This is a genomic window from Alteromonas sp. V450 (assembly GCF_001885075.1).
Taxonomy (GTDB): domain Bacteria; phylum Pseudomonadota; class Gammaproteobacteria; order Enterobacterales; family Alteromonadaceae; genus Alteromonas.
The window spans coordinates 2,941,246-2,998,916 of the sequence record NZ_MODU01000004.1; the positions used below are offsets into that span (position 1 = coordinate 2,941,246).

Genomic DNA, 57,671 nt, shown 5'->3' on the forward strand with positions numbered 1-57,671 from the left:
TGGTATGAACCGTCAAACAGCGTAACCTTTACATCAAGTACCGGATACCCTGCAAGAACACCACTTCGCATCTGCTCCTGAATTCCTTTATCGACCGCTGGAATGAACTCTTTTGGTACAACACCACCGACGATTTCGTTCACAAATTCGTAGCCTGATCCTTCTTCTTGAGGCTCAATGCGTAGCCATACATGACCAAATTGGCCACGGCCGCCTGACTGACGAACGAACTTCCCTTCAACTTCAACAGATTTACGAAGGGTTTCACGATAAGCAACCTGAGGGTTACCTACGTTACATTCAACTTTAAATTCGCGCTTCATGCGGTCGACAATAATATCAAGGTGAAGTTCACCCATACCTGAGATTATCGTCTGACCTGTCTCGTCGTCAGTCTTCACTTTAAACGACGGATCTTCAGCTGCAAGCTTGCTTAGGGCAATGCCCATCTTCTCTTGGTCAGCTTGCGACTTAGGCTCAACCGCAATAGAAATTACCGGCTCTGGGAACTCCATACGCTCTAGCGTAATAACATGATTAGGATCACAAAGCGTATCACCGGTTGTTACATCTTTAAGGCCAATGGCCGCAGCGATGTCACCTGCACGTACTTCTTTAATTTCTTCACGGTCTTTCGCGTGCATCTGCACGATACGACCAAAGCGCTCACGCTTGCCCTTAACAGGGTTGTAAACCGTATCACCCGTGTTTACAACACCAGAGTAACAGCGGAAGAAGGTTAGCGTACCCACAAATGGGTCGGTCGCTATTTTAAATGCTAGCGCTGAAAACGGCTCATCGTCGCTTGAATGACGCTCTGCTTCTCTCTCGTCTTTGTCGTCAAGTACACCTGTGATGGCTTTAACTTCTGTTGGAGACGGAAGATAATGAATAACCGCGTCTAGTACTGCCTGAACACCTTTGTTTTTGAAGGCACTGCCACAGGTGGCAAGAACAATTTCGTTGTTCAGCGTACGCTGACGAAGGCCTGAACGAATTTCTTCCTCAGAAAGCTCTTCGCCTTCTAAGTATTTATTCATTAGCTCATCAGATGCTTCTGCAGCCGCTTCGATCATTTCTGTGCGGTACTGCTCAGCGGTATCTTTATATTCAGCCGGAATGTCTTCATAGGTAAATGTCATACCCATGTCTTCTTCATTCCAGTTGATGGCTTTCATCTTCACAAGGTCGATGACGCCATGGAAATTCTCTTCAGCGCCCATGTTGATTTGAATCGGAACACAGTTTGCGCCTAAACGCTTGCGGATTTGACCCACAACACGTTCAAAATCAGCGCCAGCCCGGTCCATTTTATTAACGAACACTAGGCGTGGCACTTGATATTTGTCAGCCTGTCGCCAGACTGTTTCTGATTGAGGTTCTACCCCAGAAGACCCACAGAAAACAACTACCGCACCGTCTAGTACACGCAATGAACGCTCTACTTCGATAGTAAAGTCAACGTGTCCAGGGGTGTCGATGATGTTGATCCTGTGTTGATCGAACTGTTGCTCCATACCAGACCAGAAACAAGTCGTTGCAGCAGACGTGATAGTAATACCACGCTCCTGCTCTTGCTCCATCCAGTCCATGGTAGCAGCACCATCGTGCACTTCACCGATTTTGTGAGACAGTCCTGTATAAAACAGAACACGCTCTGTGGTCGTGGTTTTACCCGCGTCCACGTGAGCCACAATACCAATATTGCGATAACGCTCAATCGAGGTCTTACGAGGCATAAATCTCTCTCAGTTAAATAACGTTGATTACCAACGGTAGTGAGCAAACGCTTTGTTTGCTTCGGCCATACGGTGAACGTCTTCACGTTTCTTAACCGCTGAACCTTTATTATCTGCTGCGTCTAGCATTTCAGCCGCTAGGCGTTGTGCCATAGACTTTTCGCCACGTTTACGTGCAGCTTCAACCATCCAACGCATACCTAGCGCGTTACGACGAACTGGACGTACTTCAACTGGAACCTGATAAGTTGAACCACCAACACGACGAGACTTAACCTCTACTGTTGGGCGGATGTTATCAAGCGCTTCCTCGAAGATATCTAGGTGTGCTTTGCCGGTTTTTTCAGCAACAATATCAAGCGCACCGTAAACGATTTTTTCAGCGACTGACTTTTTGCCGTCGAGCATTACGACATTCATGAATTTCGCAAGCAGTTGTGAACCAAATTTTGGCTCTGGTAGGATTTTACGTTGACCTACGACTCTTCTTCTTGGCATTTTCTATTCTCCGTATGAATTCAGGGAAAACCCAAAACTCTTAAACTTCAGTTTGGCCTTACTAACGGAGAACCGTTATGACTTAGGCTTCTTCGCGCCGTACTTAGAACGGGCTTGTTTACGATCGTTTACACCTGCGCAGTCAAGCGTACCGCGAACTGTGTGATAACGAACACCTGGTAGATCTTTAACACGACCACCACGGATAAGTACTACACTGTGCTCTTGTAGGTTGTGACCTTCACCACCGATGTATGAAGAAACTTCAAAACCGTTAGTTAGACGTACACGACATACTTTACGTAGTGCAGAGTTTGGTTTCTTAGGCGTAGTAGTATATACACGAGTACATACACCACGTCTTTGTGGACAAGCTTGTAGAGCAGCTACGTTGCTTTTTTCAACGGGCTTTCTACGCGGCTTGCGCACTAACTGGTTAACTGTTGCCATTAACTAGCTCCTGATTAAAAACTACGAAAACCCAATCACTGTGATTGGGTCCATATTAATGCGATTAATTGCTTAATCGCGCTTTTTGTGAACATTGTGCTCGTCAACATTCACTGAGCGCTGATACAAAAAACCGCGACCGTTTGTCGAGCCACTTGTTGGCTATCCAAAATCGGGTCGCGGAATATTAAAGATCATCGCTCTGACTGTCAAGGTGTACAAAGGTTAAGCAGTTAATTTATCTGCAATCTGTACAACATGACTGCCAAATTGTTAGGAGTACGTTAACGTACTCCTATGATCTTGCCTTATTCGGCAGTATCTTCGTCTGCACCAGCATTAAGCGCTTCGGTTAGTGCCTGTTCTGCTTCAGCAGCAGAAACTGACATTTCTTCGATTTGCTCTTTGCGACGTTGCGCACGGCGTTCGTGGTAAGCGAAACCTGTACCCGCTGGAATTAGTCGACCAACGATTACGTTTTCTTTCAGACCGCGTAGGTCATCTTCTTTACCTTGAACCGCAGCTTCAGTTAGAACACGTGTTGTTTCTTGGAACGATGCCGCTGAGATAAATGACTCAGTAGACAGTGACGCTTTAGTGATACCAAGCAGCTGTGTTTCGTACTGCGCTGGGATCTTGCCGTGTTTTTCAATTTCACGGTTAGCCACTTTAACGTTCGATACTTCAACCTGTTCGCCTTCAAGGAACTGCGTATCGCCTGGATTAGTGATAATGCACTTACGTAGCATCTGACGGATAACTACTTCAATGTGCTTATCGTTAATCTTAACACCCTGTAGACGGTAAACTTCCTGAACTTCGTTCACGATGTAGTTTGCTACAGCTGAGATACCACGTAGACGTAGGATATCGTGTGGAGACTCTGGACCATCAGCGATAACTTCGCCTTTTTCCACTTTCTCACCTTCGAACACGTTAAGCTGACGCCACTTAGGAATCATCTCTTCGTACGCGTCACCCTCAGCAGGTGTAATTACAAGACGCTTCTTACCTTTGGTCTCTTTACCGAAGCCGATAGTACCTGAGATTTCTGCAAGGATAGCAGGCTCTTTAGGCTTACGTGCTTCAAATAGGTCCGCAACGCGCGGTAGACCACCGGTGATATCACGAGTCTTCGAGCTTTCCTGAGGTATACGTGCTAGCACGTCACCTTCGTTAGCCACTTTGCCTTCTTTCGCTTCGATGGTGGTGAAGCTTGGAAGACGAATTTCTTGAAGACCGAACTCGTCGCTTTCAAGAATTAGCTTAGGCTCTTTAGAGTTTACTTTCGCAAGGTCTTTAACAACGATACGGGTTAGACCAGTAAGCTCGTCTTGCTGCATTTCGGTATTAGAGTCATCAATGTCTGCGAAGCTAATCTTAGCTGCACGTTCAGTGATGATTGGGTGACTATGCGGATCCCAGTTAGCAACAACGTCGCCAGCTGCAATAGTTGCACCGTCATCCACGCTAAGTACAGCACCGTAAGGTACTTTATAGCGCTCTTTCTCACGGCCTTGCTCGTCGATAACAGTAAGTTCTGTTGAACGAGAAACAATAACCACTTTGCCGTCAGAGTTACGTACGAATTTCGCATTGTGTAGCTTAAGGCTACCCGCCGTCTTAACTTGTACGCTATTCTCAGCAGATGCTCTTGATGCCGCACCACCGATGTGGAACGTACGCATGGTAAGCTGTGTACCTGGCTCACCGATTGACTGTGCTGCAATAACACCAACCGATTCACCGCTACCCACCATGTGACCACGTGCAAGGTCACGACCGTAACACTTAGCACAAACACCGAAGTCGTTGTCACAAGTGATTACCGAGCGAACCATAATTTGGTCAACTGAGTTAGCTTCAAGCATGTCTACTAACGCTTCGTCTAGAAGAACGTTACGCTCTACTAGTACTTCGTTAGTACCTGGCTTAAGTACATCTTCTGCTACCACACGACCTAGTACACGCTCGCGTAGTGGCTCAACAACGTCACCACCTTCGATTAGTGGTGTCATTTGAACACCTTCGAATGTGCCACAGTCGTCGTTAGTGATTACCAAGTCTTGTGCAACGTCTACTAGACGACGCGTTAGGTAACCCGAGTTAGCTGTCTTAAGTGCGGTATCAGCAAGACCTTTACGAGCACCGTGAGTTGAGATGAAGTACTGTAGTACGTTCAGACCTTCACGGAAGTTCGCCGTAATTGGGGTTTCGATGATTGAGCCATCTGGCTTAGCCATCAGACCACGCATACCAGCTAGCTGACGAATCTGAGCGGCACTACCACGAGCACCCGAGTCGGCCATCATGTAAACAGAGTTAAATGATGATTGCTCTTCTTCTTCGCCATCGCGGTTAATTACGATGTCAGTCTTAAGGTTATCCATCATGGCCTTAGCAACTTTTTCGTTGGCATTTGACCAGATATCGATAACTTTGTTGTAACGCTCACCCGCGGTAACAAGACCGTTTTGGAACTGTTCCTGAATTTCAATAACTTCTGCTTCCGCTGCATCAATGATGTCTTTCTTAGCAGCAGGGATAACCATATCGTCGATACCAACAGACGCACCCGCGATCATCGCGTAGTGGAAACCGGTATACATGATTTGGTCAGCAGCAATTACTGTGTCTTTCAGACCTAGCGTACGGTAACAAGCATTCAATAGTTTTGAGATTTGCTTCTTGCCCATCGCTTGGTTGATGATTTCAAACGGCAGACCCTTTGGAAGGATCAATGAGAAAATCGCACGACCAACAGTCGTGTCAGTTAGCGTTACTTTCTCAGTTTTGTTGCCATCTTCATCGATGTCATATTCAGTAATACGTACTTTAACGCGAGAGTGAAGCTCAGCATTACCTGTGCGGTATGCTTTTTCCGCTTCATTCGGGCTGGTAAATACCATGCCTTCGCCTAAGCCGTTTACTTTGTCACGCGTTAGGTAGTAAAGACCCAATACAACGTCCTGTGAAGGTACGATGATTGGCTCACCATTCGCAGGTGACAGAATGTTGTTCGTTGACATCATAAGTGCACGTGCTTCTAGCTGTGCTTCGATTGTCAACGGAACGTGTACCGCCATTTGGTCACCATCGAAGTCGGCGTTGTACGCCGCACACACTAGCGGGTGAAGCTGAATCGCTTTACCTTCAATTAGTGTTGGTTCGAATGCTTGGATACCCAAACGGTGAAGTGTAGGTGCACGGTTAAGTAGTACCGGGTGTTCGCGGATAACGTCGTCTAGTACGTCCCAAACCTCTGGTGCTTCGCGCTCTACAAGCTTCTTAGCAGCTTTAATTGTTGTCGCAAGACCACGACCTTCAAGCTTACCGTAGATAAACGGCTTAAATAGCTCAAGTGCCATCTTCTTAGGAAGACCACACTGGTGAAGACGTAGCGTAGGACCAACGGTAATTACAGAACGGCCTGAGTAGTCAACACGCTTACCAAGAAGGTTTTGACGGAAACGGCCTTGCTTACCTTTGATCATGTCTGCAAGCGACTTAAGTGGACGCTTGTTAGAACCGGTAATCGCACGACCACGACGTCCATTATCTAGAAGCGCATCAACAGACTCTTGAAGCATACGCTTTTCGTTGCGCACGATGATGTCTGGAGCAGCTAGGTCTAGAAGACGCTTAAGACGGTTGTTACGGTTAATAACACGACGGTATAGGTCGTTAAGGTCAGACGTTGCAAAACGGCCGCCGTCTAGGGGTACTAGAGGACGTAAATCTGGTGGAAGTACCGGAAGAACCGTCATGATCATCCACTCTGGCTTGTTACCAGACTGTTGGAATGACTCAAGCAACTTAAGACGCTTAGTAATTTTCTTGCGCTTAGTTTCAGAGTTAATTGAAGGCAGCTCTTCACGCATAGCCGCAACGTCTGCGTCTACGTCTAGTGCTGTAAGAAGATCGAATACTGCCTCAGCACCCATCTTCGCTTCAAACTCATCACCGTGCTCTTCAAGTGCATCCAAGTACTCTTCTTCGTTTAGAAGCTGGCTGCGCTCAAGCGTAGTCATACCTGGCTCTGTAACCACGTATGATTCAAAGTAAAGTACACGTTCAATATCACGAAGTGTCATATCAAGCATTAAGCCGATACGAGACGGAAGTGATTTAAGGAACCAAATGTGCGCAACAGGGCTAGCTAGTTCGATGTGACCCATACGCTCACGACGAACTTTAGTCAGTGTAACTTCAACGCCACACTTCTCACAGATAACACCACGGTGCTTAAGGCGCTTATACTTACCGCAAAGACACTCGTAGTCTTTAACCGGACCAAAGATACGCGCACAGAACAGACCGTCACGCTCAGGCTTGAACGTACGGTAGTTAATTGTTTCAGGCTTTTTAACTTCACCAAATGACCATGAACGGATCATGTCAGGTGAAGACAGACCGATTCGAATATTATCGAATTCTTCAGTCTTGTTTTGTTGCTTTAGAAACTTTAATAAGTCTTTCACATTACTCTCCCAGCGGAGTCAGTCTCTAGAGCCCGGCGCAAGCACCGGGCCATCTCATAACATTACGCGGCGATTGCCGTATTACTTTTCTTCAAGCTCGATGTTGATACCCAACGAGCGAATTTCTTTAAGTAGTACGTTGAATGACTCTGGCATGCCAGGCTCCATTCTGTGGTCGCCATCGACGATGTTCTTGTACATCTTGGTACGGCCGTTAACGTCATCTGACTTAACAGTAAGCATTTCCTGAAGGGTATATGCTGCACCGTATGCTTCAAGTGCCCACACTTCCATCTCACCGAAGCGCTGACCACCGAACTGTGCTTTACCACCAAGAGGCTGCTGTGTAACAAGGCTGTAAGAACCCGTAGAACGCGCGTGCATTTTGTCGTCTACTAAGTGGTTCAGTTTCAGCATGTACATGTAACCAACCGTAACTGGACGCTCAAATTCGCGACCGGTACGACCGTCAAACAAAGCAATCTGACCGCTTTCTGGAATATCCGCAAGCTTCAGCATTTCTTTGATTTCAGATTCACGAGCACCGTCGAATACAGGTGTTGCTACTGGAACACCCTTACGAAGGTTTTCCGCTAGACGACGAACTTCGTGGTCTGTGAAGCTATCGATGTCAACTTCTTGGTGATTCTCACCAAGCTCGTACACCTTCTTCAAGAAGTCACGTAATTCAGCCAGCTCGCGCTGCTCTTTAATCATGCGATCAATCTTCACACCAAGACCGTGTGCAGCCATACCCAAGTGGGTTTCTAGGATCTGACCGATGTTCATACGAGACGGTACACCTAGTGGGTTAAGAACGATATCTACCGGCGTACCGTTAGCATCGTATGGCATGTCTTCTACAGGCTGGATAGTCGAGATAACACCTTTGTTACCGTGACGACCGGCCATCTTATCACCCGGTTGGATATGACGCTTAACCGCAAGGTAAACCTTAACAATCTTAAGTACGCCAGGTGCTAGGTCATCGCCTTGTGTAATCTTGCGACGCTTCGCCTCAAACTTCTTATCGAAGTCTAATTTGATTTCAGCGTGCTGGTCAGCAATTTGATCTAGCTCTAGCTGCGCGTCTTCGCTGTTAAGTGCGATTTCAAACCACTTTTCACGCGGCAGGCTGTCAAGCTTAGCTTGGTCGACACCAGCACGGATTAGCGCAGTTTGTGCACGAGCAAAAATACCGTCTGCAAGAATTTCGAACTCGTCAGTAAGGTCTTTCTTAACCTGACGTAGCTGCATGTCTTCAATTTCAAGCGCGCGCTTGTCTTTCTCTACTCCATCACGAGTAAATACTTGAACGTCGATTACGGTACCGTGAACAGAATTAGGTACACGTAGAGACGTATCTTTCACGTCAGACGCTTTTTCACCGAAGATTGCACGCAGTAGTTTCTCTTCTGGCGTAAGCTGCGTTTCACCTTTAGGCGTTACTTTACCTACAAGGATGTCGCCACCTTTCACTTCCGCACCAATGTAAACAACACCTGATTCATCAAGCTTGCTTAGTGCAGATTCACCCACGTTCGGGATATCAGAAGAAATTTCTTCTGGCCCAAGCTTAGTATCACGGGCGATACAGCTAAGCTCTTGAATGTGGATAGTCGTAAAGCGGTCTTCCTGCGCTACACGCTCAGAAATAAGGATTGAATCCTCAAAGTTGTAACCATTCCACGGCATGAACGCGATACGCATGTTCTGACCAAGTGCAAGGTCACCTAGGTCTGTTGAAGGACCATCAGCTAGCACGTCGCCTGCAACAATCGGGTCGCCAACACTACAAGTAGGCTTCTGATTGATACATGTGTTTTGGTTAGAACGTGTGTACTTAGTCAGGTTGTAGATATCGATACCTGCTTCACCTGGAAGCATTTCATCTTCGTCTACCTTAATAACGATACGGCTGGCATCTACGTAATCAACCACACCACCACGCTTAGCAACTACAGTAACACCTGAGTCAACCGCGATAGTTCTTTCCATACCGGTACCAACTAGCGGCTTATCAGCGCGTAGTGTAGGTACTGCCTGACGTTGCATGTTCGCACCCATTAGTGCACGGTTCGCATCATCGTGCTCTAGGAATGGGATAATGCTTGCAGCAATTGAAACGATTTGCTGAGGCGAAACGTCCATGTATTTGATGTCTTCTTTAGGCATCAAAGTTGTTTCACCGCGGTGACGACATGGAATTAGGTCGTCAACCAATTCGCCAGCTTCAGTTAACGCGATGTTAGCCTGAGCGATTGCGAATTGACCTTCTTCAATTGCAGATAAGTAATCGATTTCGTCTGTCACCACGCCGTCAACAATGCGACGGAACGGTGTTTCTAGGAAACCGAAGTCATTGGTGCGCGCAAAGCTTGCCAATGAGTTAATTAGACCGATGTTCGGGCCTTCCGGCGTTTCGATTGGACATAGACGACCGTAGTGAGTCGGGTGTACGTCTCGAACTTCGAAGCCTGCACGTTCACGTGTAAGACCACCCGGGCCTAATGCAGAAATACGACGCTTATGCGTTACTTCTGATAGCGGGTTGTTTTGGTCCATGAACTGAGAAAGCTGAGATGAACCGAAGAACTCTTTAACCGCAGCCGAAATAGGCTTAGCGTTAATAAGATCCTGTGGCATCACGTTGTCTAGATCACCTAGGCTTAGGCGCTCTTTAACTGCACGCTCAACACGTACAAGGCCAACGCGGAATTGGTTCTCTGCCATTTCACCTACAGAACGGATACGACGGTTACCTAGGTGATCGATGTCATCTACTTCATCTTTACCGTCACGAATCATTATTAGCTGCTTCATTACAGAAATAATGTCTTCTTTGTCTAGTGTACCAGCACCAATTAGTTCCTCACGGCCAAGACGGCGGTTGAACTTCATGCGGCCAACAGAAGACAGGTCGTAACGTTCATCAGAGAAGAACAAGTTATCGAACAAGGTTTCAGCTGCATCTTTTGTTGGTGGCTCACCAGGACGCATCATACGGTAAATTTCAACTAGTGCTTCAAGGCGGTTAGTTGATGAATCGATACGTAGCGTATCTGAAATGTATGAACCGTGGTCAAGTTCGTTGATGTAAAGCGTTTCGAACTCTTTGATACCCGCTTGGCTAAGTGCCGCAAGGTTTTCAAGGGTTAGTTCGTCGTTCGCACTTACAATCACTTCGCCTGTGTCTTCGTTTACGTAAGTAGCTGCGTAAACACGGCCAATTAGGTAATCTGCGGGAACTTCAAGCTCTGTAAGACCGGCTTTTTCTAGTGCACGCGTGTGGCGCGCAGAAATACGACGTCCCGTTTCAACAACAACGTTGCCTTCACCGTCAATGATGTCAAAAGCAGCCGTCTCACCACGTAGGCGATCTGGAACCACTTCCATCATTAATTTGTCTTTGTCGATACGTACGCTTACTTTATCGAAGAATGTATCTAGGATTTCTTCTGATGACATTTCAAGTGCGCGTAAGATAATCGTTGCAGGCAACTTACGACGACGGTCAATACGTACGAATAGGTTATCTTTAGGGTCAAACTCGAAGTCTAACCACGAACCACGGTAAGGAATTACACGTGCGTTATAAAGCACTTTACCTGACGAGTGAGTTTTACCTTTGTCGTGATCAAAGAATACACCAGGTGAACGGTGTAGCTGTGACACGATAACACGCTCTGTACCATTGATAACGAACGTACCGTTCTCAGTCATCAATGGGATCTCGCCCATGTACACTTCTTGTTCTTTAATATCTTTTACGGTACCTGGCGCAGCGTCTTTATCGAACAACACTAACCGAAGTTTTACTCTTAACGGAGCAGAGAAAGTTACGCCGCGAATTTGACATTCTTTAACGTCGAAAACGGGCTCTCCCAGGCGGTAGCTTACATATTGAAGCTCTGAACTACCTGAGTAGCTTTTAATTGGAAAAACGGAACGAAATGCTGCTTCCAAACCGTATTGAGCTTCCGGATCGGTCTCAATAAACTTTTTGAAAGAATCAAGCTGAATTGAAAGAAGGTATGGAATTTCCAATACCTGTGGGCGTTTGCCAAAATCCTTACGGATACGTTTCTTTTCGCTATAAGAGTAAACCATGGGTTCCTCAGCCTGCTGATTTATGACCCAACCTGCTGCAAAATGCTTTAAAACGCGTGCTATGGGCTAAAAGCTACGTTTCAAATGGCGCACTAAGCAACAAACTTCCACAACCCTTTTTCGGGCAGATACACCAGCATACAACAAAATTTAACCAATTATTAGTTAACTTGTTGGATTTTTATGCTTTTTATGGGTATTTCCGAATGGCGCTTTGCGTAATGTAGTCAAGGGTTAGTTTCTACACACTATACAGCGCAAAAAGGCTGGTGGTTCAAAAAACCACCAGCCTTGCCGTCTCAGGCAATAATTTGGCTATGCCAAATTACTTGATTTCTACTTCTGCACCAGCTTCTTCAAGCTCTTTCTTAAGTGCTTCAGCTTCATCTTTGCTTACGCCTTCTTTGATAGCTTTAGGAGCAGATTCAACTACTTCTTTAGCTTCTTTAAGACCTAGGCCAGTCGCGCCGCGAACTGCTTTGATAACTGCAACTTTGTTGCCACCGAATGAAGTCATAACAACGTCGAATTCAGTCTTCTCTTCAGCTGCACCAGCGTCGCCGCCAGCAGCTGGACCAGCAACAGCAACAGCAGCTGCAGCAGATACGTTGAATTTCTCTTCAGCCGCTTCAATTAGTTCTACCAGTTCCATTACCGGCATTTCAGCGATTGCGTTTAAGATATCTTCTTTAGTTAGAGCCATGTTCTCTAAACTCCTGGGTATAAAATGTTAAAAAAATCAATATGCCAAAAACGCCAATTACTTGGTGTCTTTGACCGCCGCCAATACGCGCACAAACTTGCCAGGAACTTCGTTGATTGTTTGAACGAATTTCCCAACTGGTGCTTTGAAGGTTGCAAGTAGTTTCGCAAGCGCTTCGTCGCGGGTAGGTAGTGCTGCAACTGCGTCCAATTTCTCTGGACCAAGAAGACCGCTACCAATAGATAGTGCTGTAACTTTTAGCTTATCGTTCGTCTTACCGAAGTCTTTGAAAAGACGTGCCGCACCGCCTGGTGCGTCGATAGAGAAACCATAGATAAGCGGACCAGTTAAGGCGCTGTCTAAGTCTGCAAATTGACTGTCTGCTAGAGCACGCTTTGCAAGAGTGTTACGTACAACCTTTAGGTATACGCCTTGCTCACGAGCTTTAACACGAAGGTCAGTCAGTTCTGCAACTTCCATCCCACGGTATTCAGCAACGGCTACGGATAGAGCGCGAGACGCAACATCAGAAATTTCTGCTACGATCTCTTTTTTTGCTGCTAAACCTAGTGCCACTGAGTTCACCTCTTTGTATCTGACTTTGTTTGCGGTTACCCGCTTACGCCGTCAGGGTTCACAGATTGATACCAACCCTCATGGTTGATACCGCTCTACGGTGTTTGTTACCCCAGAGAGTCTGAGTCAAACCACCGTCTGCGCAGGTTGTTGTATTAAGCAGTGTGTTGACTGTGAAAGTTCTCTTACCTCTTTCACCACACCGCACCTGCGGTCTAGGACGGGAGCTGTTTATTAGCACTGCTAATTGTCACAGCTCCAACCCATAACCTTTAAGAGATTTCGATGAGCCTAAGCTCAGCGAAATTAAAGACCTACAGAAGCCTTATCAAGAGCAACACCAGCACCCATTGTCGTGCTTAGGCTGATCTTCTTGATGTATGTACCTTTAGCAGAAGAAGGCTTAGCTTTCTTCAATGCTTCAAGTAGCGCTTCAAGGTTTTCTTGAATTTGGTTCGCTTCGAACGCAATCTTACCGATGCTAGCGTGGATGATACCGTTCTTATCGTTACGGTAGCGTACCTGACCAGCTTTAGCGTTCTTAACTGCCGTTGCAACGTCAGGCGTTACAGTGCCAGTTTTAGGGTTAGGCATAAGGCCACGTGGACCTAAGATTTGACCTAGTTGACCAACAACACGCATCGCGTCTGGGCTAGCAACTACTACGTCAAAGTTCATTTCGCCTTTCTTAACTTGCTCAGCTAAGTCGTCCATACCAACGATGTCTGCACCAGCTTCTTTCGCTGCTTCAGCATTTGCACCTTGAGTAAATACTGCTACGCGAACGTCTTTACCAGTACCGTTAGGTAGTACAGTTGCACCACGAACGTTTTGGTCAGATTTCTTCGCATCGATACCAAGGTTAACAGATACGTCAACGCTTTCTGCGAACTTAGCTGTCGCTAGTTCTTTAAGAAGCGCTACTGCTTCGTTGATTTCGTACTCTTTAGTAGAGTCAACTTTGTCGCGGATTAGGCGAGCGCGTTTAGTTAATTTAGCCATTCGATTAGTCCTCTACGTTCAAGCCCATTGAGCGAGCAGAACCCGCGATAGTGCGTACCGCTGCATCTAGATCAGCTGCAGTAAGGTCTGGCTCTTTAGTTTTAGCAATCTCTTCCAACTGAGCGCGAGTAACTTTACCCACTTTTTCAGTGTTAGGACGGCCAGAACCGCTCTTGATGCCCGCTGCTTTCTTAAGCAGGTAAGACGCAGGAGGAGTCTTAGTTTCGAATGTGAAAGAACGATCTTCGTATACAGTAATTTCTACTGGTACTGGAGCGCCTTTCTCAAGGCTTTCTGTTTTCGCGTTGAAAGCCTTACAGAATTCCATGATGTTTACACCGTGTTGACCTAGTGCAGGACCAACCGGTGGACTTGGGTTAGCAGCGCCTGCTGCAACCTGAAGCTTAATAATACCGCTTACTTTTTTAGCCATTTTACATGCTCTCTTGTTTGGGTCTAACGCCTCGCAAATACAGAGATTATTTGCTCAATCGGCTTCCCGTTTCCGTTTAAAAGGGCGCGCATTATATAAGGTGATTAATCACTATGCAAGCCCTTGGATGATTAAAAAACGATCTTGTTGCAACCGCATATCGGTGTGATAGCGCAGGTTGTGTACTGAAATAAAAAAGCCTGCACTAAGCAGGCTTTTTTAAATATCACTTATTTAACCTTTTTCTACTTGGCCAAACTCTAATTCAACTGGCGTTGAGCGACCAAAAATAAGTACCGATACTTTTACGCGGCTCTTTTCGTAGTCTACTTCTTCTACCACGCCGTTAAAGTCTGCAAATGGACCATCGGTAACACGAATAACTTCGCCTGGCTCGAACAACGTCTTTGGTCTTGGCTTATCAACGTTTTCTTCAAGGCGATTTAAGATAGCATCCGCTTCTTTTTGCGTGATAGGCATAGGACGGTCAGATGTACCACCGATGAAACCCAATACGCGAGGAACGCTTTTCACCAAATGCCACGACTCTTCTGTCATTGCCATTTCTACCAAAACGTAACCCGGGTAGAATTTGCGCTCAGATTTACGTTTTTGACCCGCACGCATTTCCACTACTTCTTCAGTTGGTACGAGTACCTGACCAAAGTAGTCTTCCATGTTGTGCATTTTGATGTATTCAAGCAGGGTCTTCTTAACGCGAGCCTCATATTGTGAATAGGCTTGAACTACGTACCATCTTTTCTTTACTGCTTCTTCTTCAGACATACGCTTATGCTCCTATTCCGGTAATAAAGCCAACTACACGAACGATGATGCCGTCTAGTCCCCATAAAATTAGTGCCATAATCAAGGTCGCTGCAAGCACGATAAGTGTAGTTTGGTTCGCCTCTTGGCGAGTTGGCCACACAACCTTGCGAACTTCCGTGCGAGACTCTTTAGCAAAGCTCAAGAAGGTGCTACCTTTTTCGGTAGTTGCCGCGATAAAACCAGCAATACCAACAACTACAACAATCGCGATAGCGCGGTAAAGTACCGAGATCTCGCCGTACATTGTGTTAGCGGTTACTAAACCGGCCAGTAGTGCAAACACCACTACCCATTTAAACATGTCCAATGCATTGGACTGATTTTCCGTCTTTTCGCTCATGTTACGATCCTAGCACTACAGCGTCGTTGTTTTACGCATCTACTCAATGCGCAATTTAAAATTCTTAGTTTAAGTAAATTTGGCAGGGGTGGAGGGACTCGAACCCCCAACCATCGGTTTTGGAGACCGCTGTTCTACCAATTCGAACTACACCCCTGTGGTGTCTAAAAGACAAAATTTACTTACACTGCCCTTGTGAGTTGTGCGTCTTTTCTAAGGAAAGTGCGGTATCGCAAGGGAGGGACGCGTATTATACTTAACCACTTTCAAGATACAAGCGGTTTATCCATCCCATCTGCGATTGAACGCTAATTCACGCCTTACCTATTCAACGCCTATAAATCCGCCCGTTTGATGAGCCCACAGCTTGGCATAAATGCCATTGTGTGCAATCAACTCTGCATGCGTCCCCTGTTCTACAATGTTGCCCTTATCCAAAACAAGTAACCTGTCCATTTGTGCGATAGTAGACAGTCGGTGTGCAATAGCGAGTACTGTTTTGCCTTCCATGACCTTGTCTAAGCAGGCCTGAATAGCCGCTTCAACCTCTGAGTCTAGTGCAGATGTGGCTTCATCTAATACCAGTACGGGCGCATCTTTTAGTAATACACGAGCAATAGCAATGCGCTGACGCTGCCCACCGGAAAGCTTCACGCCTCGTTCACCCACGTGAGCGTCGTACCCTGTTCTACCATGACTATCGGTAAGGGTAAGAATAAAGTCGTGCGCTTCGGCCTGTTTTGCTGCCCGGATCATATCTGCTTCTGTCGCATCGGTTCGCCCGTAAAGAATATTGTCGCGTACCGAGCGGTGCATCAGCGAGGTATCTTGTGTCACCATGCTAATTTTAGCGCGAAGGGTCTCTTGACCTACTTCAGTAATATCTTGGCCGTCAATAATAATGCGCCCACTCTGGGTGTCGTAAAAACGCATGAGCAAATTAACCAGCGTCGATTTACCCGCGCCAGAACGCCCCACTAAGCCCACTTTTTCGCCGGGCTTAATGGTTAAATCCAAGTTGGTGAATACATCAATGGGTTTGTTGTCTGCACCTGAATAGGAAAAATGCACACTATCGAAATTAATCCCCCCGCCATTAACCTTTAACGCATTGGCCTTTGGCTTGTCTTTTACTGCAATAGGCTGCGCTAGTGTATTCATGCCGTCCTGCACCGTGCCTAAGTTTTCAAACAAACCTGATACTTCCCACATAACCCAGTGAGACATACCGTTTAATCGCAAACACAGACTAATAGCAATGGCGATATCGCCGGGGCTTGCAATGTTTTCCATCCATAAATACACAGACAGCGCGCCAACAGTGAAAATAAGAATGGCGTTAGCCATTTCTACACAGAATTCCAACACGGTAACCAAACGCATTTGCGGGTAAACCGTTTTAAGAAAACCATCCATACTTTCTTTGGCGTAATCCGCTTCGCGCCGACTATGTGAAAACAGCTTCACCGTTGTGATATTGGTATAGCTATCAACAATACGTCCTGTCATTAATGAGCGGGCGTCGGCTTGCTTTTGCGAGACTTCTTTTAGTTTAGGTACCAGCACCTTCAAAATACCGATATACACAAAAAACCATACGATTAGCGGCATAGCTAAGCGCCAGTCAGTGCTGAAAATAAGCACGACCATAGAAATAAAATAAACACTGATATACACCAGCAAGTCGAGAACCTTGGTCACGGTTTCTCGTACCGATAGCGCTGTCTGCATCACTTTGGTAGCCACACGGCCGGCAAACTCATCGTGGAAGAAGGTTAAACTTTGGCCAAGTAAATAACGATGTGCCTGCCATCTAATGCGCATGGGGTAGTTCCCCATCAAAGACTGACGAGAAAACAACGAGCGCAACAAAATAAACAATGGAATAAAAACGAGAACGGTTAACCCCATGCCAATTAGGGTAAATTTTTGGTCCGCTAAAAACGTGTCTCGATCCTGCTCAGAAAACCAGTCTACAAGCTGCCCCAAAAAACCAAACAGGGCGACTTCCAACATGGCGACAACTGCACTTAGTAAAGACACCGTTAAAATAACACCCCACATCCCGCTGGTGTAATATCTACAAAACGCGACAATGCCAGTAGGCGGTTGTGAAGGGGGTGTATCAGGGAAAGGCTGGGTAAGCTTTTCAAAAAATGAAAACATGCAGAACTCGCGACTAATTAAACAAGATACGCTGACGGCAGCGGGCTTTTCGACGAAATATGGGCTGCGATTGTGACAATGCGCAACACTCATTAGTTACGCAATTCTACACGATATGTTCATATTTTTGAGCGCTATCTGTTAAAAACGTAGCATTTAGCGAATGTTAAAAAAGCGTTAAGCGCACCTGTATTCACGACTAAGCCACTTCACGGGTCCAAAGCAAGACTTCATACTACGGTCTAAAATAAACGAAACCGAATATATCGCTTAAACGCCAACAAGAGCGTAATTCACAAATGTGCTCCCTCGCCTGTAATTGCAATAATTGCAAAAATAATGTGCAAAAATAATGACAATTTTAGATATGGATATTTTAAAAAAACAACGTTCAACGAATCGTTTATCTTTTAAGGCATCGCGGATACCTTTAGTTTTAATATGTTGTTGTATATCAATGTTGAGCGTTACTGATGTGGCTGCGTCACAGTTAATACAGAATAACAAAGCTACGCTAGACGTGCAGACGCAATCGAGCGGAAATCCGGTTATCCAGCAACGTCCTAGTGCCATACAGGTAGAAAAACAGGCTGATAGTGTAGTTGTGCCTTATTTGGCTGAAACTGTGACTATAGACGGTATTGTAAATGAGTCTGTCTGGAAAGAGGCCGCAACGGTACCTCTTACCTTCGTCACTCGCCCTTTCGAAAATACGGCTCCTCCCGTTAGCACGACCGCACGAATTTTTGAAAATGGTGAAAATATCTATATCGCATTTTCCGCACAAGATAATGATATATCGCAAATACGCGCCCTGTTCAGAGACCGTGATAGCGTATGGAACAACGACCTCGTAGGAATAAAGATTGATACATTTGGCGATAGCCGCCTCTCCTACCAATTTTTTGTAAATCCACACGGCATCCAAACGGACGCAATTGAGAACCAAATGACACGAAGCGAAAGTGATAGTTGGAATGCAATTTGGGATGCGCAAGCACGGATAAACGATGATGGGTACACGGTAGAAATGGCACTTCCATTTCGCATTATGAACTTCATAGATAGCGATGGACCAAAACAGTGGCGCGCCGAATTCGTTCGTTTTTATCCTCGCGAGAATAACCTGCGGATTTCTAACCGTCCAGTCGACAGAAATAATGCCTGCAACTTATGTCAAATGGGCGAAATGCGCGGATTTGCCTCAGCCAAGCAAGGTAAAAACCTTTCCCTTACGCCCTACGCTGTAGCTGGATACGCACGCAACCGTCAGCCACAAAGCGACTGGCAATATCAAAACAATCAAGAAGTAGGGGTTGATATAAACTGGGGAATTTCGTCTGACATGTTATTACAGGCGACAATAAATCCAGACTTTTCACAAGTCGAGGCTGATGCTGGACAGCTCGGAATTAACAACCCTTTTGCGCTTTTTTTTCCGGAACAACGCCCGTTTTTTCTAGAAAATGCTGACTTTTTCAGCACGCAATATGACTTAGTTTACACGCGCAACATCGGCGCTCCCGATTTAGGTACAAAACTGACAGGGCGTATCAACAACCATACATTCGGTATATTGGCAGCGAATGATGAAAGTACGACATTTCTGGTACCCGGTAACTTAGGCTCTAGTGTCGCAAGGTTAAATGAGCAAAGCACGAACGTTGCAGGGCGATATCGCTACGATGTTTCAGACAACCTCTCTTTCGGTACTATAGCAACAGGCAGGCACGCATCAACCTATCACAATGTAGTGGTAGGGATTGATTCGCGCTATCAAATAACGCCCAGTGACACACTACGAGTCCAATTTTTGCGCTCACAAACAGACTATCCCAATGATTTATATACTACATTTTGCCGCAACGAATGTACCGACGACAACGATATCAACGAAACAACGTTACGAACGCGTTTCGACGATTCGTTCTCTGGCAATACATATAAAGTAGACTATCGCCACGAAGAGCGTACTTGGTACATGATTGCAAATAGAACAAGTACTCAGTCAGATTTTCGTGCTGATCTTGGCTTTGAAAGTACCGTTGACAGGCATAAAAATGTGTTAGGCGGCGGCCGCATATGGTGGAGCGACGACTCGTGGTGGAACAGGTTTGAATTTGGCGGTGATTGGGACATCACGCACAATGATGACGGCGAACTAATAGAAAGAGAAGTACAAGCGCAATTCGAACTCAATGCAGCCTACCAATCCTATTTTAATTTTGGTTGGGTTAAACGCGATACGGTTGGATTGCGTGAAAATGGCGCTAGCCTTTCGATTGATGGTAACACCACTCGGTTTACTGAACAGCAATTTTCGCTTTACTTCGAGGCGCAGCCCTCTCGCACTCTCTATTTTGAAAATTTTGTTCGTATTGGTGACCGCATCGATCTGCGCAACAATCGGTTAGGGAAACAACGTCTCTTCGAGCCATCTATTACTCTCAACTTAGGCCAAAAGTTAAGCGTGTCTGTCAGCCATGAGTACAACCAGATTGATGTCAACGACGCCGAACTGTTTACTGCAAATCTCTCTGACTTGCGTATGAGCTATCAGTTTGATGCAAAACAATTTGTTCGCCTCGCCCTCGTTTATGCAGACATCAAACGCAACCCCGATAATTATCTTATGCGCGTAGATGCAAGAGAGCGTAGCCTTGGCACTCAATTGGTTTATTCATATATGATAAATCCACTTTCACGGTTGTTTATTGGCTATGGTGATTCAGCAATTGCAGATGAGGATAACCCAGGTCTAGCGCGAACCGAGCAAGCTGTATTTATGAAATTCAGCTACGCTTGGTTGTACTAGATTCGGCAAAGCTATCAATGTCATGGTGTGAGATGTTCAACAAAGGTTAATCGGAGTAACCCAGCGCTTTTAAAGTACTTTCTACTTTATCAACGTGCTGTTCGCGCCACTGCTCTAGCGTCATTGAAGCATCTTTCTCTGCTCTCGCTTTAGCAATAGTAAAGACATTTTCAGCTTGCTCGAGCGGGATCACAGCAATTCCTTCTTCATCAGCGACCACAATATCGCCAGCATTAACGCTAACGCCGCCACACAACACCGGCGTGTTAAGCGGCGCAACACACTTCTTAGCACCTGGTTTAGGGACAACACCGCGGGCGAATACGGGGAATTTATTTTCTCGTGTTTGTGCAATATCCCTGATAACGCCGTCGATCACAAAGCCTTTGATCCCTCTTGATTGTGCAATAGCACATACATTCCCCCCCGCCACAGCATAGTTGTCGTCAGCCTCTACAACAATAATGTCGCCAGGACTGGCGCGATAAATAGCGGCATGCAGCATAAGGTGATCGCCAGGAGCGCATTTTACGGTAAAAGCTGGGCCAGCAATGCGAGGTATGTTTGACCACAGTGGCTTTATTGCATAATCGATGAACTGCTGTCGAGGCAGTGCATCTGCATAGTCACAGGGAGATATCGTCTCGAATGGAATCGTGTTTGTTTGCATTTGAACCCTCAACTGGCTGATTTTTCACTATCTCACCACTATAGCTCACTATAATCAGCAAGTTGTTACAAGCTGTGTATTTTCATTATAAACGCTTTTTCTATTCCATAAGCCGTGCTAAAACCTTACGCATAACCTAGGCCATGCTGCCTGGGATTTTGAAATATGCCTGAATAAAACTCTCTTGAAAGGCAAAGTAGTTAATAAAGGAACCAACACCATGTTACGCAGTGTTTTAAGCATCAGTGTCGCATTAGCCTTAACGGCCTGCAGTCCACAAAATTCAACCAGCGAAGCACCTTCGCAGCAGCCTTCTGAGGTAGTGCAGGAACAGGCATTAACGTCTGGGATAATGAAAGAAAATATGGACACGTCAGTTGCTCCAGGTGACGACTTCTTTCGCTACGTAAACGGCACATGGTATGACAACTTCGAAATACCTGCCGATAAGTCTAGCTTTGGCGCATTTGTTATTTTGCGTGACGAAGCGCAAGAGAGAGTTATGGATATAATTAAATCATCTGCTGAGGGTGATTTTAAAGCGGGAAGTGACGAACAAAAAGTCGGCGACTTTTATCGTTCATACATGGACATGGAGACCCGAAATGCGCTTGGCGTTTCACCGTTAGCACCAGAAATTGAAAAGATCGAAGCAATCTCTGATTACACTGACCTCGCTAAATATTTCGCATATGCGACGCGCTACGGATACGGTACACCGTTCTCACTTGCACAATTTCCAGATTTAAGATCTCCAAAAGAATATCTTTTATACACGTGGCAATCTGGGCTCGGCTTGCCAGAGCGTGAGTATTATTTTAAAGATGACGAAAAGTCGCAAGACGTTCGCAATGCCTATGTTAGTCATATTCAAAAAATGTTTGAAATTGCAGGGTTTGATGCACCGGCTAGTAGCGCACAAATGCTTTTTGCTCTGGAAACGCAAATTGCCGAACTACATATGAAAAAAGAGCAAGCTCGTAACTTTGCTGCCAACTACAACAAGCTTTCCATTGAAGAATTGCAAACATTGATGCCACACTTTAATTGGAATGCCTATCTAAAAGAGGCAAACGTTGAAGATGTGGCGAGCCTTGGAGTATTGCAGAAAGACTTCATGGAAGGTATCGATACCGTAATCAATGAAACACCGCTAGATGACTGGAAAACCTACCTTAAGTGGGGATTACTAAATGCCACTGCCACAAGACTAAATAGCGAGCTTGATGAAGCCAACTTTGCTTTTTACAGCAAGGTATTACGGGGCGTAGAAGAGCAACAGCCTCAGTGGAGACGTGCCGTTAATTTGTCTAACGCGCATGTGGGAGAACTCATTGGGAAAGTGTATGTGAAACAGAACTTCCCACCTGAGGCCAAAGAGCGCATGCTCAAAATGGTAAATAACCTCCTGTTGGCTTACAAGCAAAGCATTGAAGAGCTTGATTGGATGACAGATGAAACGCGCTCAGAGGCGCTAGATAAGCTGTCAAAATTCACTGTAAAAATTGGTTATCCAGACCAATGGCGTGATTACTCTGCACTAAAAGTTAATGCCAGCGATTTATTTGGAAACTTAAAGCACTCTTCTGACGTGAATTATCAAGAGATGTTGAAAAAACAAGGCGGCCCAGTATGGACTCACGAATGGGGAATGACACCGCAAACCGTTAACGCATATTACAACCCTCCATTAAACGAAATTGTGTTTCCTGCTGCCATTTTACAACCGCCATTTTTTGATATGAATGCCGAAGATGCTGTGAATTATGGTGGTATTGGTGCAGTTATCGGACACGAAATAGGCCATGGCTTTGACGATACGGGGTCCACATTTGACGGCGATGGTGTACTGCGTAACTGGTGGTCTGAAAAAGACTTGGAAGAATTCAAAAAGCGCACTGCAAACCTTGTTGCCCAGTACGATGAATTCGAGGCGCTACCTGACTTGCACGTTAACGGCGAATTCACTTTGGGAGAAAATATTGGCGACCTCGGCGGTATAAGCATTGCCCTTAAAGCCTATCACCTTTCTCTTGAAGGTAAAGACGCGCCAGTCATAGATGGGTTCACTGGCGACCAACGTGTCTTTATTGGCTATGGTCAAGTATGGGCTGGCAAATATCGCGATGAAGCACTTCGCAGCCAAATTCAAACAGACCCTCATTCACCTTCGCATTTCAGAACAAATGGTGCTGTGAGAAACGTACCGGAATTTTATGACGCGTTTAACGTAACCGAGGAAAATGCACTTTATCTTGCGCCCGAAGAGCGTGTAAAAATTTGGTAGTTCATACACGGTTACTCGCGACGCGTTAACGTAAGTAAAAATACCTAAGCAAAGGGCGGCAAAATAAATTCCATTTTGCCGCCCGTTTTTATATATAAGGTTAGTAATGGGGGGCTAATGCCACAATACAGGTCATTAATTTATGCCGCAGCTTCGCTTATTTACTTAGCAAGTTTGTGTTTCGCGCCTTACAGCGGGCAATTTATAGCCAAAGCTTTACCCGTAGGGTTACTTATGCTTTTTAGCTTTTTAAGCCTAAACGGCATAGCAAGGTTAATGGTTTGTTTTGCACTTTTCGCAAGCTTAATCGGTGATATTTTTTTAGCACTTTCTATTTCGAAGCAATTTATTTATGGCCTTACTAGCTTCTTTATAGCGCACCTCGCCTTCATCTTAAGCTTTATTCATTTGCGTATGACACAGCCAGTAAAAGCATCGCAGAGCAGAAGCGCTAGGGCTGCGCGCTTCGCACTAGGCTTTATTGTTATTTGTTTTGCTAGTTTAATGGCCAAGCATATACTGCCTGTGACGCAACAGCTTTATTTACCCGTACTCGGCTACTTGTGTGTAATAACCATTATGGGGTTAGCGGCTGTGCTGCTTACTCGTTCATGGTGGATAACGGCAGGGGCGCTCATTTTCATCGTTTCAGATGCTATTTTGGCGCAATCAATATTTAGAGAGCCAATCGCTCTATCTGCATTTGCTGTTATGCTAACGTACTACACTGCGCAGTACTTGCTTGCGCGAGGGCTTATTGAGGCGTATCGGCGAGAGATTTCAACACGCTAAGTGCCGCGTTGACCTTATCGGCTTGAATGAACAAGTGGTCGTGATAATAGGCCGCCACTACATTTGCGCTGATATTTGCCTTGGTAAGTGCTGACGACATAGCTGCAGTCATCCCAACTGCATCTAGGCTTGAGTGAACTTCACAGGAAATACAGCGATATTCGCTACTAAATTTAAGGCCCATTACTCGAGCTAACGATACTTCCAATATGAAGGTGACACCTTCTCGCTCTTTAAACATTCCTTTCGCATTGTGTAATAGGTCAGGTGTCACCGATTCAGGGGCAACAGAAGCAAACACATAGACGTCGTCATCTGCCACAGGAGATAAGTTGCGCAGTAACGTGCTTAATTCTGTGATCCCCGTCATAGAGTAACCCTTGTAAATATCAGAGTTTTCGCGCTCTCACGCGTTTACCCTTAATTTTACCCTCGCGAAACTGAGCCATAGCGCGTTTTACGCTTCGCGCTTTTACGGCAACGAAGCTCATGCTATTTTGCACCGCGATTTTTCCTACGTCATCTCCAGGTATACCGGCATCTTTGGTTAACGCGCCGACAAGGTCACCCGGTCGTAACTTTTGCTTTTTGCCTGCACTTAGCGAAATACAAGTAAAGTCAGGTTGAGAAATTTTGTTTTTATGGAAGCGTAAACTTTGCGCCCCTTTCAGAGGAATATCGCTTTCTTGCAGCACTTCTATCTTGCGAAGAAAGTGCTCCTCCTCTTCACTGACCAATGTAACCGCCATTCCCTGCGCACCAGCACGCGCCGTTCTACCTATACGGTGTATATGCGTTTCAGGCTCTTCACTTACCGTATAGTTAATGACACACGCCACATCGTCAATATCTAGACCACGAGCAGCAACATCGGTAGCCACCAACACCTGTAGCGCGTCACTGGCAAACTGCATAAGTACCGCGGTTCTCGCATGTTGCTCCATGTCGCCCTGTAGACCCGCTGCACTGAACCCCTCTTCCACTAATGCATCAACCACCTCTGTTACTTGCACCTTTCGATTACAAAAAACAATGGCATTTTTCGGCTGATAGTGAGTGAGCACAGCTTTTAATGCTTGTGTCCTTGTATGCGATAGTACGTTAAAACCAATCTGTTCAATGGCCGGCTTACTGTCTGCTGACTCCACCTTGCAAGTAATAGGATTACGTAAGTACTGTGTTGCAACACGCTCAATGTGTTCGGTAAATGTAGCTGAGAATAATAGCGTTTGAACATCGCTCTGCATTGGCCCAAATATTATGCGCAAATCGTCTTCAAACCCCATATCAAGCATTCTATCTGCTTCATCTAAGACTCGCAGCTTTACATCGTTTAATTCAATTCGCCGCTTTTGCACGTGGTCCATTACGCGACCAGGGGTGCCAACAATAATATGAGGGCTGTGCTTCAGCGATTGGATTTGAGGCCCCATTGGTTGCCCACCACACAACGTGGTAACTTTTAAATTAGCGATGTGTTTTGCCGCACTACGGCATTGCTCGGCAACTTGGTCTGCAAGTTCTCGTGTGGGGCAAAGGAATAACGCCTGCGTACAAAAACGGGTAACGTCTATTTTTTCTAAAGCAGGAATAACGAAACATAAGGTTTTACCACTGCCTGTTTGCGCTTGTCCCACAATATCGCGCCCTTCAAGGGCACTTGGCAGCGACTGCGCTTGGATAGGGGATAATTGATATATACCCTGTGTATCCAGCGCCTTTACAATGGCTGGGTTTATATTTAGGTGTTTTATTGTTTCAACCGTCATTCTTTTTTCCAAAGGTGTACAACGCCATTGTTGGTATGATGCACTATGCTATAGTCTCGAGCTACCATTTTACTCCAAGCCGCTAACTTTGATCTATAGGACTCACTTTTTCGAACTTTAGCTGCAGCTAGTTTTAGTCTTTCAAAAACAAGTATGCTCGTCTGTTTTTTACTCAGCGCTAAATAGGCAGTAGACACACCTGAAGTTACACTTTCGGTTATTCCATTACAGTTCAGTGAAGCAAGTTTACAGCCGAAATCTAACCCGGCTTTAGATCCAAACGCCAAATCTACGTCACCTTTATATAGCGCCTCAACAAGTTCATCCCACGTTTCAAATGAGCGTATTTTCAGGTTATATTTAATTGCAATTTCGTTGCGATAATCCTCTTGTATAGTGCCAATTGTATAAGTTTTCGGGAGCGCGTCGAGTGAAGGAAACACCGGCGTATTAATGCCATACAAGCCATGATAGTTACGAGATACAGGTGTAACCCAGTGAAAAACTGCATCCCTTTCTTGTGTTTTTACGATTGAGAAAACCAACACATTGGATTTCGTCATGGCTTCTTTCGCTATTCGCTTCCATGGCGCTGATAAGATGGCAGCAGACATCCCCATGTCGTTGAGCACCCCTTTGACCAGTTCCACAGCAATGCCCTTTAACCTACCGCGCTCATCTAGCTGTGAAAACAAAGGAACTACATCTGCAATCACCCACAAATTCGATGCATCTGAGACCATATCACCATGTAAACTGAGGACGCCGTATTGAAGCGTTGCATCGGGCATATGCGGTCTCACAAGAGATATTGTCTCGTTGGCTAATTGGTAAAACGCGCTCGATACTTTGTAATCACTGATTAACTCCACCAGATGCTGTTCAATAGCAGAGGCCGCCGCGTTTTTTTCTAAGGCAATGTACGCAACACCAAGCGATGCTTTGTCATCGAAATTTGGCGTACAAGGGAGTGTGAATTTCAAACAGTCGAAGGAAAACACCGGTGTAAGCCAGAAATATTCCTCTGTATTTGCCTCGGTCTTAACGATATTAAGAATAACACTTAGCTCGCCGTCATGGCCCGCTGAAGTTTGCAAATTGTAGCCGGCGTCCTTCGCTATATGCGCAATTAAGCTTTTAGCGTAAGACGTCAGTACATCAAGTTTTCGCTCCGCAATAATAGGTGAAGCATCATGTGAAAAGCTGTAAGCCAGTGTTTTAGTCGTTGCGTGTGAAGCAAAGCTCCACAGCGCAACGATTAAAAATAGCGCACAGATAATTATTCTTGAAACGCGCTTTGTAATTTCCATTTCAGCGTTTGCCCCGCGTAAAACGGCACCATATCAGTCCCGTCAGCAAGCGTGACTTGTTCTGGTACGGTCCATTGTTCTTTTACAAGCGTGGTTTTCGTGGTGTTTCTAGGTAAGCCGTAAAAATCCGCGCCATAATGGCTTGCGAATCCTTCAAGTTTATCTAGTGCACCTAATTGTTCAAAAACTTCGGCATACAATTCTATCGCTGACCACGCGCTATAGCAGCCTGCACAACCACATGCATTTTCTTTTTTATGTTTGGCATGAGGTGCAGAGTCTGTGCCTAAGAAAAACTTTTTATTTCCACTTGCTACCATCTCACGAAGTGCTTGCTGATGGATATTACGCTTTAGTACAGGTAGGCAATAGTTGTGAGGACGCACTCCCCCCACAAGCAAGTCATTTCGATTCAACAATAGGTGTTGCGGCGTAATTGTCGCCCCAACATAGTCACTTGCTTGCGCAACAAACGTTGCAGCATCTTCGGTTGTAATATGCTCGAAAACAATTTTCAGCTTAGGGAAAGCGCTCACGATAGGGCCTAAATGTGTATCGATGAACACTTTCTCTCGGTCAAATATATCAATATGGCTTTGTGTCACTTCGCCATGAATTAGCAGCAAAAGCCCTTGTTCTTGCATAGCCTGAAAAACGGGGTAAAGCGCCTCAATATTTTTTGCAGCCGCGTCTGAATTTGTGGTTGCTCCAGCAGGGTATAGCTTGCATGCAGTAACGCCTGCGACCTTGGCATCTTCGATATCTTGAGGCGTTGTTTGGTTTGTAAGGTACAGCGTCATCAATGGCTCAAATGAACTACCATGTGGTCTAGCGTCTTCAATTCTGCGCTTGTATGCCATTGCAAGTTCTGCATTAACAACCGGCGGAACCAAATTCGGCATGACGATAGCCCGCTGAAAACAACGTGCAGTGGCAGGAACAGTTTCTGCGAGCATTTCGTTGTCTCTGAAATGAAGATGCCAGTCGTCTGGAGTGGTTATAGTGAGCGTTTGCATGCCTAATGCCTCGTTTTACATATTTTATCAGGTGTGACTTGAGCGCCCAATAATAGCACAGTTAATGCCTTGTGTGCGTTACCCAAATAAGCTTGTCTGTATCATAGCCCGCCGCTTGTGCCTTATTGAGAAGGCGCGTTTTTATCTGTGGCGATAGTTCAGGGCTGCGCGCTAGTAGCCACAAATATTCTTTGTCAGGGCCGGTTATTAACGCATATTGATAATCATCCTTGTCTAAATCCATGATTACGTAGCTCGCATAAAAAGGGCCAAAGAATGATACTTTGAGATGCCCTATCGATGGAGATTTAACGAAATAAGCCCGACCTTCGGCTTCATCCCATGTGTTTTCCTCAGAAGAAAAGCCTCGGTTGATCACTTTCACACCACCGTCTTCACGCATACTGTAGGTCGCAGTAACATCACTTAGGCCTTCTTCGAAGCTATGGTCATACCGTGCTATTTCGTACCATTCACCTAAATATCGAGGCAACTCAAAATTGCCCACAGGTTCAACATTATCTGGAACGCCCGTACACGACTGTAAAAACAACACACTCACTAGTACTGATGCAGCTACTTTAACCAGATTAACCATATATCTTTCCTTATTTGCTGATATGTTAAAAACATAAAAATGGTACAGTATCCAAATTGACACTAAGCGTGAGATATCTATCTATTTTTACACCAATTTCGTCTGATCTTTCCTTCTATTTATCCCTGATAGGGATTACATTGACCGAATCCCGAAATGCCTTAAGAAATGGAGAGTAACCCAATGCAAACTTATTTCCCTCATGCCAGCAGACTTATTTATGGTTGTATGGGGCTTGGTGGCGGCTGGAACAATGCGCCGGTTAGCACAAGCGATACTCAACAAGCTCAAGACGTTATAGAAAAAGTGCTCGATTTGGGTATAAACGTATTTGACCATGCCGACATATATACGTTTGGAAAGGCTGAAACGGTTTTTGGAGAAGTTCTCAAATCATCTCCAAGTCTTAAAGATAAAATGATAATCCAATCAAAATGTGCAATCCGTTTTGAGGATAAGCAAGGCCCTAAACGCTATGATTTTTCGGCTAAACATATACAAACATCGGTAGAGGGCATCTTAGAAAGACTCAATATAGATCAGCTCGACATACTATTACTGCATAGACCAGACCCGCTAATGGAACTAGAAGAAGTTGCTGGCACAGTGAGACTTCTTCAGCAACAGGGAAAAATTCAACATATCGGTGTATCAAATATGCATGGCCACCAAATTGCATTTCTCCAGTCTGCGCTAGATACACCTATTATTGCTAACCAACTTGAAATGAGTTTAGGTTTTCGTGAATGGGTTGAAGATGCCATAACAACAAATAGTGCTGCCAACAGAAACAATGGATATGCACCAGGCACCGTAGAGCACTGTTCTATGAATAATGTACAGCTACAAGCATGGGGTAGCCTCGCTCAAGGCCGCTACACCGGAGCAAAGGTTACTACAAAAGAAGACCGTGCCACTGCACAATTGGTATCCCAACTCGCCAGTGAGTATCAAACCTCACCTGAAGCCATAGTGATTGCATGGTTAATGAAGCATCCCGCAGCCATAGCTCCTGTGCTTGGGAGCACAAATTTAAAGCGCATTGAGGCGAGCTATCGCGCTATAGACGTTAACCTTACTCGTGAGCACTGGTATAGGCTTTTTGAAAGTGCGCGCGGACAAGAAATGCCGTAAGCATCACAGAAGAGAACATTAAATGCTTAAAGGATTTCATCATGTAGCGGTTATTTGCAGTGACTACCACCGCGCTAGAGCATTTTACACTGAGGTGCTGGGGTTTTCAGTTATTGATGAGAATTACAGGGCAGCGCGAGACTCATACAAATGTGACCTAGTACTGCCTGATGGTAGCCAATTAGAGCTTTTTTCGTTTGCCGACGCGCCACCCCGACTCACTCGCCCAGAGGCTCAAGGGTTGCGTCACCTCGCCTTTAAAGTTGACGACTTAGATGCCGCTATTAACCAATTATCTAACAAGAACGTGGAATGTGAACCAATACGTGTAGACGAATACACCGGAAAGCGCTTCACGTTCTTCCAAGACCCTGACGGTTTACCACTAGAGCTCTATGAACTATGAAGGCACACGAAATTACTCCGTAGTGCCGAGCATTTTTACTTCGCGTTGTGGGAACGGAATTTCTATATTGTGTGCTTGCAGCGCTTTAAATATTGCTAAGTTTAGTGCGTAACGAATTTCATAATGTCTGACTGCAGGTGCCCATACTCGAACTCCCACATTAACGCTACTGTCGCCAAAGTTATCAACGCCTATCGCAGGCGCTTTTTCATTAAAGACGCCTTCAACACTTTTTACAGCATCTTGTATAACCGTTATTACGTGCTCAACATCACTAGAGTAGGCGACGCCAACATCCAGCTCAATGAGCATATTTTCTGCACTATTATGTAAGATCTCTCCGACAATAAGCTTATTGGGTATCTGAATACGAACATTGTCTTCATCAATAAGAATGGTGTATGGCAGCATCACTTGGTCTACAACTCCGGCCACGCCTTGCACATTAACCGTGTCGCCAACAACAAAAGGCCGCGTAATAATTATCGTAAACCCTGCTGCGTAATTTGCCAGCATTCCCTGAATGGCAAGCCCTGCACCAATGCCAATAGCACCTACCGCTGCAATTAATGGTGTAACACTAATCCCCACATTGCCTAATGCAATAATAATAACGATACCCAGAACGACGAGCTTACTGGCCCCCCCGGTAAATCGGCTTAATGTGATATCGATTTCTCGATTCACCATTAAGCTCTCTACCATGTGTCCTATCTTGTTGGCTATCCACCATCCAATAAAGAAAATAAATAGCGCACCTACAATCTGAAAACTGTACGTTACGGCAAATTCAACAAGCGTATCGTAAAGGGCTTGTGCCTGTTTTAATTCTTCCATCAATGAACAAAAAAAAAATAAACGTAAGGTGAGCTTAAACAACTACAGCATGAAAGACCAGTACCATTGGAACGAATGAACAATGGTACTGAGGCAAAGCAATGGCAAGGCTCAATGCAGCATGCTAAAAATTAGTGGGTGTATTCACTTGCTTCAATTTTGGCCAAACGTTGTTGTGTAGGGTTTTTAAGATAGTTATAGACCAAACCAGCAAAGAGTACGGCTGCAAAAATAGTGGCCACAATGAAACCATACTTTGCGTCTCCACCGTTTGCATCGCTTACCAGTCCCATTATGAATGGGCCTGCAGCGGCACCAGCAGCGGTGAAAAACAATATCACTCCGGCTACACTGCCATGCTGATGCTTAGGAAAACAACTGATCCCTTTAGAGTTAAAGGTGGGATAAATAACCGACATAAATACGCCGGTGAGCGGAAATAGATACAACGCGAGTTGTTTGCCACCCCAAAGTCCAAGAGCAAAACAGACGACTATCGCTCCACTAAACAGCATCAAAACCAGAGTCCAATTGAATCGTGACATCATCCATATTCCAACAAAACGTCCTGCCGCACGAAGAATAAAAAACGCGGTTACAGAATAAATAGCCAACGTTTGAGAGAAGCCTTGCGTATAACAGTCATACGTTGATTTAATTGAGGTAGCATCACATACCAAATAGCTTGGCATCCATACATATATTGCACTTTCTGCTGCCACATAAAGAAAGGCCCCGACAGAAAACCCAAGCGCGTAAGGGTTTTTCATTAACAACAAACTTTGTAGTACAGAAACCTTGTCTGATGAATCAGCAGTCACTTTGTTGTAGCTGGGATATTTAACAAGCAGGGCCCCTACAATAAGTACGGTGCATACACCGCCAGCTATCACATAAAGCCATTGCCAAGCAACGCCTTGATGTATCAGGTAAGCTACAATCAAGGGGCCAATTATTGCACCTACGCCAAAAAACGCTTCAGCGCCGTTCATGGTGGCCGTATGTTGCTTTGTTGAAGTAGAAATATCACCAATGAGCGCAAGAGCACCTGTTTTAAATATGCCAACGGCCACGCCAGACAAGCTCATTAAGCTGACAATGAGGAGAAAATCGTTGGCAATTAAAAAGCTGTAGCAAGCCGCACCAAAGAGCGCTAAACCAATGATAATAGTAGGTTTGCGGCCTAATTTGTCTGCTAAGAACCCTAATAATAACCCCGACAGCGCAATACCGAGCATGGGCAATGAATGCATTAAACTCGCCTGTGCGTTGGTAACCGAAAACGCAACTTTTACCTCTTAGATGATTTCCCCTACCGAGTCTGATGTCATAGCAAACATCATAAACATAAGGTAGGTTAGCCAGCGGATAATTCTGCTACTAGAGTCTTGGTTAGGCATAGTAATCTCACAAAACGTACTTTTTAAATCTTATCAACCGCTTGTTAACGGCGAACACTACAGCGCTTTACATATCGCTTATCAAAAAAATGTTAAACACACTGTAATAAGCTTGATAACTTATCTTAATCGTTTAAGATAAAAGTTAACAGAATTTAAAAAGGCTGTAAACCAGTTAATTAGCATAGGCCGTTCTGCATCTAATTGCGGGCGCCGCTGGAGTTATTTATGAGCTATGCTGCAAGCAGTGAAGTTTGTTTATCAAGAATTTTAGAATCTATTGATTTTACTGGGTTAACCAAAAAAGACACCGCGCTTTTTACACGTCGCTTAAACGCGCATTTTCCCTCGTTGTTTGAAAAATACACCTATATTTACGGACACCAATACGATTGTTACTTCCACTTACAAAAGCTAATCGAAGCGTTAAGAGATGGATTACAAGCGAGAAAACCCGCCCTTAAAAGGTTGGATACTGAAAGCCTAAAAGATCCGCTTTGGTATCGAGACGAGTCGCAGGTCGGAATGGCTTGCTATGTCGATTTGATGGGACCCAAGGTAAAAGATTTACAAAGCAAAATTCCATACTTTAAAGCCATAGGCATTACTTACCTACATTTAATGCCACTTTATGCTTCGCCTGAAGGCGACAGCGATGGAGGTTATGCTGTATCGGATTACAGAAAAGTTAACCCTGTGCTTGGAACAGTCAGTGAACTCGCAACGTTAGCGTCGGCGCTTCGAAAGGAAGGTATCAAGCTCGTGTTAGATTTTGTATTTAATCATACATCTGACGAGCACAGATGGGCTCAAGCAGCGCTCGCTGGTGATGTCCAATACCAGAATTTCTATTACCTGTTTGATGACCGACAAGAACCCGACCAATACGAGCAGACACTCAGAGAAATCTTTCCACAAGTAAGGCGAGGAAGCTTCACGTATAATGAACACATGGAAAAGTGGGTATGGACCACATTTAATAGTTTTCAGTGGGATCTAAATTACAGTAACCCAGAGGTGTTTAACGCAATAACATCGGAAATGCTGTTTCTAGCAAATATAGGCTGTACCGCTCTACGGCTTGATGCTCTTGCATTTATCTGGAAAGAAATGGGAACAAACTGCGAAAATCAAGATAAAGCTCATTTACTTATACAAGCTTTTAACACCTGTTTACAGATTGTAGCGCCCTCAGTTGTCTTTAAATCGGAAGCTATTGTTCACCCCGATGAAGTTGTTAAATACATCGACAAAAACGAATGCCAGCTCTCTTACAACCCCTTATTAATGGCACTTCTGTGGAACTCGTTAGCAACGAGAAAAACCCGCTTACTGACTCGTTCCATGCAGAAAAGTTTCTCTATTTCACAAGACTGTGCATGGGTAAACTACGTCAGGTGCCACGATGATATTGGTTGGACATTCGATGACGCTGTGGCACAAGAGTTAGGTATTAACGCATTTGATCATCGTATGTTTTTAAATCAATTTTATACTGGCCGATTTGAGGGCAGTTTTGCTGACGGTGTTCCCTTTGCAGAAAATCCCTCGAACGGCGATTGTCGAGTATGCGGTTCGCTTGCGTCACTTTGTGGCCTTGAGAGTGCGCTGAAAAATAACAATCAGCAAGAAATTGACGATGCAATCAAACGAATGCTATTGCTTTATGGCATAACATTTAGCATTGGCGGTATTCCATTGTTATATTCAAGCGATGAGATAGCTAAACTCAACGACTATAGCTACCGTACAGATGACATTAAAAAACACGACGATAGATGGGTAAATCGAATTGCAGTCTCGCCTCAAGATATTGCTGTAGTGCTCGGCACCGTCGCACCTGTTACAGCACAACAATACGCCAGCATCCGTGTTTTCGACGGTCTAAAGAAAATGCTGGAAACGAGGAAAAGGTTCGCCGTTTTCGGTCGTGCAACAACAACAGTTATCAACGCTCAAAACCATCATTGCTTTGTTTTTGTTCGCGAAAACGACAATAACGAAACGTTAATTGTGCTGTGTAACTTCAGCGAGCATACGCAGAGCGTGAATTGCGACGTATTATCGAGCTTTGCAACTTTGCCTTACCGCGACCTTTTAAGCGAACAGCACTTTTCACGCTTACCCAGTTCACTAACACTATCGCCATTCGAACAAAAATGGCTACACAGCGCCTACAGTTAATACTGTAAGGCGCGCTCTACATTCATTCTTCAACTTAATAAGTAAAAAAGCGCTTATTTTGCAATTATTCCCAGCAAAAAAACAAAACAGGACTAGACTTAAATTAATATGGCAGCGCTAAGGAAATCAGTTTCTGTTCGCTGCAAGATCATCCCCTCGTACACATCTCGACATAGCTAAAAATAAAGCTGAAGAGCAAGTTATACTTATGCGGAAAAAGGAACACGCTATGCAAAATGGAAAGGCGTTAGAGTATATGTGCCCATGTTGTGGCGAAGTTAACTTTTTGGATATTGATTGCACAAAAGATATGTATAAAGAGAAACTTGAACCTTGCAAATGCTGTAAAAGGATCCTCAGCTTAACCGCAGCAGACGGTGTGTTAGGCCGAATTAACCTTATCGTCGATACTCATGACACCGAGCGGTTGTTAAAATGACAACCGCGCAGCATTTTTTCATGTAAATAAATTTAGTGGTGTGGAATTTTAGCGGAAAAAGTCCTGCTTCAACGCGCTGTCCGTCAAAAAGCGACCACCTAATGCAGATGTTTTCGTATATGAGTTTGTGTCGCGGATCCCTCTTGCCTTAACGCAATAATGGGTAGCGTTGATGCTTACTGCGACGTCCTCTGTATTGGTCAACGTTTGCAAAGCCACCAACACTTGCTGCGTTAAACGCTCCTGTACCTGTGGGCGCTGAGCAAAAAAACCTACCAGCCGATTTATTTTTGAAAGGCCGATAACCGTGTCTTTAGGTATATAAGATACAGTCGCCGTGCCATCAATAGTAACAAAGTGGTGCTCACAAGTGCTGGTAAGGCTAATATCAGACACTTGTACAGGTTGATCTATCTGCATCTTGTTTTCAATAGCAGTAATCTTAGGAAATTTACGATAGTCCAACCCGCCGAATATTTCGTTTACATACATTTTTGCAATTCGCATTGGCGTATCGCACAGACTGTCGTCAGTTAGATCAAGGCCAAGCGTGTCCATTACGTCACGCATCGCGCTTTCGATTCGTTTGCGCTTTTGCTCGTCAGTCAGACCATTAGCCACCATGGGTGTCTCTAAACCCTTGGCTTCTAATGCTTCTCGTACACGTTGTGCTGGCTCTGATATAGAGGGGTCTAGTGCATCGCGCACAATTACCGCTTCTTTTGCTAACATTACTTTATCCGTTATAACTTCTTTTTTGACCTTGTACGAGCATAAGTTCGTTACAGATCGATTACGTGGCAACATGACTTTTATTTAATGTCATTGCTACTTACCATGCATATGGCACAGAATAATAAAACCGTTACCTTTCACCAAAGAAGGACATTATCTTGAATTCACCTGTGTTGATTACAGGCGCAAGTCAACGTTTGGGCTTAGCCATGGCAAATAGTCTACTTGACCAGGGCCAGCACGTTGTCGTGACTTACCGAACACTTCGGCCAAGCATTTCAATGCTTGAGAATAAAGGCGCTACAGTCATACAGGCCGATTTTAGCACTGAGGCGGCTATTGATCGAGCAATTGATGAGATTAAGGCAATCAGTAAAACCTATCGAGGAGTAATTCACAACGCGTCAGATTGGGCACAGGAGAAAGATAACGATAATAAACACGAATTAATGCAGCGCATGATGATGATTCATGCCGTCGCCCCCTACCGCATAAACTTGGCATTAGAAGAGGCGTTGTGTGGCTGTGAAGTGCCAGCTGACATTATTCATATGACGGATTACGTTCAAGAAACAGGAAGCGAGAAACACATGGCATATGCGGCAAGTAAGGCAGCCCTGCATAACCTGACCCTGTCATTTGCTAAGAAGCTCGCACCAAAGGTAAAAGTAAATAGCATTGCCCCAGCTTTGCTTATGTTCAATGAGGGTGATGACGAAGCTTACAAGCAAAAAGCGCTAGGAAAATCATTGTTAGAGATAGTACCGGGGGCGCAAGAGGCCGTGAAAGCCGTAAACTATTTATTAGATAGCGACTACGTAACAGGACAAACCCTTCATCTAAACGGCGGGCGACATTTGAAGTAAAGATTGCCCTCTTTTCGGTTATTCCAGTTTTACTGCATGGCTTAAAGTAATCGTCACCGCCAATTAATTTCATCGCCATTTGCCTTGGTCTCATGCTGAGGCATGGCTATAATCCGAACCCTATTTTGTAGCTATTTGGAATTTTACTATGCACGGCAACCGTACTATGGCGCCTGAATGGCATAACATTGATGCTGTTATGTTAGCGTGGCCTCATGCGCAAACCGACTGGGCTCCATGGTTAGAAGACGCGAGAACGACGTATCTGAACGTGATTGCTGCAGTAAACCGTAATGATGCGGGTGTAATTTTATTATGTGCGCCAAGTGACGTAGACGATCTCAACTCTCGTTTACCAGAGAACGCTCGAGTGCTTATTGTTCCTGCCTCATTTAACGACACATGGATGCGCGACTACGGCTTCATTACTTGTAAAGACAGTGAAGGCAATGGCTCGCCGGTAGAATTTCGCTTTAACGGTTGGGGCAATAAGTTTAACGCCGCTGAAGATAACCTGGCGAATCAGCGTTATCTTGCCAGCATGTGTAAATCTGTACTTCGCAGCAGCCCAATTGTGGCAGAAGGTGGCGCGCTAGAAATTGATGAAGACGGGCATCTATTAAGTACTGCCCAGTGTTTACTTAACCCTGAGCGTAATGGTGATATGTCGCTAAGCGCTTACGAAGATGCATTTAAAGATATGCTAGGCTGCAGCAAAGTGACTATTTTGCAACATGGTCATTTAGAAGGTGATGATACTGACGGTCACATCGACACATTAGTGCGTTTCACGCCGAACAAAGGCCTAGTGATCCAGGCGTGTAACAACCGTCCTAATGACAGTCATTTTGAAGGGTTGAAAGCGTTGTGCGACGAGTGCGCCCTTGAGCTGCCTGAGCATGAACAGTTTCATCTGCCGCTGCCTAATATTGTAAATGACGAAGGGGATCGCCTGCCGGCATCGTACGCAAATTACTTAATTTGTAACAACGCAATATTATTGCCTGTTTACGGTGAAGAGGAAGACGCAGAAGCTATTGAAACTGTAAAGAGAGCACATCCCAATCATATTGTTGAACCAATCGATTGCAGTGTACTCGTAAGACAATACGGCAGCTTGCATTGCATTTCCATGCAGGTGCCTACAAATACGTTAAAAGATTCGATTATCACCACCTTAAAGAAAGGAGTGTCATTACATGCGCCCAGCTAAGCTAAAAGTGGGTCTGGTACAACAGGCTGTTGCCGATAACGATAAAGCAACGAACTGGAATAAAAGTGCCGAGCAAATTGCCAAATTAGCGGCTGAAGGATGCGAGTGTATTTTGCTTCAAGAACTACACAGCACCCTGTATTTTTGCCAGCAAGAAGATACTGACGCCTTTGATTTGGCTGAACCAATTCCTGGGCCTGCGACAGACTTTTTTGGTGAACTCGCCGAAAAACACAATATCGTGTTGGTGACATCTTTATTTGAAAAGCGCGGTTCAGGTTTGTATCACAACACTGCAGTCGTGTTCGACCGCAGCAAAGAAATTGCGGGCAAATACCGTAAAATGCACATTCCTGATGACCCAGGCTTTTACGAGAAGTTTTACTTCACACCGGGCGATATGGGCTTCACGCCTATTGAAACCAGCGTAGGTAAACTTGGCGTATTGGTATGCTGGGATCAGTGGTATCCAGAAGCGGCACGTCTGATGGCGATGGCTGGTGCGGACTTGTTGTTCTACCCTACCGCAATTGGCTGGGATTTAACTGACACAGAAGAAGAACGTACCCGCCAGCATGGTGCATGGGAAACCATTCAGCGCTCTCACGCTGTGGCAAACTCAGTACCGGTTATCGTGGCAAACCGCACTGGATTTGAAGCGTCACCTGTTGAAGGTGATCCAGGTATTCAGTTCTGGGGACAAAGCTTTGTAGCAGGCCCGCAAGGTGAGATTTTGGCCAAAGCCGAAGCTGAAGGTGAAACCACGCTAACCGTAGAGCTTGATATGGAGCGTACCGAGCAAGTGAAGCGCATTTGGCCTTACTTCCGCGACCGCCGCATAGACGCCTACGACGAACTAACCAAGCGCTGGCGCGACTAACCCAAATAATGGGGGGCAGGATCAGAAACCTGCCCCCCCATTTTTGATAGTGTTATATTTTAAATACAATTCCATCATAGAGCATGAATACCTGTCGTGAGCGTTTGGGCAGAAGCGTTAGCATTACCTCTTCATCTATATCCAGCCCACCCGTGAACTGACCAAAGGCTGGCATCACAAATACATTTTCGTTGTTAGTAAAGCATTTGCCTGAGTAACGGCGGCGGGTGATAACTGTGCGCTTTTTGGGGTGATAATGACCGATAACCTGAGCACGAGTTTCATTCGTTTCTACTTCGTGTCTGAAAACCATATTATCTAGCACTATTTCAGAACACGGCGTACCCGGTATGCCGTCGGGTAAATCTGGGTCGTGATTACCTTCTACCCACATCCACTCGCTCACATTATCGACTAGCCTGCATAAGTGCTGACGGTCCTCAGTGGTCATGCGCGACATACTGTGTTTATCGTGAAAGCTGTCACCTAAGCTGATTACTCGCAGTGGCTTGTAATCTTCGATGATACTTTCTAACCGCGTTAACGTAGCGGTGGAATCTAAGCTTGGTAACGGGTTCGCATAGCTGCGTAAATAACTGCCTTTTTCTAAGTGGAGATCAGACACTACAAGCCAATCGCATGCGGGTAAGTACGCCACACCGCGCGCGTCTAACAGCCACAAGTAGTCTGCGTATTTTGTAATAGTGATATGGCGCCGGCTTACTTTTTCGGTTAGCCACGCGTCAGTTATTGCCAAATTATCCTCTTATTCTTTTCGTTTTTGCTTCTTTCTAATACTACTCAACAGATGAGCCCGATAATAACGCACGTACTTCATCTAACATGGTTTCAGCTTCGGCGTATAAATTAGCTTGTTCAATAATAGCTTGTGCGCCAGCGCCCTTCACTTGTTCACTACGCACATCCAGCACTATTGGAATGGCCATGGGCGACGGCTTTTCAAGATTCACTAATGTCGCTGAATCTACATAGCGAATAAGTAAATTAGCAAGTCGTCGTAAATCTAGTAGCTCACGCTCTGCATCTGCCCGTGCTACTTTAAGTAAGATATGGTCGCGGTCGTGTTCACGCAATGTATCGTAAATAAGGTCGGTAGAAAACGTTACCTGCTTCATGGTTTTTTGGCTGGCGTGATAGCGCTGTTCAGTGAGGCCACTCACCACCGCCACTTGCCTGAACGAGCGCTTAAGCATAGGTGCCTGTAACATCCAGTCTTCCAACTCGTCCCCTAAAATATCCGGCTGGAATAGCTGCTGCAGCTGCCCCTGTGTGATGGCGTTTACTGATGCTACCGATAACCCATAATCGGTTACGCTGAAGCTTAACGGCTTAATGCCCATTTTCTCCATTCGTCGTGTTAACAGCATGCCCAAGGTTTGGTTCGCTTTGCGACCGTCGAAGGTATAGTACAAAGTGTAGTGCGCCTGTCTAAACGGAAATTGTTCCACAAGCACGTTGTCAGGATTAGGCAGTTGAGAAAACGCCTGTTGAAGTTTAAGCCACTCTTGCACCTGTGCAGGCAGTGCTCTCCATGATTTCTGAGTAGCCAAAATTGCACGTACCCCTTCCGCCAAATAGGTAGATAGCGGCATTTGGCCACCCGCGTAGCTTGGTATTTTCGGCTCTTTCGCTTTTGCAGGCTTGGCATGCAGCTGCATGTCGCGAATAGCTTCAAAACGCAGCACTTCTCCGGCAAAGTAGAAGGTATCTCCAGGCGTTAGCTGCTGGGCGAAATACTCTTCAACCTCACCTATAATCTTGCCCTGGTTTCCTCTTCGAATACGTTTTACTTTAAGCCGACCTGCTTCAACGATGGTGCCTATGTTTTGCCTGTGCCGTTGAATAACCCGCCGATTCGCTGGCGAGTACGTGCCATCGTCGTTTTTCGTCAGGCGTTGATATCTCTCATATGCGTTGAGGGCACTGCCGCCATCTTGCGTAAACTGCCACAGTTTGTCGAAATCATCTCTATCGAGCCCTTGGTATGGCGTGGCGGTAAGTATCTCTTTATACAAGGTATCTGGACTATCAGCCCTACTACACAAGCAGTTCAGTATAAATTGCGGGACAATGTCCAGTGCCCCTGGCTGTGGACTTTCCCCGTCTAACTCCCCTTTTTCAATAGCGGTGATCGCCGCCTGACATTCCAGCGCCTCAAAGCGGTTTGCCGGTACGAGCAACGCTTCACTTGGCTCGTCAAGCCTGTGATTTGCTCGCCCTATCCTTTGCAGCAGCCTGCTTACGCCTTTAGGTGCGCCAACTTGTATGACCTTGTCTACATCACCCCAGTCGATACCTAACTCCAAGGCCGACGTACATACAATTGCTCTTAGCATACCGCCCGCCATCATGGCTTCGGTTTTACGACGCTGCTCTTTGCTCAAGCTGCCGTGATAGAGGGCAATGGGAAGCGCAGCCTTGTTTGCCTCCCACAGCATTTGGAACAACAGCTCTGACTGAGCGCGGGTATTAACAAAAACCAGTGTGGTTTTGGCGTTTTCAATGGCCTGGTAAATATCATCGATGGCGTAGCGCGCCATAAAGCCGCCAAAAGGCATGCGCGCTTTAGAGTGCAGCATTTCCACCTTAGGTTTTTCACCCGCTTTCACTTTTACAATATTAGCGACACCGTCACTGCCAGCCAGCCACGCACCTAGCGTTTCGGGAAATGCCACGGTGGCAGATAATCCAATACGCTTACAATGCGGTGATAGAACGCTTAACCGCGCGAGGGCGAGTGAAAGAAAGTCTCCGCGCTTGTTGGCCATTAAACTGTGCGTTTCGTCGATAATCACGCGTTTAAGTTTGCCAAAAAGCTTATCAGCATCGGCGTAGCTCAACATCAGCATGAGCGATTCTGGTGTGGTAAGCAGGATGTTTGGCGGCTTTTTACGTTGACGCTGGCGCTTGTGTGAGGGCGTATCGCCTGTGCGTGTTTCTGCCGTTATCGGCAGCCCCATCTCTTCAATGGGCTGTAACAAATTACGATGAATATCTTGCGTGAGTGCTTTCAGCGGCGATATATAAAGGGTATGCAGGCCGCTGAACCCACTCTTCTCTTTTCCTTTCGTTGCCTGTTTATTTATTGCTTTTGTTTCGACCTGTTCACTGGTTCCGGTCTTCTTAGCAAGCTCCCTGTCTTTCGACATCTCGGCAAGCTCACTTTTGCTCATCGTCTCAGCAAGTTCGCTTATACCAAATGTCTCAGCAAGTTCGACTAGGCTAGGTAAAAAGCCAGACAGGGTTTTGCCAGCGCCGGTTGGCGCAATCAATAACGTGCAGTCATGCTGATCCTTTTCCACCAGCATGGTGTGTTGATAATCGCGTAACTGCCAGCCTTTTTGTTCAAACCAGTGGGCAAAGACTGAAGGAAGTGGAGTCATTGATGGTTCTTGTTAATACTTTTAGCACTTATACGGCAAAACCTTGGTTAGGTTTACTTGTAACGCCTTACGATAGATGCACAATGTAATCATCCTCAGCGCGTTTAATGTTTAGATACACTTTTCACTTCGACCCCATGCATTTTCTTAGCGTAAACTTCAGCGCAGAGTTTTTTACCTTATTATGCTTTACGAATTAGCGATTTTCTTACAAGGACCGTACATGCGAATTTACTCAATAGACGCCGTTAGAGGTTTAGCCATTCTTGGCATCTTATTCATGAACATTACGTTTCACCAAAACGGTTACGCTAACTATGCATTTTTTGAAGAGCCGCTATTATCTGACACGGTTATTTCACTTTTTAACTCGCTGTTTTTGGATGGACGATTTCGTTCTCTGTTCTGCCTGCTGTTCGGTGCGGGTCTGGCAATTCAATTTGAGGCCTGCGAAAAGCGCGGACACCATTTTTTAGATTTCTCACAAGCCAGACTTAAATGGCTGTTTGTGTTTGGGCTACTGCATGGCGTATTTATATTCAGCGGCGACATCTTGCTGTATTACAGCCTGTGCGCATTTTTTATTTTAAAACACTTCACACTCCCTCAAGATGAACTCAAAAAGAAAAGTATTCATTACCTTATTGTGGGAAGCGCAATTATGTTAATCGGTGGGCTCGTCATGGCGTTTGTTTATGACATGGGGGCTGAACTACCAATGCGCCCCAGTGAAACATTTAATGAAGAAGCGGCCTTGTGGCAAAGCGGCTATTTAGCACAGCTTGGTATTCAAGCATCGTTTATGCTGTCTACGGTTATTGTCGCGCCATTCACTATGCTGTGGCAGTCTATGGGGCTTATGATGTTTGGTGCATACCTGTATAGAACAGGCTTTTTTAATCACGGCTTCTCATTAGTGGTCTTTAGGAAGTTAGTTTTGGTTGCTATCGTCACATCTATCATCACAGCACTTCCACAATTTTTATTCGAACAGGTAACGTTAGATGTGGTGCCCATGTTCACCAGTATTCCAGCTATTTTTTGTGCTTTGGTATACGCTCACCTATTGATAAACATAAAACATACTGCAGCGTGGTGGTATCAGTCGCTTATAAACTGCGGCAAAGTTGCACTCACGCTCTACCTAACTCAATCAATAGCACTCGCCGTGCTCTTTCGCATCGTCATGCCGGCATATTTTCCAAACTTTATTTACAGCGTAACGTTACTTGATTTGCTTCTGGTCACCATTGTCTTCACCGCAGTACAAGTTATTTTGGCAAACGCCATTAATAAGCACTTCAACCAAGGCCCCTTCGAAGCCCTATGGCGAAAAATGTATTTGCGCAGTTTTCACAAAAAGCAAAAATTGAAACAAGATGAGATAGAGCAACTCACCTAACGCGATGTCGCTTGCACCTTGAAAATTGTGTCTATACTGAACAGTAAACGTAACCTAAATAAGTAGGCCTGCTAAGCTTTACTCTACATTAAAGGTTAGCAGGCCCAATGGCTTTTCCTAAGCTATTGAGGTAAATAGGCATGATACAAAATCGACGTCGAGTAGGGCTATTTTCAATAGCAGCGGTGATGATAATTTGGCACCTTTTCTGCCAACGTGCTTTTGCAATTGTGTTGGACAGTGCGCAAACATCACAGCTCGCCCCTAGCAGTTACGAAGTTAAGATAGTCGAAAGTAGTGAGCTCGACTATGCCTCTCATGCCTATTACTCAGCATTACTACGATTAGCACTTAGCAAGACAGATGACTCCACTAAGCCAACTTATCTCGTGGAGAGTAGAAGTAATTTAGTTCAGGAACGTGTCCTGCGCCAGCTAAATCGAGAAAGGGGAATTGACGTGTTTTGGACAGTGACGTCAAAACTACGTGAACAGCAGGCCATTCCGGTGCGGGTCCCTCTATTAAACGGGATCATGGGCTATCGCGTCTCTTTGATCCGCCAAAGTACTCTACGTGAGTTTAACAATGCTCGTAGCGCGCCTGACCTGAAGCGGTTTGTTGCAGGTCAAGGTCACGACTGGCCCGATTTTCAAATTCTAGAGCACAATGGGTTTACTACGTTAGGAACCAGTAATTACGACATTATCATTGAGCTTTTAAAGGCTGGCAGAATTGATTACTTTCCTCGTGCGGTTCATGAAGCGGTGATAGAGGCTGAATCGCTAAGCGATCCAAACATTATCATAGAGCCTTCCGTTTTATTGTATTACCCGTCTTACGTATTTTTTTTCGTTTCACAATCGAAACCTGAATTAGCGCAGCGGATAGAGCAGGGATTAAATATTGCTCGAAAAGACGGAAGCTTCGCCGCGTTATTTGATGAGTACATTAATTTTAAGGATATTGAAAAGGCGCTGAATCTTTCAGAGAGAACCGTTCTCAAACTTGATAATCCGCACCTCTCCGAAGCGACGCTAGACGCGACAGCATCAGAAGCCCTATATCTTGAGGTTTTAAATTAAGTAGCTCGAGCTACACGTTACAGTCATCTCTGGCGGTTTATAGAACGACTACAACATTGGTAATCAGCGCTACTTCTGAAAATCATAAAGCTTGAGTGATGGGCGGTTTTCAATAATTTGCCACGTTAACATATTAAATGGTCGCTTTTAGCTATTCACTACGTAACAAGAGCATTATTTATTTAGTGGATAATATGTATCGTGCATCCATCAACATGGCTAAAAACTGATGACACCGGCCTTTATTGCGAACCGGGTGAATTTTACATCGACCCAATGAATGAGGTCGCCACCGCGCTTGTCACACACGGTCACGCTGACCATGCACGGGCAGGGCATCACCGTGTATACGCAAGCCCAGAAACGCTGGCGATTATGCAAACCCGCTACGGTGAAGATATGGCTACTCACCAGCACGCTGTAGCTATAGGTGAAAGCATTAATTTTAACGATGTAAAAGCCACATTTTATCCAGCAGGCCATATTCTTGGCTCTACACAAATTCTTATCGAATATGCAGGCTACCGCGTTGTGGTTTCCGGCGATTACAAGCGCCGTCACGACCCTACTTGCCCGCCTTTTAAAGTTGTACCTTGCGATGTGTTGATTACCGAAGCCACTTTTGGGCTTCCTGTCTTTAAGCACCCGCCCATTGAACATGAAATTGAAAAGCTCCTTCATTCGTTGCGCGTATTCCCCGAAAGATGCCATTTAGTTGGCGCATATGCATTAGGCAAATGCCAGCGGGTTATTTTAGCGCTGCGCGAGGCGGGTTACGCAAAGCCCATCTACTTACATGGTGCGCAGCTAAAGCTGTGTGATCTCTATAAGCAATTAGGAATAGACTTAGGCGAGTTAATACCGGTGTCTGAGGTCGCGGATAAAAAAACATTAGCCGGTGAAATAGTCATTGCGCCGCCTTCTGCACTTGCCGATAGGTGGTCACGAAGCTTGCCTAATGTACGCCCTGTTGTGGCATCTGGATGGATGCAAATCCGTGCTCGCGCTAAGCAAAAAAATGCAGAGCTACCGCTTATTATCTCCGATCATTGCGACTGGCCTGAATTGCTGCAAACCATTGAAGAAGTCAACCCGAAAGAAGTGTGGGTAACTCACGGCAGAGAAGACGCCTTGATGTATCAGGCAGAGAAAATGGGCTTTAAAGCCAGAGCGCTATCGCTAGTCGGTTATGATGAAGAAGAGCAAGGAGGCGATTAGTGGACGCATTTAGTCACTTACTTGAACAGCTGTATTTCACGTCTGGAAACAAAGCTAAAGCGCAGCTTATCGCAGACTACATTGCCAATACGCCAGACCCAGACCGGGGCTGGGCGATTGCTGCTATGGCAGGCACGTTGCGGTTCGAATTTTTTAAGCGCAACACGGTAAAAAAGCTTATTACCGAACATACCGATCCTGCGCTTTTTGCCATGAGCTATGACTATGTGGGTGAGGTTAGTGAAACTGTGGCCCATTTATGGCCTTATAGCGAGCCTTCAGATTCGCTACCCACGCTTACCGAAGTGGTACAAACCTTTGCATCCGTAAGTAAGCAGAAAGTTTCTGAGACGCTAGCCCACTACCTAACAATAATGACACCCGCGCAGCGCTGGGCATTATTAAAATTAGGCACGCGGGGATTACGTATAGGCGTGTCGGCTCGCTCTATAAAGCAAATATTGGCCGACTATGGCAATAAAGACATCAAAGAAATTGAAACACTTTGGCATGCGGTTACCCCACCTTACGTTGACATGCTTAGCTACCTAGAAGGAAAAGCCGACAAGCCTGATATTGAAAACGCCGTCACCTTTCATCCAGTTATGCTTTCTCATCCCATTGAAGATAGCGATATCAACGCTTTCACCAAGGACACGTGGCAAATTGAAAACAAATACGACGGCATTCGTGTGCAGCTTGTCGTTAAGGCAAATAACGCTGTTGATGATAAAACTCAAAAAGGAAGTGGGAGCGATGGCGACGAGTCTGAAAAAGCTCTTTTTTCTCGTACTGGCGATGATATTAGCCACTCATTCCCCGACTTACTTGAGTCTGTCAGCGGCAATATGGTGCTAGATGGAGAGCTACTGGTTATCCATAATGTGGAACATAGCCATGGTTTAGCAAAGGATTCAGTTAAAAAGGGGGGGAGCAATGTGAAAGCGCAGAGCGATGACAAAGGCGTCTTCGCTTCATCCGCCACACAGCCTGACGTGGATACCTTTAATGCGCTTCAGCAGCGCCTTAATAAAAAGAAACCGAGTAAAGCGCTACAGTCTTCCGCCCCGGTTGGGCTAATCGTTTACGATGCTTTAGTGCTTGATGGAGAAGATCTAACCGATAAAACACTAAAAGCAAGGCGCAATGCCCTTGAAGAATGGTTTCAAAAGACGAGTAACAGCCGCTTGTTTCTTTCTGAAACACTCAATGCCACTTCCCCTCAAACTTTGCGCCAGCTTCACACCCAAGTATGCGAAAATCGTGCGGTAGAAGGGCTGATGATAAAGCGCTTAGACAGCAGGTACATACCCGGCAGACCCAAAGGCCAATGGTTTAAATGGAAGCGCGATCCGCTGGTTGTGGATGCGGTAATGATGTATGCACAGCGCGGGCACGGCAAGCGCTCCAGCTTTTACTCTGACTACACGTTCGGCGCTTGGGAGGACAATCAGCTTCTGCCTATCGGAAAAGCCTATTCCGGGTTCACCGATGAAGAACTTAAAAAACTAGATAACTGGGTAAGACGCAATGCCGTGGGACGGTTTGGTCCGGTGAGAGAAGTGAAAAAAGAGTTAGTGCTTGAAGTGGCGTTCGATGCGGTACACCCTTCATCAAGGCACAAATCAGGTGTTGCGCTTCGCTTTCCCCGTATCCATCGAATTCGCTGGGACAAGCCCGCCAATGAAGCTGACACCTTAGCGAATGTTAAAGCGTTAATAGAAAACTAAGCCCGCAAAAACACTTCCTAAGTTAGACAAAATCGCAGAGAATGGGGTGAGAAAAAAGTAGGCGTATGCCTTACAAAACACATTAATAGGAAGTCGCCATGCCTAAGGCTAGTGAAATTAAAAAGAATAACACCGTGGTATTTGACGGAAAAACTTGCATTGTAAGAGACATAGAACGCTCTGTGCCTCAAGGTCGTGCTGGTGGCAGCATTTATCGCATGCGCATGTACGATGTAGTTACAGGCGCCAAATACGATGATACCTTCAAAGACTCAGACACCCTAGATATGGCTGATTTAATTCGTCGCCCTGCTATGTTTTCGTATATTGATGGCGATGAATATGTGTTCATGGATAAGGAAGACTACACCCCTTACCATTTGAGTAAAGAGAGTATTGAAAACGAAGCTCTGTTTATTAACGAAGAGACCGATGGCATTCAGGTGGTTATTGTTAGTGAAGTGCCCGTTGCCTTAGACTTACCAATGAGCGTGGAACTTGAAGTGGTTGAGACCGACCCATCTATTAAAGGTGCGTCAGCTACCTCTCGCACTAAACCGGCAACGCTTTCAACTGGCTTAGTCGTACAGGTGCCAGAATATATCAGCACCGGTGAATGGATAAAGGTTAATACCGAAGAGCGCAAGTTCCAAAGCAGAGCCGATAAGCACTAGGCCGACTTGACGTATTAGCTTACGCTGCTCATATAGCTTTAAATGACAAAAAAGGGTTCTATCGAACCCTTTTTTATTGCCTGTGACCCATCCTAAATAGCGTTGACACTTTTCAAACTTATTTTGGAGAGTGTAATGAAATCAAATAGCAGAAGAACTCAACGTGATTATTCCCTCGCTTTTAAATTGGCTGTTGTAGACCAAGTTGAAAAAGGCGAGTTCACCTACAGGCAGGCTCAAGATCACTACGGAATACAAGGTTGCTCAACTGTTTTAGTTTGGCTTCGTAAGCACGGTCGTTTAGATTGGACGGATGGAACACCGAAGTTTCTAACGCGAGGCCACGTCGTGGATAAACCCAAAGCAGAACTCACCCCCGAACAGCGAATTAAAGCGCTAGAGAAAGAGCTTGCTGATACAAAAATGAAAGCTGATTTCTTTGAAGCCGTTGTAAATGTCCTTGAAAGTGACTATGGAGTAAGCGTTGTAAAAAAGCGCAAAAGAAAGTCATCCAAGAAAAAGTGATAGGCGGAGTGTCCGTTGCCAAAGCCTGTCGTTACCTGAAGATTTCTCGTCAGGCTTACTACCAATACTGCGCTCGCTCACTCAAGCGCGAAGCGCTTGAAGGTCAAGTCATTCAGTTCGTCCGTCAGGAGCGAATGATGCAACCTCGCATCGGCACTCGGAAACTACAGTATCTGCTTGCGCTCGAAAAAATGGATATCGGGAGAGACCATCTCTTTAATTTACTGAGAGAAAAGCGGCTATTGGTGCCGACAAAGCGCGCGTATCACAAAACAACCAACAGCCATCATCGGTTCCGTCGTCACCCTAATCTCATTAAAGCGGGTTTCAAAGCAGAGAAGCCCAATCAGCTTTGGGTAGCGGATATCACGTACTTACCGACGCGAAGTGGAGAGAGTTATGTAAGTCTCATTACAGATGCTTATTCGCGGAAGATTGTGGGCTATCAGGTTGACGATAACATGCGAACGCAGTCAGTAAAGCAAGCATTTACTCGAGCGCTTAAACAAAAAAGTACAAAAGAAAAGCTCGTGCATCACTCAGACAGAGGTATACAGTATTGTTCAGAAGAGTATCAAAAACTCCATAGAAAACATGATGTACAGTGCTCGATGACAGATGGCTACGACTGCTATCAAAACGCCCTTGCAGAGCGAATAAACGGTATTCTTAAAAATGAATACTTACTCCATAAGCCACGAGATTTAGAAGAAGCGAGAAAGATGGTTGCAGAGTCAATAGCAATCTATAATGGTAGGCGGCCACATCAGGCCCTTAAATACAAAACGCCCGATGAAATACATCGGGCGTTTTAACCGAAATAAGTGTCAACCTATTTCAGGACTAGTCACTGCTACACAGCTTTGAAAGCGTTTTTTTAACGCTTCTACTTTGCGATATTTTCCTGCGTAGGCAGCGCGCTGAATGCGCCGTATTGCGTAACCGTGTAAGCCCCGCAACGAATAGCAAACTCAGTGGCTTCGCTAACATTTTCAAAGTTTTCGGCCCACGCATCGAACTCATCGGCGTTTTTAACTTTAGTAGAAAGGAAGTACAAGAACCCACCGATGAATGAATCGCCGGCTGCGGTGGTATCTTTCACATCCATTTTGGGCGATGCCAATGTGCCGCTGAACGACTTAGTAATATAGTGAATTGGCTCACCACCGTCTGTTACCAATACAACTTTCACACCGCTATCTAGCCACTGCTGTACTTTTGCATCGGCATTCTCTTCGCCGTACAGCTCTGCAAGCTCTTCGCGGCTTGCCTTTAAAACAGAGACTTTTTTAGCCGCCTCATCAATACGCGCTGGTGCATTGGCAGTATCATCCCAAAACGCCGGGCGATAGTTAATATCTAGACACACCATCATGCCGTTTTCCTTCGCCTTGTTTAAAATAAACTCGGTGCCAGGGATAAGCTCAGGGCCAGAAATTGAGCCAGAACAAAAATGAAGTACCGTATTCTTGTTGCAATCAATCGTCGACAAGTCTTGTTCTGAAATGTGCTTATGCGCGGCATTGTCAACGTAGAAGTCGAACGAACGCTCGCCGTTTTCATCTAAGTTTACAAACGCCAGTGCCGTGTTCCCTTCTTGTGTGGTCCACACGAAGTCGGTATTCACTTTATAGTGCTCAAGCATTTCTTTAAGAAACGCCCCAAAAGTATCGTCACCTACCTTTGACACCATCGCACTCTCGCCACCCAGTTGAGCAACGGCAACCGCCACGTTAGCAGGCGCACCACCAGCATAAGGCTGAAAAGGTTTCATTGCTGGTATGTTGCCATCTTTGGGCGCTGCACCTTGGCTTAACATATCAATAAGCACTTCACCTAAACACAAAATCTTCATACCAGCCTCGCTCAAAAAATTTCAAAAAGGTCGTTCACTCTTACGCACTGTGCGTAAGGTTAACGAATCGTTAATTAATTGGAGCATAGTATTGACGAACAAACCCATTAAATCAACCTAATTGATTTATATTATTCGCAATGATTTACAGATGTCGATCTATAGTCTTCAAACCAAAAGACTTTTGAGAAAAAATAGACACTGTTGAAGCGAAGCGTTCTTGTTATTACACTCTTTACACACTTATTGGTAGATAGTAATTACTTTGAATATTGAATCGGCGTTTCACCTGGCATCACAAAAAAACGCACCAGAGTTACTCGATAATCGCTCAGCGAATGAGCGCGCGATCCTAACCTTAATTCGGCAACGTATTGCATTACCTAAAGCTGAAATTGCACAGCTGACTGGGCTATCGGCGCAATCTGCAACGGTAATTATCAAGAAGTTGGAAAGCGATGGCTTAGTTAAACGCTTAACGCCTATTAAAGGTGGCGTCGGTCAGCCTAAGGTTCCTTTTGGATTGAATGCTAATGGGGCATTCAGCATTGGCCTTAAAATAGGTCGTCGTAGTTTTGATATGACCTTACTCGACTTAAAAGGCAAGGTTAAAGCAACGCTGAACGAAAAGTTTGCCTATCCAACGGTAAGCAATCTACTTAACTTCGCAGAGCGGGCATTCAATGTTTTAACTAAAAGCTTAGATACAGCGCAACAAAGCCTGGTGAGAGGGTTAGGCATAGCTATGCCTTTTGAAATTTGGAGTTGGGCAGAAGAAGCTGGCGCACCGAAAAAAGAGTTAGACGAATGGAAAGAGTTTGACCCGCAATCCACACTTGAAAGTTTATTAAACCTACCGGTTTTTATTAAAAATGACGCGGGGGCCGCATGCAGCGCGGAAATGTCTTTTGGCAATCCAAAGCGCTTTGAGAGTTTTTTATACATTTTTGTTGGTACGTTTTTAGGCGGTGGCCTGGTACTCAACAACCAGCTTGTCAATGGCAAAACAGGTAATGCTGGTGCTATCGGTTCTTTACCTTTTTTTAGTCAAAATAAGCAGCGCCAGTTAATTGCGCAGTCTTCGCTTTATCTATTGGAAAGAAAGCTCAATCAAGCAGGTGAAGATGCCAATCACATCTATGAGTCGCCTTCGCATTGGCAATGTGATGAGTCTATTGTAGAGGCTTGGATAGGCGAAACGGCCAAAGGGCTTGCGTTTGCTTCACAGTGCGCAATGAGCCTTTTAGACTTAGATGGCGTAATTATTGACGGCGCAATACCCGGCAATATCAAAGAATTATTGGTTGAAAAAACCCAAAGCGCGTTGAAGCAGGTAGATATGCGCGGGATTACACCTGCGCGAATTAATCCGGGACATGTTGGCGTCAAAGCCCAATCTATTGGAAGCGCGAATTTAGCGCTTCAGGCTAACTATTATTAATTATTAAGGTTTTAATGACAGTAAGTAATACAGCGATTCATATTTTAGATGGTGGCATGGGTCGCGAACTTGAAAAGGTTGGTGCGCCTTTTAAACAACCAGAATGGTCAGCGCTGGCACTGATGCAAGCCCCTGAGCTAGTGCGAGAGGTACACACCCACTTTCTAAATGCTGGTGCCACTGTCATTACTACAAATGCCTATGCCCTCGTTCCATTTCATATTGGTGAAACCGCGTTTAACGAACAAGCATTTTCGCTGGCCGAGTCAGCGGCTAAGCTAGCAAGGGAAGCCGTCACTTTTCAGCAGCATAAAAGCGATAAGTTGTCGGTCGCGGGCTGTGTGCCACCAGCCTTTGGCTCGTACCGTCCAGACTTATTCGATGCGGGTCGAGTGGCCGAAATTTTAACACCGCTGATTAAAGCACAAGCCCCTTTTGTAGATATTTGGCTTATTGAAACGGCTTGCTCTATTGAAGAAGCTAATGCTGTAGTTTCATTAATAAAGAATCTTTCTTCCCTTCCTATATGGCTGTCATTTTCTTTGCAAAACAGAGCGTCGTCCAATGAGCCTATGACTCTTCGCTCAGGCGAGCCGCTAGAAAAAATAACGCCGTTATTGAGCCATGTTGATAGCGTGCTATTTAATTGTTCACAGCCAGAGGAAATGGAAACTGCACTGGCAATTACGCGACAGTTGAATGAAAACATTGCTACTGGTGCATACGCCAATAGCTTTTCAGAAAGAAAGCGTCAGCATGAAGCTAACGCAATTTTGTCAGAGTTGCGCAACGATATAACACCAGAGCGCTATGCGGATTACGCTCAATCATGGATAGCGGCAGGCGCCAGTATTATTGGAGGTTGTTGCGGCATAGGCCCTGAGCATATTAAAGCCATAAGTGATAGCATAAAACTTTAAAACTGAAATCACGCTAGCGCAAATGAAGTGCGTCAGTACGCAAAATCCTGTGTTTCAAAGTACACTAGCACAGGCGAACCGCAGTGAGAAAAAACCTCAATAATTTGAGCCTTGCTCGGCACACTTTCGCCCTGTTTGTTTTCTAAGGTTGTCTGACAATCGTCGACGATAAACAATGCATCATACGATGGGCGTTCGCCAATGAGGTGAATGTATAAATACTTGTCACCGAGGCTGATGCTAGTCCACTTTTCATCAGGCTCATCTGTAACGCTATCTTCGTCAGAATGCGATGGTTTGTACTGTTTTACTAAGCGACGTTTAAATAATAGCTTTTCAAATATTAGCTCCGATTTTCCTAACCACTTAGTGCCACCCCGCTCAAAATGACCTTTATAAAACTGTGCTGGAATAGAAAATCTTTCACCATCAACAAGTTTATTTAAATCGAAGTTTTCCGGTAACAGCGTCACCATGTTACCGTGAGACGTTGCACCTGCTTGTAGATACGCAATGAGCTTAGCTTTATGCGCACTTTTTACTGTATAGATAAGTTGGTAATCGTGTGGCGAGTAATAAAGGGGTAAGTGACTCGCATAGAGTGTAGCGCCATCTGTAAATAACACCATACCGTGAGAACCAACTCTTGTATGATTTTTATGATCAGCGTGTATTGAAGTAATAGCCTTAGGTGCTTTACTCATGCCATTTGCACTTAGTTCTTCTGTGGTTGTCGCTGTTGCCCCTGTGCACACCATATATAAACACAAGACAGTAAAATAAAAACGCTTCATAAATCTTTCACGCTTAACAACAATTTTATTATGACGATACTGGCACAATAACCACTTACAATTAAGCTACAATAAATAAGCAATTAATTCTTAACTGGAAACAATAAAGCGACAAAGCTATGGATATTGAAGACTTAAGAAAGTTTATTGTTGTTGCGCAACATGAGAATTTGAACAAAGCATCTATGCATTTATCAGTCACCACAGGCGCATTGTCTAAAGTGGTGAAAAGGATAGAACAAAAGTTAGAAAGCCAATTGTTTGACCGAGTAGGTAAGCATATTCGACTCAACCAACGGGGAAACAAATTCCTTCTTTATGCCACTCATCTTGTGCACGAAGCCGATCAGGCGCTCAGTGAGTTTAGGGGCAATACTGCTTTATATAACATTACTGTTTCTGGCCCATCGCTCTTGCTTCAATATTATTTGCCAACTTTGCTTGCTAAACCATCCTCTGTACAAGATCGTTTTCACGTTAATATCAATGCTTGCTGGGAAGGGAAAGCGCTGGAAAGCGTTTCTAGAGGGGGAAGCGACGTGGCTATTGCCACCTCTTTTGCAATGGAAGAACGAGAGCAAGACCCGTCATTACATCGCATATCATTAGGGTCGTCTACCTATGTGGTTGCAGCCGCAAAAAATCACCCTGCGGTAGCTGAAGCAAAAAACAGTACATTAACAAGTCAAAGTTTGTACGCTTATGCTTTTGCTTGCCCTGACGTTTCACCTTTTTGTGGAATAAAGCGGGGTATAGGTTCTGATGGGTGGCGAGACGACAAAGCCCCCCGCTCCATACACTATCGATGTAATGATTTTGGCACCCTGCTGTCTATTGTCAGGCAAGGGCTGGCTTTGGCCTACGTACCTGACTTCATAGCGAAAAGCCATGATCTTACTTGCGTGTCCGTATCAGATTATGACTTTTGCCATGAAGAGCATTTTGAGTTGATTTACAAACCGAGTATGGCATCAGGCTGGCTCAATCGGTTTGTCGATTCAGTTAAACGCGTTATTTAGTAACCACATTTTTGGCGCCTTTAAGAAGCGCCTCTTTATCAATTTTATTGGGCACTTCTACGCCACGCCTTGCTGCAGGTCTCGCTTCAATACTGTTCTTCCAACGTATTAGGTTGTCCAAGCCTTCAATGCTAACGCCAGACCATTCGTAGGTACGCACCCAACACCAGTTCGCCATGTCAGCAATACTATAGTCGTCAACCAAATACTCTCGATTTTCTAGCCTCCCATCAAGCACAGTAAATAGGCGGCGCACTTCATTTTGATAACGGGCAATCGCCACTGGGATTTTTTCTTCTAAATAACGGTGGAACACGTTTGCTTGGCCCATCATAGGTCCAATGCCGCCCATTTGAAACATGAGCCACTGCATAACCTGGCTTTTATGCTTGGCGTCACTGGGTAAAAACATTCCCGTCTTTTCAGCCAGATAAACCATGATAGCGCCAGACTCAAAAACCACGTGACCGTCGGCCTCCCTATCAATAATAACCGGTATACGTCCATTGGGGTTCATTGCCAAAAACTCTGGGGTTTTCTGCTCGCCCTTCATTAAATTTACAGCATGGGCGGTATATTCAAGCCCCATTTCTTCAAGCGCTACCGAGGCCTTCCAGCCGTTCGGCGTAGCGGCAGTGTATAAATCTATCATTAGGCTTTTGCACTCTCTCTGTTACTCACTGCCTCATACCAGCGCGCTAAATTAACGTGTTCCTCGGTCATACGGATTTTTACCACTCGGGCGAAATCCATAGCGCATAACGCCGTTATGTCTGCGATAGAGAAAGTATCCCCTGCGATATATTCTTTTACACCAAGTCGTCGCTCTAAGATATTGAGGTATTTAGACGCGTTGATACCCGCTTCTTTGCCATATTCCGGTACGGGAGTCATGCGATCTTTAAAGTATCCTGTTGTATGCTGGAAGCACATGCCAATTTGCATCATGAAAGCGAACTCTACCTGGCGCTGCCACATGGATATTGTGGCTTTTTCAACGGGCGTTGTTCCCATTAGTGGGGGCTCTGGTTGCAGTGCTTCAAAGTATGTGCAAATGGCATCGGTTTCTGCGATGCAAGTGCCGTCATCTAGCTCTAGAATGGGTATTTTTCCCAACGGGTTTTTAGCACGCATTTCAGCACTTAGGTTTTCACCTTTTTGGATGTCGACCTGAACATATTCAGCGTTAATACCTTTTTCGGCTAAAAACATACGTACTCGACGCGGGTTGGGTGCCGTTTTCGTTTCGTAGATTTTCATAATGACTGTCACAAACCTTATGACGGTTGTTTACAATAGGGGTAATACTAGATTAGTAACTGCACAAATCAGTTTCAAATCACTCTGCCTATGTATGGAACTATTCAGTACTTTTATGGTTATACCTCTAGGGCGCAACGCGCTGTCTAAAGCGCTAACCATCACTAGGCGACTATTGTGCCCTTGAAATAAATTAGGAACCTGTGATGACTTTAAGACGCTTTATTTCATTATCGGTGAAGTGTACAGACTGATATTCCCGTAGCGCGCTTTCTAACTCACTAGCCGCAATCGCCTGCTTCGATAATTTGTCGCGATACTTTTCATAGTCAGCAATCTTGCTTTCCCAATGAGCCTGCTTTTCCCAAGTTGTAGCAAAACGGTCTGCGATTTCACTACCAAACTCTGCCGCCACAGCATTGTATCTGTCGTTAACATTCGTGTAGCTACGCTTTATTTCGTTAATGCGATGCATGTTCAATGTTGGCTGAAAAACGTCGCGCTCGGCTTGATTACCTGTTTCTAGTGACTCAATAATAAGCGCTTTTCTTTCATCCCTGGATAGCGTACTTTCCTGAGCAAGTTGTAAACGCGCTAGCGCCGCTTCGTCCACCTGCGCTTCTTGGCTAAATAGGTAATGGTACTCAGTGTCGTTGAAGTAAGTGCGTCTTATCCCTTCGCGCTCGTCAAGCTTATAAGACACGTCTTGCAAGCTATGGCTAGCCAAGTCGACCTCTACTTCGATTGAAGAAAGCGCCACTTTATAATCTACGTAACGAACAAATAGATCAGTCGCCACTGCCTGCGTACCCGGCGTGAAAACAGCGCTTGCATGGGTTGAATAAGCAAGCTTAACCCCGTGTGGTTCCTCTGTGGTACGCATAAATATAAAGCGATCGAAGCTATCTTTGGTTGAGTAATCAAGCTTGAACGGGATAAGCCCTTTACCCGCGGTAGTAGGCTCATTTTGCAACTGTCCTTTGATTACTGAACGTTCATGATGAAGATGACTTTTTTCATGCGCTTTTTCACTAGCATTCTCAGGAATGTCTGCCAATGAATTTTGATTAAGGGTTGCTGTTTTAAAGAAAGATTGAACATAAAAAATTGCGGCCAATACCAAGAGGGCCAGAAGCCCTCCTAATATTGGATAGACACGGCGCTTTTTACGCGTCGCCACTATAGACCCAATCTTTTTAAACGATTCGCCTGACGGACAAAAACGTCAACGGGGTCAGTCTCAAACCAGTGCGTAATTCCAAAACTCTGGTTCACTTCATCTAGGTGATTCATTTTATAATTGTCTTTTAGCACCTTACCAAGATGGGAACTACACGTTGAGACTAAACCATCATTTGGCTCTTTAAATGCAGTGCCAGTAATGGCAAGAAACGGGTCAACTACGTCAAGAGCGTTAGTATAGGTTCTGCCGCCACTCCACGAAAAATAGTATACGCCGTTTTCAGCTAGCATCTTTCCGTCATTACGACAGTAAGCCGTAGGCATGCCTTCTGGGTATTTCTTATTGAAAGCTACTGAGCCTTCGGTCGACAATGAATTCAGTGCTGCAACTGAATCTGTCGGCTTGTCTCTCGGATCAGATCCAGATGCTATCTCGATAAGGTTTGCAAACGCATTTACCACCGTACCTGTGGCTTTTTCTCCTAACG

The 57,671-nt window shown here is 45.2% G+C and carries 47 protein-coding genes, 1 tRNA gene and 1 pseudogene (2 of these 49 only partly in view); 19 read left to right on the forward strand and 30 right to left on the reverse strand.

The genetic code is table 11. The annotated features are described in order from the left end of the window. The 13 genes from fusA to BK026_RS12870 form a co-directional block, all read right to left on the reverse strand. Nucleotides 1–1,739, reverse strand: the 5' portion of a protein-coding gene (fusA, locus tag BK026_RS12810) for an elongation factor G (protein ID WP_071816176.1). The gene continues 364 nt to the left of window position 1, outside the view; 1,739 of the gene's 2,103 nt are visible here — the first part of the coding sequence; it begins with the start codon at nucleotides 1,737–1,739; its stop codon lies off the left edge, out of view. A 27-nt stretch (nucleotides 1,740–1,766) separates the two neighbouring features. Further along, complete coding sequence (rpsG, locus tag BK026_RS12815; RefSeq protein WP_014951036.1) at nucleotides 1,767–2,237, reverse strand: 30S ribosomal protein S7; 471 nt, start codon at nucleotides 2,235–2,237, stop codon at nucleotides 1,767–1,769. Nucleotides 2,238–2,312: 75 nt separating this feature from the next. After that, nucleotides 2,313–2,687 carry a 30S ribosomal protein S12 gene (rpsL, locus tag BK026_RS12820; RefSeq protein ID WP_014951037.1) on the reverse strand — a complete coding sequence of 125 codons (375 nt, stop codon included), beginning with the start codon at nucleotides 2,685–2,687 and terminating at the stop codon, nucleotides 2,313–2,315. 308 nt (nucleotides 2,688–2,995) lie between these two features. After that, nucleotides 2,996–7,168: a DNA-directed RNA polymerase subunit beta' gene (gene rpoC, locus BK026_RS12825; protein ID WP_071816177.1), complete on the reverse strand. Its 4,173-nt coding sequence runs from the start codon at nucleotides 7,166–7,168 to the stop codon at nucleotides 2,996–2,998. 81 nt (nucleotides 7,169–7,249) lie between these two features. After that, on the reverse strand, nucleotides 7,250–11,278 hold the full coding sequence (gene rpoB, locus BK026_RS12830) for a DNA-directed RNA polymerase subunit beta (RefSeq protein WP_083575087.1): 4,029 nt from the start codon (nucleotides 11,276–11,278) through the stop codon (nucleotides 7,250–7,252). A 325-nt stretch (nucleotides 11,279–11,603) separates the two neighbouring features. Further along, nucleotides 11,604–11,981, reverse strand: a complete 378-nt coding sequence (rplL, locus tag BK026_RS12835) for a 50S ribosomal protein L7/L12 (protein WP_071816179.1) — start codon at nucleotides 11,979–11,981, stop codon at nucleotides 11,604–11,606. 57 nt (nucleotides 11,982–12,038) lie between these two features. After that, complete coding sequence (gene rplJ / locus BK026_RS12840) at nucleotides 12,039–12,557, reverse strand: 50S ribosomal protein L10 (protein WP_071817642.1); 519 nt, start codon at nucleotides 12,555–12,557, stop codon at nucleotides 12,039–12,041. Between the two features lie 306 nt (nucleotides 12,558–12,863). Further along, a complete protein-coding gene (gene rplA, locus BK026_RS12845) occupies nucleotides 12,864–13,559 on the reverse strand; it encodes a 50S ribosomal protein L1 (protein WP_014951042.1) in 696 nt (231 codons plus the stop codon). Between the two features lie 4 nt (nucleotides 13,560–13,563). Then, nucleotides 13,564–13,992: a 50S ribosomal protein L11 gene (gene rplK, locus BK026_RS12850; RefSeq protein WP_014951043.1), complete on the reverse strand. Its 429-nt coding sequence runs from the start codon at nucleotides 13,990–13,992 to the stop codon at nucleotides 13,564–13,566. A 234-nt stretch (nucleotides 13,993–14,226) separates the two neighbouring features. Next, nucleotides 14,227–14,778: a transcription termination/antitermination protein NusG gene (gene nusG, locus BK026_RS12855; protein WP_071816180.1), complete on the reverse strand. Its 552-nt coding sequence runs from the start codon at nucleotides 14,776–14,778 to the stop codon at nucleotides 14,227–14,229. A gap of 4 nt (nucleotides 14,779–14,782) precedes the next feature. Continuing rightward, nucleotides 14,783–15,160 (reverse strand): preprotein translocase subunit SecE, encoded by a 378-nt coding sequence (secE, locus tag BK026_RS12860; RefSeq protein WP_014951045.1) that lies wholly within the window; start codon nucleotides 15,158–15,160, stop codon nucleotides 14,783–14,785. Between the two features lie 80 nt (nucleotides 15,161–15,240). Next, a tRNA-Trp gene (locus BK026_RS12865) sits at nucleotides 15,241–15,317 on the reverse strand. A 167-nt stretch (nucleotides 15,318–15,484) separates the two neighbouring features. Further along, nucleotides 15,485–17,326 carry an ABC transporter ATP-binding protein gene (locus BK026_RS12870; protein ID WP_071816181.1) on the reverse strand — a complete coding sequence of 614 codons (1,842 nt, stop codon included), beginning with the start codon at nucleotides 17,324–17,326 and terminating at the stop codon, nucleotides 15,485–15,487. A gap of 457 nt (nucleotides 17,327–17,783) precedes the next feature. Between BK026_RS12870 and BK026_RS12875 the strand changes: the two genes are divergently transcribed. Next, nucleotides 17,784–20,141 (forward strand): carbohydrate binding family 9 domain-containing protein, encoded by a 2,358-nt coding sequence (locus tag BK026_RS12875; protein WP_177247913.1) that lies wholly within the window; start codon nucleotides 17,784–17,786, stop codon nucleotides 20,139–20,141. Between the two features lie 46 nt (nucleotides 20,142–20,187). Here the strand turns inward: BK026_RS12875 and BK026_RS12880 are convergent, their stop codons facing one another. Beyond that, entirely contained in the window at nucleotides 20,188–20,811 is a 624-nt protein-coding gene (locus tag BK026_RS12880; RefSeq protein WP_071816183.1) for an RraA family protein, read from the reverse strand. 220 nt (nucleotides 20,812–21,031) lie between these two features. On the opposite strand from BK026_RS12880, the gene BK026_RS12885 reads away from it, so the two are divergent. Next, nucleotides 21,032–23,098, forward strand: coding sequence for a M13 family metallopeptidase (locus tag BK026_RS12885; RefSeq protein WP_071816184.1), 2,067 nt, complete (start codon nucleotides 21,032–21,034; stop codon nucleotides 23,096–23,098). A gap of 117 nt (nucleotides 23,099–23,215) precedes the next feature. Beyond that, nucleotides 23,216–23,890: a lysoplasmalogenase gene (locus BK026_RS12890; protein ID WP_071816185.1), complete on the forward strand. Its 675-nt coding sequence runs from the start codon at nucleotides 23,216–23,218 to the stop codon at nucleotides 23,888–23,890. Here BK026_RS12890 and BK026_RS12895 read toward each other — a convergent pair. From BK026_RS12895 to BK026_RS12915, 5 genes are all read right to left on the reverse strand, one after another. Further along, nucleotides 23,853–24,260 (reverse strand): ACT domain-containing protein, encoded by a 408-nt coding sequence (locus tag BK026_RS12895; protein ID WP_071816186.1) that lies wholly within the window; start codon nucleotides 24,258–24,260, stop codon nucleotides 23,853–23,855. The two genes, BK026_RS12890 and BK026_RS12895, sit on opposite strands and share 38 nt — an antisense overlap. Nucleotides 24,261–24,279: 19 nt before the next feature. Continuing rightward, nucleotides 24,280–25,659 (reverse strand): ATP-dependent RNA helicase DbpA, encoded by a 1,380-nt coding sequence (dbpA, locus tag BK026_RS12900; protein ID WP_071816187.1) that lies wholly within the window; start codon nucleotides 25,657–25,659, stop codon nucleotides 24,280–24,282. Then, the gene (locus tag BK026_RS12905) at nucleotides 25,656–26,969 is read right to left on the reverse strand and encodes an ABC transporter substrate-binding protein (protein WP_071816188.1); all 1,314 of its coding nucleotides are present in this window, start codon (nucleotides 26,967–26,969) and stop codon (nucleotides 25,656–25,658) included. The genes dbpA and BK026_RS12905 overlap by 4 nt, the downstream gene beginning before the upstream one ends. After that, complete coding sequence (pyrC, locus tag BK026_RS12910) at nucleotides 26,939–27,985, reverse strand: dihydroorotase (protein ID WP_071816189.1); 1,047 nt, start codon at nucleotides 27,983–27,985, stop codon at nucleotides 26,939–26,941. Before pyrC ends, BK026_RS12905 begins: the two co-directional genes overlap by 31 nt. Before the next feature lie 61 nt (nucleotides 27,986–28,046). After that, the gene (locus tag BK026_RS12915; RefSeq protein WP_071816190.1) at nucleotides 28,047–28,583 is read right to left on the reverse strand and encodes a lipocalin family protein; all 537 of its coding nucleotides are present in this window, start codon (nucleotides 28,581–28,583) and stop codon (nucleotides 28,047–28,049) included. Between the two features lie 183 nt (nucleotides 28,584–28,766). On the opposite strand from BK026_RS12915, the gene BK026_RS12920 reads away from it, so the two are divergent. Together BK026_RS12920 and BK026_RS12925 are read left to right on the forward strand one after the other, a co-directional pair. Beyond that, nucleotides 28,767–29,717: an aldo/keto reductase family oxidoreductase gene (locus tag BK026_RS12920; protein WP_071817643.1), complete on the forward strand. Its 951-nt coding sequence runs from the start codon at nucleotides 28,767–28,769 to the stop codon at nucleotides 29,715–29,717. Between the two features lie 22 nt (nucleotides 29,718–29,739). Further along, nucleotides 29,740–30,123: a VOC family protein gene (locus BK026_RS12925; protein WP_071816191.1), complete on the forward strand. Its 384-nt coding sequence runs from the start codon at nucleotides 29,740–29,742 to the stop codon at nucleotides 30,121–30,123. A 12-nt stretch (nucleotides 30,124–30,135) separates the two neighbouring features. Here BK026_RS12925 and BK026_RS12930 read toward each other — a convergent pair whose 3' ends face one another. Then, nucleotides 30,136–30,960 (reverse strand): mechanosensitive ion channel family protein, encoded by an 825-nt coding sequence (locus tag BK026_RS12930; protein ID WP_071816192.1) that lies wholly within the window; start codon nucleotides 30,958–30,960, stop codon nucleotides 30,136–30,138. A 131-nt stretch (nucleotides 30,961–31,091) separates the two neighbouring features. After that, nucleotides 31,092–32,309: pseudogene (locus BK026_RS12935) on the reverse strand (MFS transporter). 279 nt (nucleotides 32,310–32,588) lie between these two features. On the opposite strand from BK026_RS12935, the gene BK026_RS12940 reads away from it, so the two are divergent. Then, the gene (locus BK026_RS12940) at nucleotides 32,589–34,544 is read left to right on the forward strand and encodes an alpha-amylase family glycosyl hydrolase (RefSeq protein WP_071816193.1); all 1,956 of its coding nucleotides are present in this window, start codon (nucleotides 32,589–32,591) and stop codon (nucleotides 34,542–34,544) included. 229 nt (nucleotides 34,545–34,773) lie between these two features. Further along, nucleotides 34,774–34,983 carry a hypothetical protein gene (locus tag BK026_RS12945; RefSeq protein WP_071816194.1) on the forward strand — a complete coding sequence of 70 codons (210 nt, stop codon included), beginning with the start codon at nucleotides 34,774–34,776 and terminating at the stop codon, nucleotides 34,981–34,983. 48 nt (nucleotides 34,984–35,031) lie between these two features. Here the strand turns inward: BK026_RS12945 and folE are convergent, their stop codons facing one another. Beyond that, complete coding sequence (folE, locus tag BK026_RS12950; protein ID WP_071816195.1) at nucleotides 35,032–35,715, reverse strand: GTP cyclohydrolase I FolE; 684 nt, start codon at nucleotides 35,713–35,715, stop codon at nucleotides 35,032–35,034. 161 nt (nucleotides 35,716–35,876) lie between these two features. Between folE and folM the strand changes: the two genes are divergently transcribed. The 3 genes from folM to BK026_RS12965 all read left to right on the forward strand — a co-directional run bounded on the left by folM (nucleotide 35,877) and on the right by BK026_RS12965 (nucleotide 38,677). Continuing rightward, nucleotides 35,877–36,584 carry a dihydromonapterin reductase gene (gene folM, locus BK026_RS12955; protein WP_071816196.1) on the forward strand — a complete coding sequence of 236 codons (708 nt, stop codon included), beginning with the start codon at nucleotides 35,877–35,879 and terminating at the stop codon, nucleotides 36,582–36,584. 148 nt (nucleotides 36,585–36,732) lie between these two features. Continuing rightward, complete coding sequence (locus BK026_RS12960; protein WP_071816197.1) at nucleotides 36,733–37,797, forward strand: agmatine deiminase family protein; 1,065 nt, start codon at nucleotides 36,733–36,735, stop codon at nucleotides 37,795–37,797. Next, nucleotides 37,784–38,677, forward strand: coding sequence for a carbon-nitrogen hydrolase (locus BK026_RS12965; protein ID WP_071816198.1), 894 nt, complete (start codon nucleotides 37,784–37,786; stop codon nucleotides 38,675–38,677). The genes BK026_RS12960 and BK026_RS12965 overlap by 14 nt, the downstream gene beginning before the upstream one ends. Nucleotides 38,678–38,729: 52 nt before the next feature. Here the strand turns inward: BK026_RS12965 and pdeM are convergent, their stop codons facing one another. Continuing rightward, on the reverse strand, nucleotides 38,730–39,434 hold the full coding sequence (gene pdeM / locus BK026_RS12970; protein WP_071816199.1) for a ligase-associated DNA damage response endonuclease PdeM: 705 nt from the start codon (nucleotides 39,432–39,434) through the stop codon (nucleotides 38,730–38,732). Nucleotides 39,435–39,474: 40 nt separating this feature from the next. Next, entirely contained in the window at nucleotides 39,475–42,081 is a 2,607-nt protein-coding gene (locus tag BK026_RS12975; RefSeq protein ID WP_071816200.1) for a ligase-associated DNA damage response DEXH box helicase, read from the reverse strand. Between the two features lie 223 nt (nucleotides 42,082–42,304). Between BK026_RS12975 and BK026_RS12980 the strand changes: the two genes are divergently transcribed. The 6 genes from BK026_RS12980 to BK026_RS13010 all read left to right on the forward strand — a co-directional run bounded on the left by BK026_RS12980 (nucleotide 42,305) and on the right by BK026_RS13010 (nucleotide 49,527). Further along, nucleotides 42,305–43,483 carry a DUF418 domain-containing protein gene (locus tag BK026_RS12980; RefSeq protein WP_071817644.1) on the forward strand — a complete coding sequence of 393 codons (1,179 nt, stop codon included), beginning with the start codon at nucleotides 42,305–42,307 and terminating at the stop codon, nucleotides 43,481–43,483. A gap of 140 nt (nucleotides 43,484–43,623) precedes the next feature. Next, nucleotides 43,624–44,565 carry a hypothetical protein gene (locus BK026_RS12985; protein WP_256253802.1) on the forward strand — a complete coding sequence of 314 codons (942 nt, stop codon included), beginning with the start codon at nucleotides 43,624–43,626 and terminating at the stop codon, nucleotides 44,563–44,565. Nucleotides 44,566–44,766: 201 nt separating this feature from the next. Continuing rightward, nucleotides 44,767–45,783 carry a ligase-associated DNA damage response exonuclease gene (locus BK026_RS12990; protein ID WP_071816202.1) on the forward strand — a complete coding sequence of 339 codons (1,017 nt, stop codon included), beginning with the start codon at nucleotides 44,767–44,769 and terminating at the stop codon, nucleotides 45,781–45,783. After that, nucleotides 45,783–47,513, forward strand: a complete 1,731-nt coding sequence (locus BK026_RS12995; RefSeq protein ID WP_071816203.1) for a cisplatin damage response ATP-dependent DNA ligase — start codon at nucleotides 45,783–45,785, stop codon at nucleotides 47,511–47,513. The genes BK026_RS12990 and BK026_RS12995 overlap by 1 nt, the downstream gene beginning before the upstream one ends. 98 nt (nucleotides 47,514–47,611) lie before the next feature. Continuing rightward, nucleotides 47,612–48,187, forward strand: a complete 576-nt coding sequence (gene yeiP, locus BK026_RS13000) for an elongation factor P-like protein YeiP (protein WP_071816204.1) — start codon at nucleotides 47,612–47,614, stop codon at nucleotides 48,185–48,187. Between the two features lie 135 nt (nucleotides 48,188–48,322). Further along, nucleotides 48,323–49,527 (forward strand): IS3 family transposase gene (locus tag BK026_RS13010; protein ID WP_143142110.1). Its coding sequence is split into 2 segments (ribosomal slippage): nucleotides 48,323–48,695 and nucleotides 48,695–49,527, totalling 1,206 coding nucleotides; the frame shifts between segments, so codons are not numbered across the junction. 71 nt (nucleotides 49,528–49,598) lie between these two features. On the opposite strand, the gene BK026_RS13015 is transcribed toward BK026_RS13010, so the two are convergent. After that, complete coding sequence (locus BK026_RS13015) at nucleotides 49,599–50,567, reverse strand: carbohydrate kinase (RefSeq protein ID WP_071816205.1); 969 nt, start codon at nucleotides 50,565–50,567, stop codon at nucleotides 49,599–49,601. 265 nt (nucleotides 50,568–50,832) lie between these two features. On the opposite strand from BK026_RS13015, the gene BK026_RS13020 reads away from it, so the two are divergent. After that, nucleotides 50,833–52,008, forward strand: a complete 1,176-nt coding sequence (locus tag BK026_RS13020; RefSeq protein ID WP_071816206.1) for an ROK family transcriptional regulator — start codon at nucleotides 50,833–50,835, stop codon at nucleotides 52,006–52,008. A gap of 14 nt (nucleotides 52,009–52,022) precedes the next feature. After that, nucleotides 52,023–52,928: a homocysteine S-methyltransferase family protein gene (locus tag BK026_RS13025; RefSeq protein ID WP_071816207.1), complete on the forward strand. Its 906-nt coding sequence runs from the start codon at nucleotides 52,023–52,025 to the stop codon at nucleotides 52,926–52,928. 32 nt (nucleotides 52,929–52,960) lie between these two features. Here BK026_RS13025 and BK026_RS13030 read toward each other — a convergent pair whose 3' ends face one another. Then, complete coding sequence (locus BK026_RS13030; RefSeq protein ID WP_071816208.1) at nucleotides 52,961–53,722, reverse strand: hypothetical protein; 762 nt, start codon at nucleotides 53,720–53,722, stop codon at nucleotides 52,961–52,963. A gap of 119 nt (nucleotides 53,723–53,841) precedes the next feature. On the opposite strand from BK026_RS13030, the gene BK026_RS13035 reads away from it, so the two are divergent. After that, on the forward strand, nucleotides 53,842–54,741 hold the full coding sequence (locus BK026_RS13035) for a LysR family transcriptional regulator (protein WP_071816209.1): 900 nt from the start codon (nucleotides 53,842–53,844) through the stop codon (nucleotides 54,739–54,741). Here the strand turns inward: BK026_RS13035 and BK026_RS13040 are convergent. From BK026_RS13040 to BK026_RS13055, 4 genes are all read right to left on the reverse strand, one after another. Continuing rightward, the gene (locus BK026_RS13040; RefSeq protein WP_071816210.1) at nucleotides 54,734–55,393 is read right to left on the reverse strand and encodes a glutathione S-transferase family protein; all 660 of its coding nucleotides are present in this window, start codon (nucleotides 55,391–55,393) and stop codon (nucleotides 54,734–54,736) included. The genes BK026_RS13035 and BK026_RS13040 overlap by 8 nt on opposite strands. After that, nucleotides 55,393–56,001, reverse strand: coding sequence for a glutathione S-transferase family protein (locus BK026_RS13045; protein WP_071816211.1), 609 nt, complete (start codon nucleotides 55,999–56,001; stop codon nucleotides 55,393–55,395). Before BK026_RS13045 ends, BK026_RS13040 begins: the two co-directional genes overlap by 1 nt. A 193-nt stretch (nucleotides 56,002–56,194) precedes the next feature. Then, nucleotides 56,195–57,181 (reverse strand): lipase secretion chaperone, encoded by a 987-nt coding sequence (locus BK026_RS13050; protein WP_071816212.1) that lies wholly within the window; start codon nucleotides 57,179–57,181, stop codon nucleotides 56,195–56,197. Beyond that, nucleotides 57,181–57,671, reverse strand: partial view of a triacylglycerol lipase gene (locus tag BK026_RS13055; protein ID WP_071816213.1) — the 3' portion only. It continues 484 nt past the right edge of the window; only the last 491 of its 975 coding nucleotides appear in the window; its start codon lies beyond the right edge, outside the window; it ends in the stop codon at nucleotides 57,181–57,183. The genes BK026_RS13050 and BK026_RS13055 overlap by 1 nt, the downstream gene beginning before the upstream one ends.

Bases quoted from the DNA above. Each gene is read 5' to 3' on its own strand.
- BK026_RS13025 (WP_071816207.1), top strand. From the start codon at position 52,023: ATGACAGTAAGTAATACAGCGATTCATATTTTAGATGGTGGCATGGGT.
- rplL (WP_071816179.1), bottom strand. From the start codon at position 11,981: ATGGCTCTAACTAAAGAAGATATCTTAAACGCAATCGCTGAAATGCCG.
- BK026_RS13030 (WP_071816208.1), bottom strand. From the start codon at position 53,722: ATGAAGCGTTTTTATTTTACTGTCTTGTGTTTATATATGGTGTGCACA.
- dbpA (WP_071816187.1), bottom strand. From the start codon at position 25,659: ATGACGGTTGAAACAATAAAACACCTAAATATAAACCCAGCCATTGTA.
- rplK (WP_014951043.1), bottom strand. From the start codon at position 13,992: ATGGCTAAAAAAGTAAGCGGTATTATTAAGCTTCAGGTTGCAGCAGGC.
- yeiP (WP_071816204.1), top strand. From the start codon at position 47,612: ATGCCTAAGGCTAGTGAAATTAAAAAGAATAACACCGTGGTATTTGAC.
- rpsL (WP_014951037.1), bottom strand. From the start codon at position 2,687: ATGGCAACAGTTAACCAGTTAGTGCGCAAGCCGCGTAGAAAGCCCGTT.
- BK026_RS12885 (WP_071816184.1), top strand. From the start codon at position 21,032: ATGTTACGCAGTGTTTTAAGCATCAGTGTCGCATTAGCCTTAACGGCC.
- BK026_RS12870 (WP_071816181.1), bottom strand. From the start codon at position 17,326: ATGTTTTCATTTTTTGAAAAGCTTACCCAGCCTTTCCCTGATACACCC.
- BK026_RS12895 (WP_071816186.1), bottom strand. From the start codon at position 24,260: ATGACGGGGATCACAGAATTAAGCACGTTACTGCGCAACTTATCTCCT.
- nusG (WP_071816180.1), bottom strand. From the start codon at position 14,778: ATGTCTGAAGAAGAAGCAGTAAAGAAAAGATGGTACGTAGTTCAAGCC.
- BK026_RS12905 (WP_071816188.1), bottom strand. From the start codon at position 26,969: ATGGAAATTACAAAGCGCGTTTCAAGAATAATTATCTGTGCGCTATTT.
- BK026_RS12875 (WP_177247913.1), top strand. From the start codon at position 17,784: ATGTTGAGCGTTACTGATGTGGCTGCGTCACAGTTAATACAGAATAAC.
- BK026_RS12920 (WP_071817643.1), top strand. From the start codon at position 28,767: ATGCAAACTTATTTCCCTCATGCCAGCAGACTTATTTATGGTTGTATG.
- BK026_RS13035 (WP_071816209.1), top strand. From the start codon at position 53,842: ATGGATATTGAAGACTTAAGAAAGTTTATTGTTGTTGCGCAACATGAG.
- rpoB (WP_083575087.1), bottom strand. From the start codon at position 11,278: ATGGTTTACTCTTATAGCGAAAAGAAACGTATCCGTAAGGATTTTGGC.
- BK026_RS12975 (WP_071816200.1), bottom strand. From the start codon at position 42,081: ATGACTCCACTTCCTTCAGTCTTTGCCCACTGGTTTGAACAAAAAGGC.
- BK026_RS12940 (WP_071816193.1), top strand. From the start codon at position 32,589: ATGAGCTATGCTGCAAGCAGTGAAGTTTGTTTATCAAGAATTTTAGAA.
- rpsG (WP_014951036.1), bottom strand. From the start codon at position 2,237: ATGCCAAGAAGAAGAGTCGTAGGTCAACGTAAAATCCTACCAGAGCCA.
- BK026_RS12890 (WP_071816185.1), top strand. From the start codon at position 23,216: ATGCCACAATACAGGTCATTAATTTATGCCGCAGCTTCGCTTATTTAC.
- BK026_RS12930 (WP_071816192.1), bottom strand. From the start codon at position 30,960: ATGGAAGAATTAAAACAGGCACAAGCCCTTTACGATACGCTTGTTGAA.
- BK026_RS12880 (WP_071816183.1), bottom strand. From the start codon at position 20,811: ATGCAAACAAACACGATTCCATTCGAGACGATATCTCCCTGTGACTAT.
- BK026_RS13015 (WP_071816205.1), bottom strand. From the start codon at position 50,567: ATGAAGATTTTGTGTTTAGGTGAAGTGCTTATTGATATGTTAAGCCAA.
- BK026_RS12925 (WP_071816191.1), top strand. From the start codon at position 29,740: ATGCTTAAAGGATTTCATCATGTAGCGGTTATTTGCAGTGACTACCAC.
- folE (WP_071816195.1), bottom strand. From the start codon at position 35,715: ATGTTAGCAAAAGAAGCGGTAATTGTGCGCGATGCACTAGACCCCTCT.
- BK026_RS13040 (WP_071816210.1), bottom strand. From the start codon at position 55,393: ATGATAGATTTATACACTGCCGCTACGCCGAACGGCTGGAAGGCCTCG.
- pyrC (WP_071816189.1), bottom strand. From the start codon at position 27,985: ATGCAAACGCTCACTATAACCACTCCAGACGACTGGCATCTTCATTTC.
- BK026_RS12915 (WP_071816190.1), bottom strand. From the start codon at position 28,583: ATGGTTAATCTGGTTAAAGTAGCTGCATCAGTACTAGTGAGTGTGTTG.
- rplA (WP_014951042.1), bottom strand. From the start codon at position 13,559: ATGGCTAAATTAACTAAACGCGCTCGCCTAATCCGCGACAAAGTTGAC.
- BK026_RS12965 (WP_071816198.1), top strand. From the start codon at position 37,784: ATGCGCCCAGCTAAGCTAAAAGTGGGTCTGGTACAACAGGCTGTTGCC.
- BK026_RS12980 (WP_071817644.1), top strand. From the start codon at position 42,305: ATGCGAATTTACTCAATAGACGCCGTTAGAGGTTTAGCCATTCTTGGC.
- BK026_RS13045 (WP_071816211.1), bottom strand. From the start codon at position 56,001: ATGAAAATCTACGAAACGAAAACGGCACCCAACCCGCGTCGAGTACGT.
- BK026_RS12985 (WP_256253802.1), top strand. From the start codon at position 43,624: ATGATACAAAATCGACGTCGAGTAGGGCTATTTTCAATAGCAGCGGTG.
- BK026_RS12960 (WP_071816197.1), top strand. From the start codon at position 36,733: ATGCACGGCAACCGTACTATGGCGCCTGAATGGCATAACATTGATGCT.
- BK026_RS12945 (WP_071816194.1), top strand. From the start codon at position 34,774: ATGCAAAATGGAAAGGCGTTAGAGTATATGTGCCCATGTTGTGGCGAA.
- secE (WP_014951045.1), bottom strand. From the start codon at position 15,160: ATGAGCGAAAAGACGGAAAATCAGTCCAATGCATTGGACATGTTTAAA.